This is a genomic window from Sphingosinicella sp. BN140058, assembly GCF_004135585.1.
Classification (GTDB): Bacteria; Pseudomonadota; Alphaproteobacteria; order Sphingomonadales; family Sphingomonadaceae; genus Allosphingosinicella.
In genome coordinates this window covers 2,454,765-2,511,231 of the sequence record NZ_CP035501.1, presented here as the reverse complement: position 1 = coordinate 2,511,231, position 56,467 = coordinate 2,454,765, and the positions used below count along the sequence as shown (strand labels likewise).

Sequence of the window (56,467 nt, the reverse complement as noted above, 5' to 3'; positions counted from 1 at the left end):
AACTTCGAAATGGCGACGTATCACCGTCTGCTCCTCGAATGGCGCTACCCCTTCGGCAAGCACTTCAGGCGGAATCGGAGCAGCGAGCGCCCTTTCGATTCCATCGGCAAGGCCTGCCGGATCCCGGACCGGGACGAGGTATCCGTAACGCCCATCTTGCAGCACTTCACGCGGGCCGGTGGGACAATCGGTCGCCACCGGCGTCAGGCCGCACATCATCGCCTCGACGAGCACGTTGGGAAGCCCCTCGACGTGAGATGACAGGACGAAGGCATCCGCGCGGCTGAAATATTTCAGCGTGTTAGTGGTGAAACCTGGGAGCCGAACACGATCGGAGAGCGCAAGGGAAACGACTTTCTCCTCCAGATGCGTGCGGAGCGGACCTTCACCGAGAATGGTGAGTCTCACCATGCGGCCCCGAGCCTTCAGTACTGCGATCGCATCGAGCAAATCGTCGAAGCCCTTCCACGGAGCCAAGGTTCCCGCCGCAACGAGCACGGGATCCTGCCCCGCCTCGAACCAGGGGTCGTCGACGGGCTCGCGCATCCTTTGTGTCGATGACTTGTCTTGGATGATGTTGTAGATGCAGACATGCGGCGGCGCATCAAACACCTGCCGATATTGCTCGACCATGTCCTTCGACACGCAGGTGAGCGCGTCGGCTCGCCAGGTGACGGCACGCATCACCTGCTTCAGGAACCATCTTTTCGTGAACGGAACGTTTGAATAGGTGTCGAATGGCCGTACCCGGCACGACCCGCTGATCTTGGCCTTCGATCCGCTGAGAATTGCGATCAACAGCACGAGCGCGTTAAGATGATCCTCGGCCGAAAAGACGACCTCGGGCTTCGCGGCTCTGAGATAGCGCCAGACGGGGAAGAACAGGCTGCGCACGTTCGGCTTATTGAGCGTGACGATGTTGAGCCCTGGGGCCGGCGGCACGGTGAGATGCGGATCGACCCTGCCGATCACCAGATCCACATCATGCCCCTGCCCGACGAGCGCACGGGCAAACCGATATTGCGCAAGGGCAACTCCGGAAATCATGTACCTGGGCGTGATTACGCAAATCTTCATCGATCCCACTTCATTTGTCTGTGCCCGCCGAGCCGTTCAGCGACGTTCGCGCGCCGATGTCGCACACGATTCCTCACGGTTGCTCCTCACCGAGAATGGCGCCCAGCCTGAGTTGCGCGGCCTCCAAGGAGAAGCTCTCCTCATAAAGGCGTCGCAACGACCTGTCGAAGGACGGCAGCTCGAGCGCCTCGACTTGACGCATGGCCTTGATGAACTCTCCCGCCGTTTCGCAAAGCCAGCCGGCGCGACCGACCACATCTCCATAGCCTGCAAAGGCTTCGGCCGTACCGACCACTCGCTTTCCGAACATCAGCGCCTCCGCGATCTTCGTCTTCATGCCAGATCCATCGAAGATTGGCGCGATCACCACCTTCGCCGCCCGATACCACGGCTCGAGACGATCGACGGCGCCGATCAGCTCGACATTGCCCGATCGCTCGATATCCGCGCGATACGGTTCCATTCCCCGGCCGACCACCCGCGTCTTCAAGCCGATATGGGGCGCAACCTCACGCGCGAACCAGCGTATGCCATCGACATTTGCATAAAAGGCACCGCCCACGAACAGAGCATAATCGGCGTCACTCGGATCCGTCCCGTCCGGCGCCGGTGCGAAGGCGCACTGGTCTTCGAGTGCCATCGGCAGAATATCGGTGCCGGCCCTGCCATAGAGTCGCTTCAGCAGGCGGCTGTCCCGCTCGCTGAGAGTGATCAGCCGCTGGCTTGATCGCACCGCCATTCGCTCTGCGGAGTAATTGGCAATGAGCACCCCGACGGCGCGAAGGTCCCTGGTCTGACGGAGGGCGCCGAGGAAGAACCGTGCCTCGACGTTATGGAAGAACGTATAGACCCGCACGTTCTGAAAGCGACGACGGATCGAACGCGCGAGATGGCCGAGGTTGGATCCGTCTAAATAGACGCTGCCGATATCCTCCTGCTGAAGACGCGCGAGGATTGCGTCTTCCACCGACGGCGTGAGGCCGTCGAGATAACCGCCGAGCGCTTGGCCGATTGCCCCGGCACCGGTGGGAATATGACGATCGAGTTCCTGCAGGCGGAGGCGATCGCCAAGGAGCCGGCCGAGGCATTCCCAATGCAGTCGTGACAGCATCGCTCGCCCCCCCTGCGGAGGATCGAAGAATCTTGGAGTGACGTATAGCAGTTTGGACATGCCCGCGGATCAGCGCTCCGAATACCGCATCAGCATGGACTTCCCGTGAAATCTGCGTTGCGCGCGACTGCCCTCCTGAACGGCACGCACCCTCAGGGCGCGCCGCTCGCCGGAGGGGCCCGGCGCCTCGTGGAGAGCGCTTCGTATCCGCCTTGTTGCCGCCATTCCACAAGATTCTGGCAGCCGATGCGGCCGGCGCCTGCCTTGCTGATGGCGGCGAGTGACCCTAAAGCACCCGTTCTGGGTGGAGAAGGATTTCCTCGTTGAGCAGCGCTGTAGGCCGCGACGATCGGCCGATTACTCCCGTGATCCTGTGCGGCGGCTCGGGAACGCGCCTTTGGCCGCTTTCGCGCACCGCCCGCCCCAAGCAACTGCTGTCCCTTACGGGATCGCGCTCGATGCTGCAGCTGACCCTCGATCGCACCGCCGACAGAGATCGATTCGCGGCACCGCTGGTTGTTACCAGCGAAGGTCAGGCGCGGCCTGTCACAGAGCAGCTAATTGGAACGCACGCTCCCGAGGCCCGGCTCATCCTCGAACCTGCGGCGCGGAACACCGCACCAGCGATCACGCTCGCGGCCCTTGCTGCGGCGCCTGACGACCTGTTGCTGATCATGCCGAGCGATCATCTGATCGGCGACGTGGAGGCATTCAATGCCGCCATCGACACTGGTGCCTCCCTAGCGCGCGAGGGATGGCTGGTCACATTCGGAATCAAGCCTAGCCGTCCCGAGACCGGCTATGGCTACATCAAGCAAGGCGAGACGTTGTCGGCCGGCACATACCGCGTCGAGCGGTTCGTCGAAAAACCCGATGTGAGCCGTGCCGTCGCGTATCTGGCCGACGGCGGCTATCAATGGAACGCAGGAATCTTCCTGTTCCGGGCCGACGCCTTTCTCGATGCGCTTGCCGCCCATGCGCCCGACGTGCTGGAGCCGTGCCGCGAAGCAATTACGGAGGGGACGCGCAGCGAACGGTATCTGCGCCCCGGATCAGCAGCGTTCGCAGCCGTACGCAACATTTCCGTCGACCATGCGGTGATGGAGCATGCCCCGAACATTGCCGTGGTGCCGATGGACGTCCGCTGGTCGGATGTCGGCAGCTGGGAGTCACTGCACGAGATCAGCGATAAGGATGAGGATGGCAATGTCTCCGTCGGCGACACCGCGCTGCTGCGGTCGTCGGGCTGCCTTGTTCACAGCGAAGGCCCCCTGGTCGTCGCCGTAGGTGTGCAGGATCTCGCCATCATCGTCACCGACGACGCCGTGCTGGTGGTTCCGCGCGGCGACAGCCAGGCCGTTCGCGATGCAGTCGACGTTCTCAAGAGCCGGGGCGACGCCCGCTTGTAGGCGCTGGGAAACGATTTCGGCGAAGCGCGATCAGCGTGCCCCAAATCCGCTGAACACGGTTTTCATCGTCCCTGCCACGATCAGCACGTCGAGCCAGAACGAGAAATTCTTGATGTAGTAGAAGTCGTAATGAAGCTTCCAGAGCACGTCCTCGACCTCGGCGACGTGCCCCTGCTTCACCTGAGCCCAGCCGGTGATGCCGGGGCGGACGATGTGGCGATAGCGGTAGAAAGGCAGTTCCGCCTCGTACCAGAGCGACAGCGGCACCGCCTCCGGCCGAGGGCCGATCCAGCTCATCTCCCCCTTGAGGATGTTGATCACCTGGGGGAGTTCGTCGATCCGGTAGCGCCGCAGCGGACGGCCGATCTTCGTCACCCGATCGTCGCCATCGCGAGTCATCGCCGCCTCACGGGCATCGGCAGCGGCATGGCCGTGACGCATCGTGCGAAACTTCCACATGCGGAACGGATGTCCGCGATAGCCCATCCGTTCCTGACGGAAAAAGATCGGCCCGGGCGAATCGAGCCGGATCAGGATGGCGAGTATTGCAAAGAGCGGGATCAGGACGGGAAGCGCCGCGATGGAGACGACGATGTCGGAGAGGCGCTTGATCTTGGCGTAGACGATCCCCGGGATCAGCGAGCCCAGCGTGTTCTCCGAGAGATGCTCGATCGCGACACGACCGGTGAGCGATTCCTCCATCTGCTTGACGTGCATGACGAGCGTTCCGGCGAGCGCGCGATCCGCGAGGAAACGTTCCCATTCATCGGGCATGTCGGCGCGCAGATCGGCGACGATCGCATCGCAGGGCTGCTCCCGCGAGCCCGCGTCGAGCCGCACCCAGGCGACTTCCGGAATGCCGAAGAGATGCTCGACGTCCCCCGCGGGGACGACGCCGATCCGCAAACGCTGCTGCCGCTGCAGCTTGAAATAGACGACGTAGTACCAGCCGACGCAGAGCACAAAGCTCGCGAGGAAGTGAAGGCGGCTATAATCGAGCCGCGCGAAGAAGAAGACGGCAAGGGCGAGCCCGAACGAGGCCGCGAACGACGGCAGGATGTGATAGGAAGCCCTGACGCCCGGATAATGGGACACCCGGCGAAAGGCATAATAGCCGAGCAAGAGCGCCGCGACGGTGCCCAGAAGCGAGTTGTTGAGACTTTCGACGTCCGACTGCCCATATTCCAGCTGAAGCCGGAGAAAGTAGGGGATCGCGACGGCCAGCAGCAATCCTGCGCCGAGCTGGAAACGGACACGGTGCCATAGCGTCCGACGGGCGCTGGCGATCTTGGCGGGTGCAATGGACACGAAGGATATGCTCGCGGCTGGAAAGCGGCTCGAATGCTGAAGGCCCCGTCGATAGGAGAAAAGCACCGGTCAAGTCTACTCCGCCAAGTGAAAGGCGGAGCGATGACGGAGCTTCCTCGCCTCGTCGCGGCCGCACATTGGGACGCGTGCGCAGCGCAGGGGCGTTGAGTTGGAAGGCAGGCTTCGGTTAAGGGCGTTCTTCCTCAGCTTAAATCAGGCAGAAACGATGACCACACTCGTGACCGGCGCCGCCGGCTTCATAGGCTTCCACGTGAGCGACCGTCTGATGGCGCGCGGCGAGCAGGTGATCGGGCTCGACGCCGTCAACGATTATTACAGCACCAAGCTGAAGCGCGACCGGATCGCCGAACTCCAGCGGCGCCACAACGGCTTCACCTTTCTGGAGACGGATTTTGCCGACAATGCGGCGCTGACCGAGGCAATGGCTGGCAAGTCGTTCGACAAGGTCATCCACCTCGGCGCCCAGGCGGGCGTCCGCTACTCGATCGAGAACCCGCACGCCTACGTGCATTCCAACCTAGTCGGGCATCTCAACATGCTCGAGCTCGCCCGCCATCGGCAACTCGCCAATTTCGTCTACGCCTCGTCGTCGTCAGTCTATGGCGGCAACGACACGCTGCCGTTCCGGGTGGAGGATCGGGTCGACCAGCCGCTCTCGCTTTATGCCGCCACCAAGAAGGCCGACGAGCTTATCAGCGAGACCTATTCGCACCTTTACCGCCTGCCCCAGACCGGTTTGCGCTTCTTCACCGTGTACGGACCCTGGGGGCGCCCGGATATGGCGATGTGGCTGTTCACCAAGGCGATCTTCGCCGGCGAGCCGATCAACGTGTTCGGGGAGGGCAACATGCGCCGCGACTTCACCTATATCGACGATATCGTCAGCGGCATCGTCGCCTGTCACGACAATCCGGCACCGGATGACGGGGAGATCAAGGCAGGCGGCAGCCGCAGCCCGCATCGTCTCTACAATATCGGCAACCATCGTTCGGAGGAGCTCACGCGGATGATCTCCCTGATCGAGCAGGCCTGTGGCCGCGAAGCCGAGAAGCAGCTGCTGCCGATGCAGGCGGGCGATGTGCGCGACACCTATGCCGACATCAGCGCGATTCAGCGCGACCTCGGCTTCGAGCCGGCGACCACGATCGACGAAGGCGTTCCGCGCTTCGTCGACTGGTACAAAAGTTACCACGGTCTTTGACCGCTACCCGCTCCTTTGAAGGTGCGCCGAGCAGAGGTTGAGGCGGCGGTCACGGGACCGTCGCCTCTTCCTTTAGAGGCTCCAGCGATCGACGCCGCTGAGCGGGCGCCGCGCGTACAGATTCTTGAGGTCGGCGAGCAGGCCACCCTGCTTCACCAGCCCCTGCAGCTGCTCATCGGACAGCGCCGAATAGGCTTCGTGCGGAACTGCGACCAGAACCAGATCATAGCTTCCTTCCAGACCGTCGGCAGCAAGCGCGATGCCATATTCATGGTCGGCCTCGGCCGGGTCTGCCAGCGGATCGTGAACGACGACCTCGTGGCCGACGGCTTCAAGGCGTCGGATGACGTCGATTACCCGGCTGTTGCGAAGGTCCGGCACGTTTTCCTTGAAGGCGAGGCCCATGATCAGCGCCTTGCCGGCACGGCCGAGACGGCCGTGCAGCTGGTCCGCGACCCACGCACCCATGCCGTCATTGGTGGACCGGCCCGAGAGGATGACGTGCGGCTCCTGGCCGAGCTGCTGCGCCCTGTAGCTCAGGTAGTAAGGATCCACCCCGATGCAGTGGCCGCCGACCAGGCCCGGCTGGAACTTGAGGAAGTTCCACTTCGTGCCGGCGGCCTCGAGCACGTCCCATATCGAGATGTGGAGCTTGGAGAAGATCTGGGTGATCTCGTTCATGAAGGCGATGTTGATGTCGCGCTGGGCATTCTCGATCACCTTCGCAGCTTCCGCCGCACGAATCGACTTGGCGCGAAACACGCCGGCGCTGGTCACGGCCCCGTAAATGGCAGCCAGCCGTTCGGTGATCTCGTCATTTTCCCCTGCGATCACTTTCACGATCCGGTCGACGGTATGCTCACGGTCGCCCGGATTGATCCGTTCCGGCGAATAGCCGAGGAAGAAATCGCGGCCGCGGACCAGGCCGGAGACCTCTTCGATCAGCGGCCCGCATATCTCGTCGGTGACTCCGGGGTAGACGGTGCTTTCGTAGACGACGATCGCCTTGCGCGCGGGATCGAGCAACTTGGCGACCGAACGGGTGGCGCCGATGACGGGCCCAAGATCCGGCTGATTGGCGGCATCGACCGGTGTCGGTACCGTGACGATGTAGACGTCGGCACCGGCGCCTTCACGCGCTTCGCTGGTCAGCTTGAGGCGCGAGGCCTTCAGTATCTCTCCGTCGACCTCGTGGGTCCGATCGTGGCCGTTGCGCAGCTCCTCGACCCGTCGCCGATCGATATCGAGGCCGGTCACGTCGAAACTCTTGGCCAGCGCGACCGCAAGTGGAAGCCCGACATAACCCAGGCCGACGACGACGATATGATCTTGACTGGACGCGCTCATGCGACCTCGCTTGGATTGAAGGAATCAAAAAGGCTCGGAATGTTTCGAAAGAGCCCCCGGCGCGCGGCTAACGGCAAACCGGTGACGCCTGTCAAGCGCCCGGCGCAGCCGCGGCTTTCTGGGTTCGATGAATCACGGCATTGTGCGCGACGAGCCAGCTTCGGTTGTCGGCGGTGAGCGCCTCCAGGAACGACCGAGGCCGCCGCATCAGGCCCTTTCGCGGGGCGCTGTCCATGCCGAGCGTGGTCGCGATCTCTCCGACGAAGTGAATGCAATTCGCCTTGTCCAGCGAGTAGGAGGGCTGCTTCGCCGTCCGCCAGCGAGCGATCGTCGCCATCACCCGATCATAATCGTCATCGGTGAGGGTGAGAGTGAAATGCTTGTCGCTGGCGCGCACGTAATCGGGCTTGTGGTCGCTCACCACCTCCCCCTTCACCCGCCCGAGGAGTATCGCGGGGCTCACCGTCTTGGCGGTGAAACCATAATCCTCAGCGATTCGCTCGCCGGTCCGATCGAGCGTGCCTTCGAGAATGACGAACGCATGGGGGAAGGAGGCGCCGAGTTCCTTCGAGTAGAAGGTGATTTGTACCGCCGCCGAGGCAGGGCCTGCGGCAAGCAGCAACAGGATTGCTGCGAGCAGCGCAGACCAGATTCGGACAGCTTCCTTCATCAATGCACGTACCTCTCCGCCGACGAACATCTCAACCCCTTGGAAGCTAAACCTTTTCGCCGCAAGCAGGGGCCGATCGGACGGCCTTGCCTGTCGCTTCTTTGCAACAGGCACGTCAAGATAACCAGCGCGCCGCAGCCTTTTTTGGTGTACGGAGTTCGTGTTTCAGCTTTCGTAAACCATAGGCTGTTTACGAGCCGGCCCGCGATGGAGGGCGGGAACGTTTCGGGGTGGACATCTGCTACCACCTCGGATAGTTAAGCGGTGAAATCGAGAAGATCAGATTTTGAGTACGAAGGGAGAAGCTGACGTGGGTTTCAAGGGACTAGTTGTTGCGACCGCTGCGGTTGCGTTGATGACGGCGCCGACCGTCGCCGCTGCGCAGAGCGCGGCTGAGATCGCCCCGGCGAGCGAGTCCATCGATTCGGGCAGCGCGCTTCGTGGCGGCTTCATCATCCCGTTGATCGCTCTTGTCGCAGTCGTGCTCGGCGTTCTCGCCGCGACCAGCGACGACGACGACGATCTGCCGACCACCCCGTAACGGGCGCTCGCATAAAGACGAATTGGGGTCGGGTGACGCGTTCATCCGGCCCTTTTTTGTGTGCTGAGCAGGTGAGGTCTCCGCCTGCGCCCTTCTTCATCCCCCGCCGATCCGGACTCCGCTCCCAGCCGTGCTCAAAGACATCGTGATCCGCCCACAAGCACTTGCTGTTCTCTGCGCCATCATATTGTCGTGGAGTGCGGCCGCATTCGGGCAGACGCACGGGAGCTCCCCGATTGCTTCCACCCTTCGCGAGAGCGACGCCAGGGTCGCGGCGATCGCCTACCGCCTGGCACGGAGCGGCGGCCCCATCTGCCCGGAAACGCACCCGCTTACCGGGATGCTCTTCCATCATCTTGCCGAATACGGGCCCGCCGATCGGGCGCAGATGATGGATCGTTATGCGCTCGACCGGGGGCCGGGCATTCTCAGCGTGCTTGCCGACACGCCGGCCTTCCGCGCCGGCCTTCAGGCCGGCGACGTGTTGCTGGCGGTCAACGGAGACGCGTTCGCCAGCGGCGCCTCGATCGCGGCCGAGGCCAAACGGAAGCTATGGCGCAAGCGTGCCGAGGCCGAGGAGACGCGGTTGGAGGCGGCGCTGCGCAAGGGCCCGGCCAGGCTGCAAGTCCTGCGCGAAGGACGGACGATGGAGCTCACGCTCGAATCGGAGCGCGGCTGCTATGGCCGTGTGCGGCTCGCCCGATCCACGCAGGTCAATGCCTTTGCGAGCGGATCGACGGTGATCATGACGACGGCATTGCTCGATTTTCTGAAGAATGACGACGAGGTTGCGGTCGTCCTCGGACATGAGCTTTCCCACAACATCCTCAAGCACCCGGACCTGCTCGACGAGCAAGGGGTCCCTCGCAAGGGCATCTTGCGCGGGATCGGCAAGAATGCGTCGCGGGTGTGGAAAACCGAGGAGGAGGCCGATCGTTTCGGCATTCGGCTGATGTGGCGGGCCGGGTTCGACGTGAACGCCGCGATACCCTTCTGGCGGCGTTACCTCGGCCGCTACGATGCTCTGCCGCAAATCTTTCGAACCCATCCGAGCCTCTCGGTTCGGGAGCGGATCACCCGCGAGGAAATTGCTGCGCTTGGCAAGCCGGCACCGCAGCCTTGATCCGAAATCAGATCCGCGTGCGCAACGACCATAATTCGGGGAAGGCGCGCTTCCCGATGGTCGTCTGCAGATAGGCGACCCCCGCGGTCCCCCCGGTGCCGCGCTTCGCACCGATGATCCGCTCGACCGTGACGACGTGCTTGTGTCGCCAGGTGGCAAGAGCATCGTCGATGTCGACGAGCTTTTCGGCGAGCTGATAAAAGGGCCACCAGCGGGTCGTGTCCCGATAGATCTCCGCCCAGGCCGCCTCGACACCGTCGCTGGGAACATACGGCTCCCGCCAATCCCGTGCGACGGCTTCCTCGGGCAACGCGAACCCGGCACGGGCGAGTGCCTTGTTGGCTTCGTCCCAGAGGCTCGGCTCCTCGAGCGCAGCAACCAGGGCTCCATGCGCGTCGGAACCCTCTTCCTGGAAGCGCAAGTGGCCGCCATCCTTGAGACCGAGGCGGTACTCGAATTCGCGGAACTGATAGGATTGAAAGCCCGAACTGCCGCCGAGGACGCTCCGGAAGCTTGAATAATCGGACGGCGTCATCGTCGCGAGCACGTCCCAGCTGAGCGTCATCACCGCCTGGATCCGCGAGACCCGCGACAGGCTCTTGTGAACCTGGACCAGCGAATCGGCGCCGATCAAAGCGCGCGACAGCGCCACTTCGCGCAGGATCTGCTTGAGCCAGAGCTCCTTGGTCTGGTGGATGATGACGAACAGCATTTCGTCATTCTGCTCCGAGACGGGATGCTGAGCGCCAAGCACGGCATCCAGCGCCAGATAGGAGCCGTAAGTGATCGGCTTGGGTGCATCGTCGGCCATCGCCTCAGCCGTGGCGCGCGAAGACGGCGCGCTTGCCGCCGCGCGAAAAGGCGATCACCTCATAGGCGTCGCGCTGGTCGTGGCCGACATCCATTCCCGGGCTTCCCGCCGGCATTCCCGGCACGGCGAGCCCTGCGAGGTCGCCTGACCGGCGGGCGATCGCCTTCTTGATATCTTCGGGCGGCACGTGCCCTTCGACGACGATGCCGCCGATCAAGGCGGTGTGGCAGGAGCGAAGATCCTCGGGCACGCCGTGCGTTCGCTTCACTGCAGCCATGTCCGGCGAATCAATCTTCCGCAGCGTCTTGCCGAAGGCGGCTTCCACCCGCTTCGCCCAGACCAGGCAGCAGCCGCAGCCCGGATCACGGAACATCGCGAACTCGGCCGGCGTGCCCGCCGATGCAGACCAGGGGAGCACGGCGGCGGTCGCGCCGCCGGCGAGAGCGCCCAGCATGGCCCGGCGATCAAGGTGCCGCATCTTTCTCTCCTTCACAGGCGCTCGGCGCTGGCGACGACTTCCGTCGCGCGCAGCGCCGCGATGATTCGCATCAGATGCTGGACGTCGTGCACCTCGATATCGAGGTGGAACGTGTGGAAGCTGCCGTCACGGCTGATCTGATCCATGCTGACGATGTTGGCGCCATGGCTTCCAAGCACCCCGGCAACGACCGCCAGCGATCCCGGTTCGTTGCGGATGACGATGCAGAGCTGGGCGGCGCCCCCATCCGATTCGTCCCCCCAGGCAAGATCGACCCAATCGGCATCGATCCCGTCGGCGAGGCGCTCGCATCCGATCATATGGACCTCGATCTCGGCGCCCTCCCGGCGCAGGCCGACGATCCGATCGCCGGGGATCGGGTGGCAGCAGGGGGCGAGCTGAAAGGCGACGCCGGGCGTCAGCCCCTTGATCGAGATGGCGGTGCGTTGGGGCGGCGGCTTCACCCCCGCAGTGCTGGTCGACCCGGGGATGAGCGCTTCCATCACGGCCACGTCGGAGATCCGCTTGAGCGCGATCGCCTCCATCAAGGCGTCGTCATCGTGAATGTTCAGGCGTTTCAACGCCTCTGCCATCGCTTCCCAGCCAAGGCTGTTCGGCAGGCGCTGCACGATCTCATCGAAGATCTTGCGGCCGAGCGCGACCGTTTCCTCACGTTCCTTCGACTTGACGAACCTACGGATCTTGGCGCGAGCCTTTCCGGTGACCACGAAGCTCAGCCAGCCCGGCTGTGGATGCTGCGCCTTCGAGACCAGGATTTCGACCTGATCGCCATTTTCGAGCGGGGTGCGCAGCGGCATCACGCGGCCGTTGATCTTCGCTCCGACGGTCTGGTCGCCGAGATCGGTATGCACCGCATAGGCGAAATCGACCGGCGTCGCGCCCTTCGGCAGCTGGATCAGCTCTCCTTTCGGCGTGAAGGCGAAGATCCGATCCTGGTACATCGCCATGCGCGTATGTTCGAGCAGCTCTTCGGCACTCTGCGCGTGCTCGAGAATCTCGATAAGGTCGCTGATCCAGGGATGCTGCGTCGATGCCGCCGCCTTGCCTTCCTTGTAGGCCCAGTGCGCGGCAAGCCCGTGCTCGGCGCGGGCGTGCATCTCTCGATCCCGGATCTGGATCTCGATCCGCATCTGCTCGTCGTGGATGACCGTGGTGTGCAGCGACTGATAGCCGTTGCGCTTGGGCGTCGAGATGAAGTCCTTGAAGCGGCCGGGCACCATGGGCCAGCGCTGGTGGACGAGGCCGAGGGTGCGATAGCATTGCTCGTTGCTGGAGACGATCGCCCGAAACGCCATCACGTCCGAGAGCTGCTCGAAGCTGACGTGACGTTCGGCCATCTTGCGCCAGATCGAATAGGGGTGCTTTTCCCGGCCCTGAACCTCGGCCTCCACCCCATTTGCCTCGAGATGCGCCTTGATGCCGCGGGCGATGCGTTCGATCAGATCGCCCTCGCCCTTGTGGAGCTGTTCGAGGCGGCGGGAGATCGACGCATAGGCATCGGGCTCGAGTTCGCGGAACGAGAGCGTCTGCATCTCGGTCATGAACTCGTACATGCCGATCCGCTCGGCGAGCGGCGCGTAGATGTCCATCGTCTCGCGCGCGATCCGCTTCCGCTTCTCCGGGTTGGAGATGAAGTGGAGGGTCCGCATGTTGTGCAGGCGATCGGCGAGCTTGACGAGCAGCACGCGGATGTCGCCGGACATTGCGAGCAGGAACTTGCGCAGGTTTTCGGCCGCGCGCTGGCTTTCGCTCTGCGCCTCGATCTTGGAAAGCTTGGTGACGCCGTCAACCAGGCGCGCAATGTTCGGCCCGAACAGCCGATCGATCTCTTCAGGCGTCGCGACCGTATCCTCGATCGTGTCGTGAAGAATGGCGGTGACGATCGTCTCGTCGTCGAGGTGGAGATCGGTCAGGATTCCGGCCACCTCGATCGGGTGGCTGAAATAGGGATCGCCCGACGCCCTCGTCTGGCTGCCATGCGCTTTCATCGAGAAGACGTACGCGCGGTTGATCATCGCCTCGTCGGCGTCGGGGTCGTAGCCCCTGACCTTTTCAAGAAGTTCATATTGCCTGAGCACAGGCAGACTTTGGGTGCGGCGCGGCACGGTTGCAAGCCTGATCATGTGCCCCAAGTGCCGCAATCGGCAAACATTTACCGCGGATGAATCTTGCCCCTTGCATTATGCTACCAATCGCGGGAACGATGGGGCGAGAGGGAAAAACCAGGCCCATGAATGCCATGACCCGCGCTGAGCAACTGAGGGAATTGTTCACGGGCTGCGGCATCGCCGCGGCACTGGAGGTGGTCGGCGAACGCTGGTCCTTCCTGATCCTTCGCGCCGCCTTCAACGGTCTCGAACATTTCGAGGAGTTCCAGTCGACGCTCGGAATTGCCCGCAACATCCTCTCCAACCGGCTCGGCCGCCTGGTCGAGCATGGCATTCTGAAGCGGGAACCGGACCCAAACGATCGGCGACGGGTCGCCTATCGTCTGACCGACAAGGGTCAGGAATTGATGCCGGTGCTGATCGCGTTGCGTCAGTGGGGGGAAAGCTGGGTGGCCGAGGGTCCGAGCAGCCTGGTGCTCGTCGACCGGAACACGCGGCGGCCGATCGCGCCGATGCAGGTCAGAGCGCTGGACGGGAGAATTCTCGCCGCCGACGACATGGAATGGGTCGAGCGCACGCAAGTCAGGACACAGGACGCCGCATAATCCGGATCGCGCCGCATCGAAAAAGCCCCGGATCCTTCGATCCGGGGCTTTTTTCTTATTCGTAATCGCCGCCTGCATTGTTGTTGCGCGGCGGGGCGGCTGCGGTGAGGCGGAGCGCCTCGGCCGAAGCGCTGAGCGAGCCGACCTCGTCCGGAGCCTCGTCGTCGTCGATCTGGACACGCTGCAGGTTGCCGACCAGAGCCTCGGTCAGCTGTTTGGGCCGAACCGTCTCTTCCGCAATCTCGCGGAGGGCGACGACGGGGTTCTTGTCGCGGTCGCGATCGAGGGTGAGATCGGCCCCTCCGGAGATCTGACGGGCGCGTTGCGCCGCCAGCAGAACGAGATCGAACCGGTTCGGGATCTTGTCGACGCAATCTTCGACGGTAACGCGCGCCATGAAGCAGCTCCGCTCAAAACTGAGGCTGTAGGTGAAAGGGGCAGCTAATCACGGAGGCCCGGAATGTCAATGTGCCGCCTGGGGTTGCACTCCACGCACGCCGCTCGCATGGCGGGGACCATGAACGAGAACATGGCGGGAGAAGAGGCTTTCGGAACCATCGTCGAGGGCAATCGACTCAGCCTGATTGCCGACGGCCCGGCACGTCTCGACGCCGTCATCGCGCTCATCGATCAGGCGCAGGAAAGCCTTCGCTTTCTCTATTACATGTTCCTCGACGACGCCGCGGGCACCCGTGTCCGGGATGCGCTGATTGGAGCGGCGCATCGCGGCGTGAAGGTGGCCCTGCTCGTCGACGGCTTCGGTTCGACGACCAATCGCGAGTTTTTCCAGCCGCTGGCCGACAGTCCCGCCGCTTTCTGCACCTTCATCCCGAAATGGGGCCGCCGCTACCTGCTGCGCAACCACCAGAAGCTGGCGCTTGCCGATGGCCGCAAGGTCATCATCGGCGGCTTCAACATCTCCGACGATTATTTCGGCACCGTGGAAGCGGGCGCCTGGCGGGATCTCGGCCTGCAGGTGGAGGGAGACGGCGTTGCATGCCTGATCCGTTACTTCGACGATCTGTTCGCCTGGGCACAGCAGCCCCATGGCCGGATACGCGATCTCCGGCGCATGCTGCAGCAGCACAGCGTCGACCGCGGCAAGCTCGATTGGCTGTTCGGAGGACCGACGCGCCGTCTCTCGCCCTGGGCGCGGGCGGTTCGCCGCGACATGCGCAGCGCAACGCGACTCGATGTCGTTGCCGCCTATTTCGCGCCGAGCCTCGGCATGTTGCGCCGCATGGCCCGCGTCGTCCGACGCGGCGGCCGCACGCGCCTGATCACCGCATCGAAATCGGACAACAGCGCCACCATCGGCGCCGCTCGCAATACCTATTGGTGGTTGCTGAAGCGCGGCGTCCGGATCTTCGAGTATCAGCCGACCAAACTCCACACGAAGCTGTTCGTCGTGGACGACGTCGTCCATATCGGCTCGGCCAATTTCGACATGCGCAGCCTGTTCCTCAATCTCGAGATGATGCTGCGCGTGGAGGATGCCGCATTCGCTGCGGAAATGCGGCGCTTCGCCGATGGCGAGATCGAGAACAGTCGCGAGATCACGGTCGAAAGTCATCGCCGGGACCGCACGCCCCTTACGCGGCTGAAATGGGCGGCGGCCTACTTCCTGGTCGCCATTGCGGATTACAGGATCGCGCGCCGGCTCAACTTCCGCAGCTGATCGAAGCGCGATGCCAACCCGCTCGATGGAAGAGCCGGAGCGGGCCGGCTCGGTCCATCACGCGCGCGCGCCGCTCACTCGCCGTCCTTCCAGCACCAAAAAAGCTGTGCCGGCGGAATGTTCACCCACTCGAACGCGCGATCGATGCGCTCGAAGTTTGGCTTCAGGAAATCGAGCACCTTCGGCGAGAATTGGTAGACCAGGAAGGCGCCTCCGGGACGGAGCGCATCCGCGGTGGCGGCGGCGATCGCCGGCCCCACCCCAGGCGGCAGCGTCGAAAATGGCAGGCCGGAGAGGATGTAATCGGCATGGTCGAAGCCGAGATCGGCCATGATCTGGCGAACGTCGGCGGCGGATCCGGTAACCGCCTGCAGGCGGGAATCGCGGAACTTGCCGTTCAGATAGCCCGTGAAATCGTCATTCGTGTCGATCGTCAGCAGGGTCGCGTCGGGCGTCATGCGATCGAGCACGTGCTGCGTGAAGGTACCGACCCCGGGGCCATATTCGACGAACAGCTTGCAATTGGCCCAATCGACGGGATCGAGCATGCGGTCGATCAGCGTCTTCGACGAGGGAATGATCGAACCGACCATCACCGGGTGTTTGATGAAGCCGCGGAGGAAGTGCCAGAACGGGTTCCCAGTTCCCCGTCGCGCGAATGCGCGCGATGCCTGCACCTGTTCGCCGGAAAGAGTCATGCCGCGTCCTGTGAAATGCTGAGTGCTCGATGCGTTGGCAAATCAACGCGCCAATGGCAAGGGCGAGGCTCGTCCCGGCAAGATTTCTGACGTTTTCGGGACAGACCGCATCTTTTCCGGGACCTTCCCCCGATGACGACCATGACGAACATCTCGAAAGGTCGTTTCGGCCTGTTGTTCTCCGTGATGCTGGTGGCTGCAGCGGGGAATACGGCGCTGCAGTCGCTTATGCCGGCAATCGGGCGCCATCTCGGCATTCCGGACATCTGGATTGCCGTCGCGTTCAGCCTTTCGGCGATCATCTGGGTGGTGACCGCGCCGCTCTGGGCGCGGCGCGCCGACCGGCGCGGCCGACGTGCGCTGATGCGCCTTGGACTGTCGGGCTTCATCGCATCGATGCTGGTCTGCGGAACAGTGCTCGCCGCCGGACTGATCGGCCGGATCGGGCCGACTACCGTGTTCGTCATCTTTCTGTTCGGCCGCGCGATCTACGGCGCCTTCGGCTCGGCAGCCCCACCGGCGGTGCAGGCCTATATCGCCGCGCGGAGCGCCGGCGAGCAGCGCACGCGCAATCTCGCCGCCATCGCCTCCTCGTTCGGCCTCGGCACGATCATCGGCCCGGCGCTGGCGCCCTTGTTCCTCTTTCCGCCGCTCGGGCTTGCCGGTCCGCTGTTCGTGTTCGCGCTCCTCGGCGCATTGGTGCTCGCCGCATTGCTTACAGGACTCCCCGACGACCGACCCGTTTACCCGGCCCGCGGCAGCGTCGCAGACTATCCGTCGCAAGGGGCGATCGGGCCTGATGGTGCAGCGGACACCGGCGATGACGCACCATTGCGCTGGCGCGATGCACGGATTGCACCATGGCTGGTGATCGGCACGATCGGGGGCCATGGCCATGCCGCTCTGCTCGGCGTGATCGGCTTCCTCGTCATCGATCGCCTGCAGCTGACGATCGATGAAGCGCAGCATGCGATCGCCATCGTGCTGATGGGCGGAGCGACGGCGACCCTGCTCGCGCAATGGGGCTTGATCCCGCGCCTCCGCCTGAGCCCCCGGCAACTGGTCTCCTCAGGCGCGCTGGTCGCCGCAGGCGGGGTGCTCGCGACCGGCACCGCGACGACCTTGTACGGCGTCACGCTCGGCTTTGCCGCCGCATCCATGGGCTTCGGCCTCTTTCGTCCGGGCTTCACCAGCGGCGCCTCGCTGGCGGTGCGGCCGGCGGAGCAGAACGTCGCCGCGGGCATGGTCACGTCGGTCAACGGAATTGCCTATATCGCAGCGCCGGCAGCGGGAGTCGCGCTCTACGGAACGTGGCTCCCGCTTCCTTTCCTCACGATCGGCGCGGTGATGCTCTGCCTCGGATTCTGGTTGTTCTTCGCCTTCAGCCCTTCGGCCCCCGAGGGGTGAGCATGCCCGGCGCGATAAAGCCGATGCCGGCATTGGAGCTCATCGCATCCTGCTTCAGGCTCTCCTGGATCTTCTGATAATCCTTCTCCATCTCCGGAGTCACCGAAGCACGGGTCTCCTCCAGCGCACGATTGAAATCGTCGTGCGTGACTTGGATGGCGTCCAGGGAATGGCGCAACGCGAACAGACCCGCCCGGCGGACGAGGTCCTCGAGATCCGCACCCGTGAAGCGCTCGGTCCGGTGTGCCAGATCGTCGAGATCGACGTCTTCGGCGAGCGGCATCTTCGCCGTGTGAATGGACAGGATGTGCCGACGCCCGGCCTGATCGGGAACGGCGACATAGATGAGCTCGTCGAACCGGCCGGGCCGAAGCAACGCCGGATCGATCAGGTTGGGCCGGTTGGTGGCCCCGATGACCACCACGGAGCCCAGCTCCTCCAGCCCGTCCATCTCCGCGAGGATCGTGTTGACCACCCGCTCGGTCACCTGCGGTTCGCCAAGGCCGCCGCCTCTTGCCGGGACCAGGCTGTCGAGCTCGTCGATGAAGATCACGGTCGGCGCTACCTGTCGCGCGCGGGCGAACAGGCGGGCGATCTGCTGCTCGCTTTCCCCATACCATTTGGACAGCAGGTCCGACGATTTGGTGGCGATGAAATTGGCCTCCGCCTCACGCGCCGTCGCTTTGGCAAGCAGCGTCTTGCCGGTGCCTGGAGGCCCGTAAAGGAGAAAGCCCTTCGCCGGCCGAATGCCCATGCGCTTGAACGCCTCGGGATGCTTCAGCGGCAGTTCGACGCCTTCGCGCAGGCGTTCTCGCGCCTGATCGACGCCGCCGATATCGTCCCAGCCGATGGTCGGCGCCTGCACCATGACCTCTCGCATCGCCGACGGCTGGACGCGCTTCAGCGCTTCCTCGAAATCGGCACCCTGCACCGAGAGCGTGTCGAGCACCTCGGCCGGAATGGTCCCTTCTTCGAGATTGATCTTGGGCATGATCCGGCGAACGGCTTCGATCGCCGCTTCGCGGGTCAGAGCGGCGAGATCCGCACCGACGAACCCGTAGGTGCGACGCGCAAGCTCCGGGAGATTGACGCCGCCGTCGAGCGGCATGCCGCGCGTGTGGATGGCGAGAATTTCCCGGCGGCCACGCTCGTCGGGAACGCCGATCACGATCTCGCGATCGAAGCGGCCGGGCCGCCGCAACGCCTCATCGATCGCTTCCGGCCGGTTGGTCGCCGCGATCACAACCAGATTCTGGCGCGGTTCCAACCCATCGAGCAAGGTAAGGAGCTGGGCGACCAGACGCTTCTCGGTCTCGCCCTGGACCTGCCCGCGCTTGGGGGCGATCGAATCGATCTCGTCGATGAAGATGATGGCGGGCGAGGCTTTCGCGGCTTCCTCGAATACCTCCCGCAGGCGTCGCTCGCTTTCGCCATAAGCGGAGCCCATGATTTCGGGACCGGCGATGTGGAAGAAGGTCGCATCACTCTCGTTTGCGACGGCGCGGGCAAGCCGGGTCTTGCCGGTGCCGGGCGGGCCGTAGAGCAGGACGCCCTTGGGCGGATCCACTCCGAGCCGCTCGAAGATTTCCGGATAGCGAAGCGGCAGCTCGACCATCTCGCGAATCTGATCGACCGTGCCGCCCATGCCGCCGAGATCATCATAGGTGACGTCGGCGCGCCGATTGTCGCTCGCCTCCGTGAATTCGGGGAGGAGCTCGACTTCAGTGTTCGCGTCGATGTGGACGATCCCCTTTGGCACCGTGGAGACGACGGTCAGGCGGATTTCCTGCAGCGCATAAGCCGGCGCATAGAGCATCTGACGCAGTTCAGGCGGGATGTCGCCGCGCTGGACCTGCTGCTGTCCGGTGGTCGCAACGACGTCGCCGGCGGTGAGCGGCTTCAGACCGAAGCTCCGTTTCAGGGCCTGGGCGGATCCATGCAGGCGCAAATTCTTCTGGGCCGGCGCGAATACCACCCGCTGGGCAGGTTTCGATTCGGTCTTGCGCAACTGAACGAAATCGCCCGAACCGATCTCGGCATTGGCGCGCTGAAGACCGTCGAGTCGGATGATGTCGAGGCCCTCGTCCTCCGGATAGGGACCGACGGCGCGGGCCGGCGTGGCACGCTTGCCGGTGATTTCGATGACGTCGCCCTCGGCCAGTTCGAGTGCGCTCATGAGCCGCCTGGGCAGGCGGGCCAGCCCTCGGCCGCTATCCTCGGGCCGCATCGTTGCCACCTGAAGCCGCGTCGGCTGCTTGTCCTCATCGGCCATCGGCCAGGGTCTCCTCGATCGTTACGGCTCAACAGATAGGAAGCCTGAACGGCGACGCCAGCAGGGAGGTCCCGCTGCTCGAAAAAAGGCCCTGCTCGCGGCGCGTGTCCCCGAGCGGGAAATCCAGGTCCGGCGATCTAGAGGACGATGCGCAAAAAAAGGGCCGCTCCCAAAGGGGCGGCCCGTAAGTTTGTTAGGAGAGGATGCCTGAAAGGCCTGATCCTTGTCCGGGAAATTCCGTTATTGTGCAAGTGCGAAGAAGGCTGCTACAGGTGCATGCATTGCACTCGCGGCTAGGAGAGGTGCTACCGGTTACCATGTTGGAAGCTGGTCTGCTGCGGTGCACAAGCTAGGAGAATGCAGGACCATGCGCAGGTTGCCGCCGCTGACCGCTGTCGAAGCCTTCGTGCAAGTTGCGCGTCTCGGCTCCGTCAAGGAGGCCGCTGCCGCTCTTTCGCTGTCCTCTCCTGCTCTGACGCGTCGGATCCAGGCGCTCGAACGGTATCTCGGCCATCCGCTGTTCGAGCGCCGTCACCAGAGCGTTCACCTCAACTCCGACGGCGAGCGCCTGCTCGCCGAAATCGGCCCGTCGATCGATGCCCTGTCCGTGGCGATGGAGCGCGCAATCGGCAATCGCGAGATGATGCGCCTGCGCCTCGCGGTGCCGTCGCTGTTCGCGATGCAGCGACTGATGCCGCACCTGCCCGACCTGCGCGACGCGCATCCCGACCTGCACATCGATCTCGACACCGGCGCCAATCGGATCGCCCGGCTGGACGACGGTCTCGACGCGGCGATCGCAATCACCGCGGAGGTCGATCCCTCGCTCTATTCGCGCCGGATCGACAGCAACCGCGTGATCGCGATCGGATCCAGGACGGTGCAGGAAGGGCCGAACGCAATCACCGATCCGTCACAGCTCTCGAGGACCACCATCTTCCTCCACCGCGACATGCCGGAGACATTTTCCTATTGGCGCGAAGCGATCGGGCTGCCCAATCTGGAGCCCGCCGCGATCGACCATTTCGATGCCGGGCAGCTCATCCTCGACGCCGCGGCCCAGGGCCTCGGCGTCGCGTTCATGCTGGAGAGCCATCTCTCCGCGTCCAGCGACGCTCGGCTGGTCCGGCTGTTCGACCATGCCGTCGAAAGCCCCTACAGCTATTGGTTCGCCTGCCGACGCTCATCGCTGACCCGTCGGCCGGTGCGCATCTTCCACGACTGGCTGTTCGAGAGCCTGCCGCCGCTCTAGATCTTGAGGCCGGCGACGATCCGGCGAAGGAGAGCGCGGGGCAGCAGGCGGGTGGCATACGCCGTTGCCTTGTTCATGAGACCGGGGATGACCACCGCCTGGTTGCGCTCCAGCCCGTTCAGCCCCGCCGAGACGACCCGGCGGGCGTCGAGCGAATAGCGGCTGAAATCCCCGCTGGTCACGCCGGCGACCTCTCCGAATTCGGTTGCGGTCGGGCCCGGACAGAGGGCCGTGACCTTGATCCCCGTGCCTCTGCATTCCTGATGTAGCGCTTCGGTGAACGACAATACGAACGCCTTCGACGCGAAATAGACCGCCATTCCGGGGCCGGCCTGGAAAGCGGCCGTCGACGCGATGTTGAGAATGCCGCCTTCCCTTCGCGCGAGCATGGCGGGAAGAGCGAGGTGGGTGAGTTCAGTCAAGGACGCGACGTTCAGGTCGATCATCGCGCGCTGGCGGGCCAGGGGAAGAGCGGCAAAGCGGCCGGCGAGGCCGAAGCCGGCATTGTTGATCAGCCGCGACACCGAAAGGCCGAGGCGCTCGACCTCGCCGAGCAGCCGGCGGGGAGCATCGGGAGCAGAAAGATCGGCGACGATGACGTGTGCGCGACCGGTTTCCGCCGCCAGCGCTTCCAGCCGGTCGCGGCGCCGGGCGACGAGAACCAGCTCGTCGCCACGGGCCGCGCATTGGCGCGCGAATTCGGCGCCAAGCCCTGCCGAAGTGCCGGTCACCAGGGTGATCGGCCGCGTCATCGCGTCAGGGACGCAGGCTCGCCTTCACGATCTTGCCGGGCTGACGGGGCGGCTCGCCCTTGGGGAGCGCGTCGACATGCTCCATGCCTTCTGTGACCTCGCCCCAGACCGTATATTGGCCATCGAGGAAGCGGGCATCGTCGAAAACGATGAAGAACTGGCTGTTCGCGCTGTGCGGATAGTTGGTCCGGGCCATCGACACGGCGCCACGGACGTGCGGTGCCTGCGAGAATTCCGCCTGAAGATCCGGCTTGTCCGACCCGCCCGTACCGGTGCCGGTGGGATCGCCGCCCTGTGCCATGAACCCCGGAATGACGCGGTGGAAGACGACGCCATCGTAGAAGCCTTCGCCGACCAGCTCCTTGATGCGGCCGACGTGACCCGGGGCGAGATCGGGACGCAGTTTGATCACGACGTCGCCGCCGCTGTCGAGGTTGAGGACCAAGGTGTTGAGTTCGTCCGCCATAAAAAGCCGCCTTTCTGAGAAGAGGATGTGCGGACGCACTTAGGCGGGGCCGGGTTCCTTCGCCACCCCCCGGCATCGGAGCAAGTGCGAACCGGCGGAGATCCGGGCGCTGCGCGATCCAATCGGACATGGCAGTGCCAATGTGTCGACAGGCGCGAAAGCGCGGCCTAGGAAGCGGCCATTCCACACAGCCGGCAACAGGGGGCGGGATGAGCGAAAGCGATATCGAACTTCCCGGCAGCGCCGTGCCCGGCGCAGACGAATCGCGTCTCGACGAGGACGACCGGCTGCGCCCCGAATTCGTCCGGCGAGTGATGGACCATGTCGAAGCCGGCGAGACCGACGCCGCCCGCGCGCTCGTCGAACCGCTCCACCCGGCCGACATTGCCGATTTGTTCGAGCTGGTCGATTCCGACGAGCGGAGCGCGCTCGCCGAAGCGATCGAGGATCTTCTGAGCGGCGATGTTCTCGCCGAGATGAACGATCACGTGCGCGACGAACTGATCGATCAGTTCGAGCCGCACGAAGTCGCCGAAGTGGCGGGCGAGATGGAGACCGACGACGCGGTCGCCATGATCGAAGACATGGAAGAGGACGAGCAGCGTGCCGTTCTGCGCGCCCTCGACCCCGACGATCGTGCCGCGATCGAGGAAGCGCTGACCTTCCCCGAGGAGTCCGCCGGCCGCCTGATGCAGCGCGATCTGATCGCGGTGCCCCAGCATTGGACGATCGGCCAGGTGATCGATTACCTGCGCGCCGGCGACGGGCTGACCACCGATTTCTGGGAAGTGTTCGTGGTCGACGGCCGTCACCATCCGGTCGGCACCTGCATGCTGAGCTGGATCCTGCGCACGCCGCGTCACGTCGCTGTCGCCGACGTGATGAAGCGCGAGCAGACCTTGATCCCGGTCGACATGGACCAGGAAGAGGTTGCCCTCCGCTTTCAGAAATATGCGCTCATCTCTGCCGCGGTGGTCGACGGTGCCGGGCGGCTCGTCGGCATGATCACGGTCGACGACATCGTCCACATCATCCAGGAAGAGGCCTCCGAAGACGCCCTTCTCCTCTCCGGTGCCGGCGAAGGCGACATCAACGAGCCGATCCGCGAAAGCTACAAGGCGCGGGTTCGCTGGCTGATCGCTAATCTCGGTACCGCACTGATTGCAGCGACGATCATCGGCTATTTCGAAGGCACGATCACCCGGATGGTGGCGCTCGCCGCCTTGATGCCGATCGTCATGGGCGTCGGCGGCAATGCCGGAACCCAGACGCTGGCCGTGACGGTTCGCGCGCTCGCCACCAACCAGCTCACCCAATCGAATACCTGGCGCGCAATCCTGCGCGAGGTGCGCGTAGCGTTGCTGAACGGAGTCACCATTGCGCTCCTGCTCGGTGCCGGCGTTGCCTTGTTCTTCCACAATCCGGTCCTGGGCGTGGTGATCGCGGCGGCAATGATGACGAACATCCTGATTGCCGGCTGCGCAGGCGTCATGATGCCGCTCGCACTAGAGCGGGCCGGAGCGGATCCCGCGGTGGCGTCGTCAATCTTCGTCACAATGGTGACCGATTCGATGGGCGTGTTCGTTTTTCTCGGCCTCGCCACGGCGTCCGGCCTGGTCGGTTGAGCACGAGCTCATCCAAGACATAAGCATCGGCAAACGTGCGGTTTTTCTATTCTCTCCGACGATCCGATGCGATATCCCGCGGCCTTTCGGTACCAGCAGGCTTTCCGTGACCGCGCACGATCATCACTTCGACGCCGCATCGCCGGCGCCGCTCAACATCAGCAAGGTTGCGGTCGGTTGCGCCGACATCGACGCGCTGAGCAAACGCCAGCAGCTGCGTGCGCTGAACGGCGAAGTGCCGCTGATTACCCGCTTCATGCCGAAGCGCGCCTCCGAACTGATCGGCGGTTCGATCTACTGGATCGTCAAACATCAGCTCGTTGCCCGCCAACGCATTCTCGGCTTCGCCGAACGGGAAGAGGATGCGCGAACCATCGTGCGTCTCGAGCCGCAACTCGTCCTCGTGCGGGCATGCCCCAAGCGCGCGCATCAGGGCTGGCGTTACCTTGCCGCCGCGGACGCGCCGGCCGATCTCGGAAGCGATACAGATGCGGCGGAGATGCTGCCGGCCGAGCTGATGCGGCGGCTGATCGCACTCGCTTTGATCTGAGCGGTCCGGGAGACGGGTTCGTGCGGCGGCCAAGGCGGCCGGGTGCCAGTATGTGGAGTGAACATGGTTGGACTTGCGGTCGGCGTCGGCGCCGCCCTTCTCTTCCCGATCCTGGCCGTGATCGTGTACCAGCGGCGGGAACGTGGGCACCATCGCAGGATGGGCAAGCGGCGGACGGACAAGATCCGCCTGTAGACCCGGTGAGATGGCGTTTCGTAACGGGACGATCGCCCCGCTCAAAAAATTATTTCGGAGCCGATGCAACGGCTCACCGACGTTGAGCCACGTCTCATCGATGGCGGATTTCCGCCGTTTCGACGCTCCTTGGCGAGTGCAAAGCGCCTGTCGCGCAGCTTCGTTCATCTCTAAGCCATGAAACTCTTGAGAGTCACCGCTCGTTGGGACGGCAAGTGAGTAGAAAGGAGCCAAGTATGGCGACGAGTATCCTTGAAGCCCGTGGCGGCTGTATCGTTCCCAAGGCTGAAACACGTGGTTATCATATCGTCTATCGCGAGCATGAAACCAATTACTGCCCAGGCTGCGGTCGCACCCATTGGTATATCGGGCGTTCGATGGCGGAATGTGCTTTCTGCACGACTGCCCTGCCGCTCGAGAACGCGCCGATGATTGCCGGCGGTCAGATCGTCCGCACCATCCAACGCCCAGTGTTCGGCACGGAGCCGGCCTACGCTGCCTAGGGTCAGCCGGCGGCCTGTCTGCGGACCGGCACCGGTACGTTGCACAGGTCCACGCCGCCCGCCGGGCGTCCGAAGAACTCGCCACCGCGGTTGGCGCGCCCGGCGACGAATTGCCCAAACGAATCCTGATCCGATCGAAGCACTTCGAGGGCAGGACGCTGGGCGGCCGGCATGTCGCTGGCCAAGCGCACCTGCGCGATCGGGACATGCTGCGCCGGATCCTTGTAGAAACCGAGTGCCTCGGTTCCGCGTGGCCTGGCCGAAAGCAGCTCGATGCCTTCGACCACGCGGCCGATCACCGCAATATTGAGGTCCAGATGGCGCGGTGCGTGGCCGATGATCGCGTAGAGTTCGCCCCCGGTGCCGGTGTCGGGCGCGAGTTCCCGGCCCACTCCGACAATGCCGTAGCAATGGGTCAGCCACGCCCGCCCGGCATCCGGATCGTAGCCGACAGGCCATGAGCCCGCGTGACCCACCATCGGGGCATAGCTGTCGGGGTAGCCGAGCGGACGGATGTCGAGGCCCTGCAGCGGCCGATCATATTCCGCGGCGGGTCGGCGCACGACCCCCTGCGGCAATGCCGTCTTGGCATCGCCATTGCCCCATTGCGCGACATAATTGTCCTGGACCCGGTAGATGGCCGCGCCGTTCCACCAGCCGGCGCGCGCGAAAGCGCGAACGTTAGCAACGTGGACGGGGGCGAAAGCCGGTGCCAGCTCGATCAAGACGCGGCCGCCATCCTTCAAGTCTATGACCAGGAGGTTTTCCGGTGCGATCGCCCGCCACGCGCCCGCGGGTGCTTTGGCAACCACCTCGCTGGGCTCCGGAACGTCGGTCAGCGGCTTGGGGCGCCAGCCGCTGCTGCCTGCGCCGGCATGGTCGCTCGGGGCCTCGTCGAGGCAACCGGCGAGCAGCGTGGCTGCGGCCAGGATCGTGGCGGACAAACGCATGAATACCCCTCCCTGAAACGATGGCACGCTTATCGCGTGCGCAATCCCGTGCGGCAACCAAGTGCTTGCATCCTCGGCGGCGCGGGATCATCTCAGGGCGATGGAACAGATCTCCCCGACCGAGATGACGCTCGACGAATTGCGGATCGCGCTTGCCCCGCTGATCCCGGCCAACGCGGTGTTCGACGGCTGGACCGACGAGGCACTGGCGATGGCCGCGGCAGATCTGGGCGTGCCCGCGCCGAGGGCACGGCTCGCCTTTCCCGGCGGGGCACCCGACATGATAGACGCCTGGTTCGATTCGATCGACCGTGCCACCGCGCGCGCCTTTCCGCTCGAGAAGATTGAGAGCATGAAGATCCGCCAGCGCATCCACGATCTGGTCATCTATCGTTTGGAGACCATCAACCCGCACAAGGAAGCGCTGAGACGCGCGCTGGCCATCCTCGGTCAGCCGCAGAATTTGGCTCTCGGTGCGCGCCTTGCCTGGCGCGCCGCGGACAGGATGTGGCGGATCGCCGGCGATCGTTCGACCGACTTCAACCATTATTCCAAGCGCACCCTGCTCAGCGGGGTCTATGGCTCGACGACTCTGGTCTATCTCGACGATGACAGCGACAATCTCGTCAACACGCGCGCCTTCCTCGACCGAAGAATCGGCGACGTGATGAAGATCGAGAAGTTGAAGGCGAGCTGGCGCGGCAGCCGCGAACGTGTGCCTTCGCTGAGCCGGTTCCTTGGGCGCCTCCGCTATCCGGCGGCGTAAGATGGAGGCTGCGACCCTCCGCCCCGTCGGCGAGATCGCCAGCTACCATGCCCATGTCTACTTCGACCCGGAAAGCGAGTGGGAGCATGCGCTGGCGCTTCGCGCCGGCATCGGCGAGCGGTTCGCGGTGCGGCTCGGACGCGTCTGGGACCGCCCCGTCGGTCCGCATAGCCGCGCGATGTACCAGGTCGCGTTCGCTCCGGCGGTGTTCCATGTTTTCGTGCCATGGCTGATGCTGAACAACGGCGGCCTCTCCATCCTCGTCCATCCCAACACGACCAATCCGCGGCGGGACCATCTCCACGACGCGGTTTGGATCGGAACCGCTTTGTCCCTCGCCGGCGAGGTTCTCCCCGACGATCAGGCGGCGGATCTTGCGGGCGAGCCCAACACGACCCCACATAAAGCGCCTTGAATCATCTGGCTTTCTCCGCACGATATTGATAATCACTCGCAAGAATGGCGCTGTCCCTCGATAGACTCCCTTTCCGGACCCCGGCCGTCGTGACGGCGATCGACTGGTCGCGCCTGTCCGAGACGGATGCGCGGCGGCTCAGGAACCTCGGGTTCGACGAGGGCGTGGCGATCGAGGCGCTGCACGGCGCGCCGTTCGGGAAGGATCCGCTGGCGATTCGAATCGGCCGGATGACGGTGGCGATGCGGCGTGCTCAGGCCGAGGTAATCACGGTGGAACAGAAGGCCGCATGACCACGATCCCGCTGGTGGCGGTGGTCGGCAATCCCAATGCCGGCAAGAGCGCCCTGTTCAACATGCTCACGGGCGCGCGCCAGAAAGTGGGCAATTACCCCGGCGTCACCGTGGAGCGGAAAGCCGGGCGTCTGTTCCTGCCCGACGGTCGCCCGATCGAACTGGTCGACCTGCCCGGGGCCTACAGCCTCGAGCCGTCCAGCCCGGACGAGGAAGTCACCCGGGACGTCGTGCTCGGCAAGCAGGACGGCGAGCGGCTTCCGGATGCCCTGCTCCTGGTTCTCGACGCGACCAATCTCGACAACCATCTGCGCTTCGCGCTCCAGCTCATCGATCTCGGCCTGCCGACCGTGGTGGCCCTCAACATGGTCGACCTCGCCCGCCGCGACGGGCTCGAGATCGACCCGCAGATCCTGGAGCGCGAACTCGGCGTGCCGGTGATCGCGACGGTGGCGGTGCGCCGCCGCGGCACCGACGAGCTCAGGGAAGCGATCAGCGAGGCGGTGACCGCCGCGCGCGTCATGCGCCCCGGCGGCCGGCGGGAATTCGCGATCGTCCAGCGGCGAGCACGCGAGATCGCCCGCACCGCCACGGTGAGCGAGACCGCCGCGCGCAAGACCACTCACCTGATCGATTCGATCGCGCTGCACCCGGTGATCGGACCGATCATCTTCGCACTGATCATGTTCTTCATGTTCCAGGCGGTCTTTGCCTGGTCCGAAGCGCCGATCGGCTGGCTCGAAGACGTGATGGCCGGCGCCCAAGGCCTGGTCAACGATGCGCTACCCGCCGGTCTGGTTCGCTCGCTTCTGGTCGACGGCGTGATCGCCGGCGTCGGCGCCGTCGTCGTCTTCCTGCCCCAGATCCTGATCCTGTTCCTGTTCATCCTGTTTCTGGAGGCTAGCGGGTACATGGTGCGGGCGGCGTTCCTTATGGACCGGCTGATGGCGCGGGTCGGCCTTTCCGGTCACGCCTTCATCCCGCTCCTCTCCTCCTTCGCCTGCGCCGTGCCGGGCATCATGGCGACTCGCACGATCGAAGACCCCAAGCATCGCCTGACGACGATCCTGATCGCGCCGTTGATGACCTGTTCGGCGAGACTGCCGGTCTATGCAATCATCATCGGCGCCTTCATCCCGGATCGAACCGTCGGGGGCGCCTTCGGCCTGCAGGGCCTGGTGATGTTCGGCCTCTACGTCGTCGGCATCGTCGGCGCCCTGGCAGCCGCTCTGGTCCTGCGGATGACCGTCACTCGCGGCACCCATCGGGGCTTCCTGCTCGAGATGCCGAAATACCAGCTGCCGCAGCTCAGGGACGTGCTGATCGGGCTTTGGCAACGTGCGCTGATCTTCCTCAAGCGGGCGGGCACCATCATCCTGCTGTCCACCGTCATTCTGTGGGTTCTGCTCTCCTTCCCGGCACCGAAGGCAGGGCAGACGGCGCTCGAAAGCTCGATCGCCGGAAAGATCGGCTCCGGCCTCGAAGTGCTGGTGAAGCCGATCGGCTTCAATCACGAAATCGCCGTCGCGCTGATCCCGGCAATGGCCGCGCGCGAAGTCGCCGTCTCGGCGCTGGCAACGGCCTATTCGATCCAGGCGGACGACGAGGAAGCCGCCGAACAGCCGCTGATCGAGCGGCTGCGCGGGCGCTGGTCCCTGCCGACCGCGCTCGCCTTCCTCGCCTGGTTCGTGTTCGCGCCGCAATGCTTATCCACAATTGCGGTCACCCGGCGCGAGACCAACGGGTGGAAATGGCCGGCCTTCATGCTAGGCTATCTGTTCACACTCGCATGGCTGGCGGCGGGCGCGACATTCTGGACCGCGACCGCTCTCGGCCTTTAAGGAAGGATTCGAATAATGGCCGGCGTCAACAAGGTGATCCTGGTCGGCAATCTGGGCGACGACCCGGAAAGCCGATCGCTCAACAACGGCGGCGAAGTCGTCAATCTGCGCATCGCCACGTCCGAGAGCTGGAAGGATCGGGACGGTCAGCGCCAGGAGCGGACCGAATGGCACCGGGTGGTGATCTTCAACGAGAATCTCGGCAAGGTCGCCAAATCTTACCTGAAGAAGGGCTCCAAGGTGTATATCGAGGGGCAGCTGCAGACCCGCAAATGGACCGACAATAGCGGCCAGGACAAATATTCGACCGAGATCGTGCTGCAGCGTTTCCGCGGCGAGCTCGTCCTGCTCGACTCCCGCGGTGGCGGTGGCGGCGGCGGGAGCTCCGGCGGATATAGCGACGATTTCGGCGGCGGCGGTTACGAGGGCGGCTTCGGCGGCGGCTCGAGCGGCGGCGGCGGATACGGCGGCGGCAGCAGCGGCGGATTCGGCAGCGGCAGCGGTGGCGGCCGCCAGCAATCGCGCCCGGCACCGGCGTTCGACAGCGATCTCGACGACGACGTTCCGTTCTGATCGCCGCATACGGCCTGCCGCGCGGCGCGCGGCAGGCCGGCGGCTCTCGACGCGTGGCGGATGCCCCCGTAGGGAGCTGGAATGACGATCAATTCCAACCTGTTCGAAGACCGCGCGAGCTTCGTCTCCCATCTCGAATGCTCGCTGACCGGCGAGATCTACCCGGCCGATCAGATCCACGGCCTGTCGCGAGCCGGGCGCCCGCTGCTGGTGCGCTACGATCTCGACGCGCTGAAGGCTGAAATCCCGCGCGACACGATCGCGGCCCGTCCGACCGACCTCTGGCGCTGGCGCGAATTGCTGCCGGTACGCGACCCGTCGAACATCGTCAGCCTTGGCGAGATCGAAACGCCGCTGGTGCCGCTGCCCCAGGCGGGCGGCCCCAATGTCCTGGTCAAGGACGAGGGCCGGCTGCCGACAGGCTCGTTCAAGTCGCGGGGGTTGGTGATGGCGGTCGCCATGGCCAAGGCGCTCGGAATCACCCGGATCGCAATGCCGACCAATGGCAATGCCGGCGCTGCGCTCGCCGCTTATGCCAGCCGCTGCGGCATCGAGACGATCGTCTTCTGCCCGGAAGACACGCCCGAGATCAACGTCCGGGAAATCGCCATGCAGGGCGCCCGGGTCTGGCGCGTGAATGGGCTGATCGACGATTGCGGCGCAATCGTCGGCGAGGGCGCGCGGCACGGGCGGTGGTTCGATTTCTCGACCCTGAAGGAGCCGTACCGGATCGAGGGCAAGAAGACGATGGGCCTGGAGCTCGCCGCCCAGTTCGGCTGGACCTTGCCCAAGGCGATCTTCTATCCGACCGGCGGCGGCACCGGCCTGATCGGGATGTGGAAGGCGTTCGCCGAACTCGAGGCGTTGGGCTGGATCGGCTCGGAGCGCCCAAAGATGTTCGCGGTACAGGCGGCGGGCTGCGCGCCGATCGTCAAGGCGTATGACGAGGGCGTCGAGCATGCCGAGCGATGGGAGGACGCCCATACCGTGGCCGCCGGAATTCGGGTGCCACGGGCGGTCGGCGACTTCCTGATCCTGCGCGCGGTCCGCGAAAGCGGCGGGCGCGCGTTGGCGGTCAGCGACGAAGAAATCCTGGGCGCCGTCGACGCAGCCGCACGGCAGGACGGTTTGCTGCTCTGCCCGGAGGGCGGCGCCACTCTTGCCGCCTACCGCAATGCGCTGGCGGAAGGGCTGATCGGAGAGCAAGACAGCGTCGTGCTGTTCAATTGCGCCACCGGCCTCAAATATCCGATGCCGGAAGCGCCGCAGACGCTCGACCGCAACCAGCCGATCGACTGGGATCGGCTCTGACCGGCGCCGCTACTTGCCGAGCTTGTCCTTGAGCGCGCCCAACGCGGCGAACGGACTGGACTCGGCCTGTGCCTCTTCCTCGCTCTTCACGCCCGCTGCGCGCAGCGCCTCCTCCGCGGCAGGAGAGCGCGGGAACGGGTTGAGGGCGAGCGAAAGCGTCTCCGCCACGGCTTCGCCGAGATCGATCGCAGCGCCATCGTAGAAGACGACGTCCAGCTCACCCTCGCTGAGTTCGATCTCCTCCTCTCCGCCACTGCTCTCCGGATGCGGGCGAAATTCGACGACGAAATCTTCCTCGATCCGCTCCTCGACCGGCTCTCCGGTCCCGACGCAACTCTGCGTCACCGCGGCCGAGATCGAGCCCCGCGCGGTCACGATCTCACCGGCACGGGTGAGCGCAGCCTCCGCCGCAAGGCGGTCGATTGCGACCAGTCCGAACCGCTTGGCGACAGCGCTCCGCTCGTCCGCCTCCGCTTCGATGGCGATTTGACGTGCTCCGCCTCCGAGCGTGTCGACACGGTAGCTACGGCTGAACTCCGGGCTCATCGGCCGATCTCCCCGGCGAGCACGTCGTCGACGGGAACGCCGTCCAATGCCTCGCCGCGGCTTCGCAGGCGTGTGCTGACGAAATCGACTGCCTGCTCCGATGGCGGCGCGTCTCGGAAGATGTTGCGCCGCACCGCATCAGCAAGATCGGCCTTGCCGGAAAGGCCGTCCCGAAACGCGCCGAGTCGGCCGCCGAGCGCGCCCATGATCTTGCCGACATGCTTGCCGACGATGATGTCGCCGATGCCGATCTGGCGAAGCGTACCGTCCATGTCGTCGATGAAGAGCTCCGTCAGCAGGATCGTCTGCGGCTTCATCGCGTCGCCCTCGCGCTCCAGCCGCAGCAGGACCAAGGCGAGTATCGTCGAGACCATGTCGAACCGCCCCTCGAGCGTGTCGGGAACCCCGCCCTCGCGATACCAGACCGGCTGCCGCGCTTCGCGCACGATGCTGTCGTAAAGCGGGCGGAGGCGCGCGCGCTCCTTGGCGGGATTGCCGAAGATGCGGGAGAAAAAGGACAATGGCGGCTCCGGTTCGGAAGGGGGCGTACTTGCGCCGTTCAGCTTGCGTGCGATATTGGGGCCTTCTATCCCTGCCGACAAGGCAGGCGCCGGCCCCGTGCGGGTCAGGCCGGTCGATTCGGGAGAATTTTCAAAATGATGGTTCGGCATGCACGCGGCTTCGCTCTTGGACTTACGCTCGCGGGCGCCCTTCTTTCGACCGCTTGCACCCGGGTGACCGACCATCAGGGCTATCTCGCCGACGAGGCGCTGATCACCGCGGTGCAACCGGGGGTCGACAATCGCGAATCCGTGCAGGCGACGCTTGGGCGCCCGACCTTCACCGGCCAGTTCAGCGATACCGACTGGTATTACGTTTCCCGCACGACCAAGAATCTGGCCTTCAACAAGCCGCAGCCGAACGCGCAAACGGTGCTGCGGGTGCGCTTCGACGCGGCCGGCAACGTCGCCTCGGTCGACCGCAAGGGCCTGGAACAGGTCGTGTCGATCGATCCGAGCAAGGACAAGACGCCGACGCTCGGCCGCAATCGCAGCTTCCTCGACGAGCTGTTCGGCAATATCGGCGCGGTCGGATCGGGCACTGCGCCGGGCGGCCAGAATACCGGGTCGCCCGACAATCCCCGCTGATCGCATCGGCTGAGAGAGAAAAGGCCGCCTTGCTCGAGGAGAGCGAGGCGGCCTTCTCGTTTCTGCGAGCGGATCCTTCTCAGCCGACGATGCCGCCGGCGCCGAGCACGGCGAGCGTGACGAGATCGGACGACGTCGCCGTCATCGGCGCGACCTGGACCGGCTGGGCCATCCCGATCAGCATCGGCCCGATCACCGAATCGCCGCCGAGCTCGGCAAGCAGCTTCGCCGAGATGTTGGCGGATTGCAGGCCCGGCATGATCAGCACGTTGGCCGGACCGGTCAGACGGCTGAACGGATAGACTCGCTGCAGGGCCGGATTGAGCGCCACGTCCGGCGCCATCTCGCCCTCATATTCGAAGTCGACGCTGCGATTGTCGAGAATCCGGACGGCACCGCGGATGTTGTCGAGGAACACGCCCTCCGGGTTGCCGAAATTGGAATAGGACAGGAAGGCGACACGGGGCTCGTGCCCCATCCTGCGGGCCACCGCCGCCGTCTGGGTGGCGATGTCGGCAAGCTGATCGGCATCGGGCCGTTCCGTAACCGTGGTGTCGGCCATGAAGATGGTGTGGGTCTTGCCGACGAGAATGTGGATTCCGAACGGCGTGCAGGACGGCTTCGCATCGAGCACGCGCAGGAACTGCCGCAAAGTCTGGGCGTAGGGCCGGGTGACGCCGCTGATCAGCACGTCGCCTTCGCCGAGCGCCATCAGCAAGGCCGCAAAGGTATTGCGATCCTGGTTGACCATGCGCTCGATCTCGCGGTGGAGCCGACCGCGGCGCTGCAGCCGATTGTAGAGATAATCGACCATCTCGGGGACGCGGCCGTAAGTGCGGCTGTTGATCAGCTCGAAGCTCTGCGGATCGTCGACTCCTAGCGCCCGCAACCGGTCGTAGACGTCCTCGCGGCCGACCAGAACCGGAACACCGTAGCCGCCGTCGCGGAAGGCGATCGCAGCCCGGAGCACGACATCTTCCTCGCCCTCGGCGAAGATCACCCGCTTCGGATTCGCCCGGGCCGATTCATAGGCGGCGCCGAGCACCGACGTGGTCGGATTGAGCCGGGAGCGGAGCGCGGTGCGATAGGCCGCCATGTCCTTGATCGGAAAACGTGCGACCCCGGTGTCCATCGCCGCCTGGGCCACGGCGGCGGGGACGATCTCCATCAGCCGCGGATCGAACGGCGCCGGGATGATGTAGTCCGGGCCGAAGCTGTGCGCGCGCCCGTAGGCGGCGGCAACCTCTTCGGGCACCTGCTGACGAGCGAGCGCCGCGAGCGCCTGGGCGGCGGCGATCTTCATCTCGTCGTTGATCGTGGTCGCCCGCACGTCGAGGGCGCCGCGGAACAGGAAGGGGAAGCCGAGGACGTTGTTGACCTGGTTCGGGAAGTCCGATCGCCCGGTGGCGACGATCGCGTCGGGACGGGCCGCCTTGGCGTCGGGCGGCATGATCTCCGGATCGGGATTGGCCATCGCGAAGATGATCGGCTGCGGCGCCATGTCCTTGACCATCTCCGGCTTCAGCGCACCCGCGGCGGAGAGGCCGAGGAAGATGTCGGCACCGACCAGCGCCTCGGCCAGCGTCCGGCGATCGGTCGGAACCGCATGCGCCGACTTCCACTGGTCGAGATCGGTACGCTCCGGGTAGATGACCCCGGTCCGGTCGCACATCAGCACATGATCGTGGCGCACGCCCATCGCCTTGATCAGCTCGGTGCAGGCGATCGCGGCGGCGCCGGCGCCGTTCACCACCACCTTGACGTCCTTGAGGTCGCGCCCGGTAAGGTAGCAGGCGTTGATCAGGCCGGCGGCGGTGATGATCGCGGTGCCGTGCTGATCGTCGTGGAAAACGGGGATGTTCATCCGTTCCTTGAGCGCCTGCTCGATGATGAAGCAGTCCGGTGCGGCGATGTCTTCCAGATTGATCCCGCCGAAGCTCGGCTCCAGCAGCGCGACAGCGTTGATGAATGCTTCGGCGTCCTGGGTGTCGACCTCCAGATCGATCGAATCGACGTCGGCGAAGCGCTTGAACAGCACCGCTTTGCCTTCCATCACCGGCTTGGAGGCGAGCGCCCCGAGATTGCCAAGGCCGAGAATGGCGGTGCCGTTGGAGATCACGGCGACCAGATTGCCCTTGGCGGTGTAATCATAAGCAGCGGCGGGATCCTCCGCGATCGCCCGCACCGGCACAGCGACTCCCGGTGAATAAGCGAGGCTGAGATCACGCTGGGTCGCCATCGGCTTCGACGCGACGATCTCGATCTTCCCGGGCCGCCCATGGGCGTGGAAGTTGAGTGCTTCCTGCTCCGAGAATTTGACGTTGCTGCCTTCGTTCATGATCGCGCCTTTTTCTTTTACCTTACCGTCCCTCTAAGGCCTTGCGGCGGAAGGGAGCAACCCGTCGATTGCCGTCGCCCCCGACGCTACGTCAGGGCTGGCCACCGCCGCGGTGATCCGCGCTGAGCGCGCTGTGCCGCGCCGCGGCGAAAAGCTGGGGACGAAAGGAAGGAAGCCGTTCCGCTTTCGGCTGCGAGGCTTTATCCGTTGCGCCATGGCGACGAAGGTGAAGACAGAGACAGCGGAGGGCGAGCGTAGCGTCGCCGCGCCGACTCCGATGATGGCGCAATATCTGACGCTGAAGGCGCAAACACAGGATTGCTTGCTCTTCTACCGGATGGGCGACTTCTTCGAACTGTTCTTCGACGACGCCAAGGCGGCGGCGCAATGCCTCGACATCGCCCTCACCTCGCGCGGCGAACATCAAGGTGCGCCGATTCCGATGTGCGGCGTGCCGATCCACGCCGCCGAAAACTATCTCGCGCGGCTGATCAAGGCGGGACATCGGGTCGCGATCGCCGAGCAGACGGAGAGCCCGGCCGAGGCGAAGAAACGCGGATCGAAATCGGTGGTCAACCGCGCCATCGTCCGGGTCGTCACCGCCGGCACCCTGACCGAGGAAGCCCTGCTCGATTCCCGCGCGGCCAATTGGCTGGTCGCGGTCGCGAAGGCGGGCGAGCGCTTCGGCATCGCCGCCGCCGATATTTCAACCGGGCGGTTCGAGCTCGGATCGATCCCTGCCGCGTCTCTCGACGCCGAACTCGCTCGCCTCGCGGCGGCCGAGATCATCGCCGCCGAGCCGATCGCCGGCGTCGAAGTCCAGGAGCGCTGCGGCGGGTTCGACAGCCTGAGCGCCGAGAAGCGCCTCAGGGAGCGGTTCGATGTCCTCACGCTCGACGGCTTCGGCAGCTTCGACCGGCCCGCGCTCTGCGCTGCGGGCGGACTCCTCACCTATCTCGACGAGGTCGCCCGCGAGTCGGTGCCGTTCCTGAGGCCGCCGGTGGTGCGCGCCTCCGGCGACCACATGATGATCGATGCGGCGACCCGCGAGAGCCTCGAGCTGACCGCCTCGACGTCAGGGGGCCGTACCGGCAGCCTGCTCCACGCGGTCGACCGGACCGTGACCGGTGCCGGCGCGCGGCTGCTCGCCTCCGACATCGGCGCACCCTTGCTCGATCGCGCCGCAATCGAGGCGCGGCTCGATCTCGTCACGCTGTTCGAGCGCGACGCCGGCAGCCGCGATCTTGTGCGCCGCCAGCTGAAGGCCCTGCCGGACATCGGCCGCGCGCTCGGCCGACTGGTGGCCGGCCGCGGCTGCCCGCGCGATCTCGGCCAGCTGCGCGACGGTCTCGGCGAGGCACGCCGCCTTCATGCGCGGCTGGCCGCATTGCCGGATCAACCGGCGCTGCTCGTGGCGCTGCTGCCGGCGCTCACCGGCCATGGCGAGCTCGTCGACCTGCTGTCGCGCGCTCTGGTACCGTCGCCGCCGATCGATGCCGCGCAAGGCGGCTATATCGCCGAAGGCTATGATGCGGCGCTCGATACATTGCGCGCGACGGGCGGCGAGGGACGGCGGGCGATCGCGTCGCTGGAGGCGGAGTATCGGCAACGGACCGGCATCGCCGCGCTCAAGATCCGGCACAATGGCGTGCTCGGCTACCATATCGAAGTGCCGGCCAAGCATGCCGATCCGTTGATGGCCGCCGATTCGGGTTTCACCCATCGCCAGACCATGGCCGGGGCGGTGCGCTTCAACGCCCCCGATCTTCACGATCAGGCATTGCGGGTCGGCCAGGCGGGTGCCCATGCGCTGGCGGCCGAAGCCGCCCATCTGGAGACGTTGATCGGGGAGGCGCTGCAGCGTGCCGAGGCAATCGCCGCCGCCGCCGATGCGCTCGCCCGGCTCGACGTTTCGGCAAGCCTCGCCGAACGCGCGATCGAAGGCGGTTGGTCGCGCCCCCACTTCGTCGGCCACAATTGCTTCGAGATCGAGGGCGGACGCCATCCCGTCGTCGAGGATGCGGTGCGCGCGTCGGGCGGCCGCTTCGTCGCCAACGATTGCGGGCTGTCGGAGCAGGAACGGCTATGGCTGGTCACCGGCCCGAACATGGGCGGCAAATCGACCTTCCTGCGCCAGAATGCGCTGATCGCCGTGCTTGCGCAGGCCGGCGCCTACGTTCCGGCCACGCGCGCGACGCTGGGTCTCGTCGACCGTCTGTTCAGCCGAGTCGGCGCCTCCGACAATCTCGCGCGCGGACGATCGACCTTCATGGTTGAGATGGTCGAAACCGCGGCGATCCTGTCGCAGGCGACGGAGCGCAGCTTCGTCATTCTCGACGAGGTCGGCCGCGGCACCTCGACCTATGACGGGCTCGCGATCGCATGGGCGGTGGTGGAAGCGATCCACGACCGCAATCGCTGCCGCTGCCTGTTCGCCACCCACTATCACGAGCTTACGAGACTTGCCGAACGGCTCGATGCGCTGTCGCTCCACCATGTCCGCGCCCGCGAATGGAAAGGCGATCTCGTCCTCCTCCACGAACTGGGCCGCGGCCCGGCGGACCGCAGCTACGGCCTTGCCGTGGCGAAGCTCGCCGGCCTGCCCGGACCGGTGCTGGCCCGGGCGAAATCGGTGCTCGCCAAGCTCGAGCAGGGCAAGGCCGCGACCGGCGGGATCGCCGCCGGTCTCGACGATCTGCCGCTGTTCGCCGCGGCGGCCCAAGCCGAGGAGGAGGCGGTGGATCCGCTTCATGCCGCCTTGAGCGAGATCGACGCCGATTCGCTGAGCCCCCGCGACGCGCTTGAGCTGGTCTACCGGCTCAAGCGGCTCGCCGCCGAGGCCGGCGGATGACGACCCGCTTCGCCCTCGTCCCCGCCAAGAAGGCGATCATCGACCGCCGCGAGCTTGCCGATCGGCTCGCCGCGCTGGACGGGGACGAGGCGGCGCGGCGCCTGGCCGCGACCCGCCTGCTCAAGGAAGCAATGCAAGCGGGGCGGACCGAAATCGCGCGCCGCTTCGCGGAGCGGCCCTGGCAGGGCACCGAGACGGCGGCGGCCTATGCCTTCCTGACCGACCAGGTGCTGCGGCTGGCGTACGATTTCATCGTCACCTGTCTCTACCCGCTGCACAATCCGACGGAGGCGGAGCGGCTGCTGTTGATGGCGGTCGGCGGCTACGGACGGGGCGAGATGGCGCTCCACTCCGACGTCGACATCGCTTTCGTGACCCCGTGGAAGCCGACTCCGTGGACCGAGCAGGTCATCGAATCGATGCTCTATTTGCTGTGGGATCTCGGCCTCAAAGTCGGCCATTCCAGCCGCTCGGTGGGCGAGATGATCGCCGTCGCGATCGCGGATCACACGGTGCGCACCGCGTTGCTCGAGGCGCGCTATCTGTGGGGCGACGAGCGTCTCTACGCGGAGTGCGAGCAGCGCTTCCACAAGGAGGTGGTCGCCGGCACCGTCCGCCAGTTCGTCAGCGAGAAGCTTCAGGAACGCAACGCCCGTCACGAACGAATGGGCGACAGCCGCTACGTCGTCGAGCCCAACGTCAAGGAGGGCAAGGGCGGCCTTCGCGACCTCCACACTTTGTTCTGGATCGGGAAATATGCCTACAAGGTGGGCAGCGTCGCCGAACTGGTCGAGGTCGGACTGCTGACCCCCGACGAGTTGCGCCAGTTCCAGCGCGCCGAGCGCTTCCTGTGGGCCGTGCGCTGCCATCTCCACCTCGTTGCCAATCGCGCCGAGGAGCGTCTGACCTTCGACTATCAGCGCGAGATCGCGACAAGGATGAACTACGCGCAGCGGCCGGGCACCTTTCCGGTCGAGCGCTTCATGCGGCACTATTTCCTGCACGCGAAGATGGTCGGCGATCTGACCGGGGTGTTCCTCGCCCATCTCGACGAGAAGTTCGCCCGCAGGGGCATGCGCTTCGGCTTTCCGGCGCTCACCCGCAGGCGGCGCAAGCTCGACGGCTTCGTGCTCGAGCGCGGCCGGCTGGCGCTGCCGAATGACGATTTCTTTCGGGACGATCCCGCGAGACTGTTGCAGATCTTCGCGCTGGCCGATCGGGATGGCCTGGAGATCCACCCGCTGGCGATGCGCGCCGCGGCCCGCGACGCCAAGCTGATCGACCGCGACGTGCGTGCCGATCCGCGCGCCAACGCCCTGTTTCTCGACGTGCTGACCTCCCCGCGCGATCCGGAGACGGTGCTGCGCTGGATGAACGAGGCCGGGGTGTTCGGCCGCTTCGTACCCGAATTCGGCCGTGTCGTGGCGCAGATGCAGTTCGACATGTACCATCATTATACCGTCGACGAGCACACCATCCGCGCGATCGGCCTGCTCGCGCGGATCGAGCGCGGCGAACTCAAGGAGGATCATCCGCTCGCCACCTCCATCTTCAAGTCGATCACCTCGCGGCGCGTGCTCTATGTGGCGGTGCTGCTCCACGACATCGCCAAGGGACGCGGCGGCGACCATTCGATTCTCGGCGCCGAGATCGCGGAAAGCCTCTGCCCGCGTTTCGGCCTGACCGAAGCCGAGACGGATGCGGTCGCGTGGCTGGTGCGCTGGCACCTGCAAATGTCGGCGACCGCGTTCAAGCGGGACCTTTCCGATCCCAAGACGATCCAGGACTTCGCAGAGCATGTGAAGAGCCTGGAGCGGCTGCGCTTGCTGCTGGTGCTCACCATCGTCGACATCCGGGCGGTCGGGCCGGGCGTGTGGAACAGCTGGAAGCGGCAGCTGCTGCGCGAATTGTTCGATTCCGCCGAGGAGGTGCTTCGTCTCGGCCACAAGGAGACCGGCCGCAAGGAGCGGATCGCGGAGATCCAGGCGGAGCTCGCAGGACGGCTCAAGTGGGACGAGAGCCGGTTCGAACGCCTCGTCTGGCGGCTGCCCGGAAGCTATTTCCTGGCCGAGCCGATCGAGGTCATCGAACGCAACGCCAGGCTGATGGACGCCTGCGATCGCGCACCCGGCGTAGAATGCCCGATCTCGACCTCGGTCCAGACCGAGCGCGGGGCCACTCTGGTTTCGGTCTATGCGCCCGATCGCCGCGGCCTGTTCTTCCGGCTTACCGGTGCGATCAGCCTTGCCGGCGGCAACATCATCGACGCGCGGATCCACACCACCAATGACGGCATGGCGATCGACAATTTCCTGATCCAGGAGCCCAGCGGGGGCCCTTATGCGGATCGGCACCAGCTGAAACGCCTCGAGGAGATGGTGCTGCGCGCGGTCGAGGGGGCCGAGATCCCGATGGAGCGGCTCGAATCGCGGGCGCTGCCGCTCGCCCGCGCCGAAGCCTTCCCGGTCCATCCCGAAGTGTTCATCGATAACAATGCGTCGAGCCGCTACACGGTTGTCGAGATCAACGCGCGCGACCGCGCGGCGCTGCTCAGCGGCCTCGCCCGCGCCCTCTACGATCTGAAGATCATCGTCCATTCGGCCCATATCGCCACCTATGGCGAGCGGGCCGTCGACGTTTTCTACCTGACCGATGCCGCGCGGGAGAAGATCGTCTCCCCAACCAGGCTCAAGGCGCTGCAGGAGCGATTGCTGAAAGCCGCGTCCGAGCCCGCCGCCGGACAGAAAGCCGCCTGATCCGCTTGCGGAAAGACGGAAAAGGGCCCCCGGCGGCTGCCGAGGGCCCTTCCCCCTGTTAGGCATCCTCGGCCCCGAGAGGCCGAAACCTGGATCAGAACTTGAACCGGCCGGTCACGCCGTAGGTGCGCGGTTCGGCCAGGAAGGACGAGAACAGCTGGTTGCCGACCGAGCCGAAGGCCTGGGTCTGGGCAATGCTGCCGGCGCCCTGGAACGGCGTGTTGAAAGCGACCTGCTGATATTGGACGTTGAAGATGTTCTGGCCCCAGAATTCCAGCGCCCAGCGCTGACCGGGTCCGCGAATGCCGACGCGGGCATTGACCACGGTGAAGCCGTCCTGCGCCTTTTCCGGGAACAGATCGGAGCCGGTGTTGAAGTCCGAGGTCATGCGGGCATCGACGTAGACCAGGCCCGAAAGGCCGCTGGTGCCGATGTCGGGCGTGAACGACATCGAGGTCGTCACGACATTCTTCGGAGCGTTGGAAAGCTGGCTGCCCGGCAGCAGGAACAGGGCCGGGCTGAGCGCCTCGCCTTCGGAGCTGCCGACCAGGTTCCGCTTATAGTGGGTGTCGGCATAGGTGTAGCCGGCGGTGATCGCGAGATCCGGTGACGGGAACAAAGAGGCTTCCAGCTCGACGCCCTGCGAAATCACGCCGGCCTTGGTCTTGCCGGTGCAGACGCCGGTGGTCGCGCTGTTGTCCATGTCGGCACCGTTCAGATCGTCGGAGCAGGACGCGATGTTCTGGACGATGAAGATCGAGCCGTTGAACGTGTTGAGCTGGAAGGTCTTGAACTCCTGCCGGAAGGCGGCGACGTTCAGGTTGAACTTGCGCAGGTTCCACTTGGCGCCGAGTTCGAACGCGTCGACCTTCTCCGGTTCGAAGCGCAGGCCGGGAGCGTCGGCATTGGTGCGCGGCGAGAAGACGCCGTTGATGCCGCCGAGATCCGAACGGTCGAGATTGTAGCCGCCGGCCTTGTAGCCCTTCGAATAGCTGGCATAGGTCATCAGCCGCGGCGTCGGCTTCCACGACAGCACCGCCGTTCCCGTCCATTCGCTCTCGCTGAAATCGTCGTTTAGGGCGAGGCCGTTGAGGCTCGAACTCGAATTGCCGGTGCAGGTCAGGGTGACGATGCCGCCGGCAATGGCGCCGAGCGCCGGATTGGCGAGCAGAGGCCCGAGCGCGGCCTGCTGCGCCGGACAGACATTGTTGTTGTTGTTGAAGCTGGCGTCGAACTCCTTGCGCTCGTGGGTGTAGCGCGCGCCGAGAGTCAGGCTGAGGCCGTCGGTGATGTTGAAGATATTGTGGGTGAACAGCGCCCAGTTCTCGCTCGACTGATTGTAGATGGCGCGCTGGTCGCCGAGGTCGTTGAGGGTGGACAGGCGGTCGATACCGCCGAGGACGAGCGGGGTCGCCGGGCCGAAGGCCGGCGTGGTGCCGGGGACGAGCCCGGAGAGGATCGCGCGGCCGGTGGGGCTGAGGCAGCCCGCCCGGGTCGGATCGCGAAGCACCGGATTGGGATTGATCGTCGCGACGATCCGGCACGATGCGAAGGCGCCATATTGCGTGCCGAACTTCAGATTGTCGGACACCTGCAGTTTCTCGTTGGCGTAATAGCCGCCGATCAGCCAGTCGAGCTTGTCGTTGAACGCCGCACCCTGCAGGCGCAGTTCCTGGGTGAAGGTTTTGAACCGGCGGTAGGCAAGGCCGTCGTCGGCGCGATAGGTGATGTCGACGTTGGAGTAGTCGACGTCGCCCGCACCGCCGGATTTGTAATAGCGATAGGCGCTGATCGAGGTCAAAGTCGCGCCGCCGAAATCGTAGTTGAGCTCGCCGGAAAGACCCCAATCCTTGGTCGTGTTCTTGAAGGTGCGGTTGGGGCTCAGCGTGACCTCGCGATCATAAGGATCGGCGGGCGGAAAGCTGACGACGCCGCCGAGCCTGCGCAGAACGTCGACGATGCGGTTGCTGGGACTGAGCGCGAAGGCGCCGTCGGTGTTGAAACCGGGCGTCGTCGGGTTGGCGGTGGGATCGACCGTTTCCTTGGTGGCGACATAGACGGCGGCGCAGCAGCTCTCGTTGCGATGCGTGTAGTCGCCGATCAGCCGGAAGCTGAGATCCTCGCTGGGCTGGAACAGCAATTGTCCGCGCACGAAGTAGCGATCGCGATCGTTGACCTCGCTCTCGCTGTCGCCGCCCTGGGTGATGTTGCGGTAGAAGCCGTCGCGCTGGACGGCGACGCCGTCCAGGCGGAAGGCGAGAGTATCTGTGATCGGGCCGGTGATGCCGCCGGCAAAGCGCCACAGATCGTAATTGCCGTAGGTGACCTCCCCGCCGCCGCCGAACTCGAAGGCGGGCTTCTTCGACACGATGTTGATCAGGCCGGCCGAAGCGTTGCGGCCGAACAACGTGCCCTGCGGACCGCGCAGAACTTCGACCCGCTCGATCTCGCCGAGTTCGTTGAGGCCGACGCCGGTGCGGCTCCGATAGACGCCGTCGATGAAGACCGCGACCGAGCTCTCAAGCCCGGGGTTGTCGCCGACGGTGCCGATGCCGCGGATACGGGCCGAGCCGTTGGCCTCCGTGCCGGTCGACGAGACGAGCAGCGACGGCGCGAGCTGGTTGAGGGTGCGGATGTCGGTGGCACCCGAATTCTGCAGACTCTCCGCAGTCACCGCGCTGACGGCGATCGGCACGTCCGACAGAGGGCTGGCGCGCCGATTGGCGGTGATGATGATTTCGTTGCCGGTCTGCCCGCCCTCATCTGCGGCAGCGCCCTGATTGGGGCTGCCCTGCTGGACCGCGCCACTCGCTGCCGTGGCGCTGTCCGGCCCCTGACCCTCGGGCGTATTGTCCTGCGCATAGGCCGGCGCGGCGGCCATTGCGGCGATCCCGGCCGACAGAAGCCAAAAGGACTTCGACATAGTGCATCCTCCCTCAAACGACTTTTTGTCTGTTTTTTTGAGAGGCTAATGAAAGATGCAGCGGTCAGGAAGCTGGAAACGGCGCTTTTCCGCCGATTCCGACGAATTCATGGCGTTTGCGCAACATTATCGGTTGCGGACAGAAACCATAGAGAAGTGCTTCCGCTACGGCATCCTCATGCGATGCAAAAAGCCGCCCCTCGAGCGTCTGCAGCGGCAGACTTCGAGGAGCGGCTGTTTGTCCCGATTTGCACCGCTATTCGGTACGATCGCAGCGCGCGAAGGCGGGTTCGGCAGCTTCACCGGCTCGACGAACCGGCGGTCGCCACGAATCAGCGCGGCGACAGCACCATCAGCATCTGCCGGCCTTCCATGCGCGGATGCTGCTCGACCTTGGCGATTTCCGCCACGCCTTCCTGCACCCGGTGGAGAAGCTGCATGCCGAGCTGACCATGGGCGAGCTCGCGACCACGGAAGCGCAGGGTGATCTTCACCTTGTCGCCTTCCTTGATGAAGTCGACGACCTTCTTCATCTTGGTGTCGTAATCGTGATCGTCGATGTTCGGACGCATCTTGATCTCCTTGATCTCCTGCGTCTTCTGCGACTTGCGGGCGAGGTTCGCCTTTTTCTGCGCCTCGTACTTGAACTTGCCTACATCGAGGAACTTGCACACGGGCGGATCGGCGCCCGGTGAGACCTCGACCAGGTCGAGGCCGACTTCCGCAGCCTGCTCCATCGCTTCGGCGGTGAGCATTACGCCGAGATTCTCGCCATTCTCATCGATCACGCGCACACGCGGCACGGAGATGAATTCGTTGAAGCGAGGACCGTTCATCGGCGGGGCGACAGGGCGCCTCATCATTGGCGGACGTATAGCAAAATCTCCATCTAGACCTATTCAGGGGCACAGGTAGTCAATCCCGCCCCTGATTGAAAGATGGAGCGGTGACCAGCCGAGTCATTTTTTCGCGCCGTCGCAGCGGGGCAACATTGCCGCCGCTGCGTTCGGTCGACGCCTGCGAACGCTCAGTTCGGGCGAAGATCCGGCGGCGTCGCCTCGGCGACCAGCCGCGCGACCAGCGCGTCCAGTGAAAGCACCTCCTGCCGCGCGTCGACGCCGAGCGGGCGAAGTGCCACGGTGCGCTCTTCCGCCTCGCGCTTGCCGATGACGAGCAGGTTCGGGACCTTCTTCAAGCTGTGTTCGCGGACCTTGTAGTTGATCTTCTCGTTGCGCAGATCGGCCTCGACGCGAAGCCCGACAGCGCGCAGCGTCCGCACGACTTCGTCGGCATAATCGTCCGCGTCCGAAACAATCGTCGCGACCACTGCCTGGACCGGCGCCAGCCAGGCCGGGAAGCGGCCGGCATGATGCTCGATGAGGATGCCGATGAAGCGCTCGAAGGTGCCGAGGATGGCGCGGTGGAGCATCACCGGACGATGGCGTTGGCCGTCTTCACCGATGTAGCTCGCATCGAGCCGCTCCGGCAGAACCGTGTCCGCCTGGATGGTGCCGACCTGCCAGGTCCGCCCGATCGCGTCGCGCAGGTGGAATTCGAGCTTTGGCGCATAGAAGGCGCCTTCGCCGGGAAGCTCTTCCCAGCCGTAATCCTCGGTATCGCGGCCGGCGGCACGGACGGCGTCTCGAAGGATCTGCTCCGCCTTGTCCCAATCGGCGTCGGAGCCGAAGCGCTGATCCGGGCGAAGCGCGAGCTTGATCGCGTAATTGTCGAAGCCGAGATCGCGATAGATGCTGTCGAGCAGATCGCAGAATTCCCGAATTTCGTCGATCAGCTGGTCTTCGCGGCAGAAGATGTGGGCATCGTCCTGGGTGAACTGGCGCACGCGCATGATGCCGTGCAGGGCGCCGTGGGGCTCGTTGCGGTGGCAGCAGCCGAATTCGGCCATGCGGATCGGCAGATCGCGATAGGATTTGATGCCCTGGCGGAAGATCAGCACGTGCGCCGGGCAGTTCATCGGCTTGAGCGCCATCAGATCGGCGTCGCCGGACAGCACCGGGGCCTCGTCCTCGGTGCTCGGGATCTCGTCCGGCACGACGAACATGTTCTCGCGATACTTGCCCCAGTGACCCGATTGCTCCCACTGGCGGGCGTCCATCAGCTGCGGAGTCTTGACCTCGCGATAGCCGGTCGCGTCCAGGCGGCGCCGCATATAGGCTTCGAGCGCGCGCCAGACGACATAGCCGTTCGGGTGCCAGAACACCGAGCCCTGCGCTTCGGACTGAAGGTGGAACAGGTCCATCTCCTGGCCGATGCGGCGATGGTCGCGCTTGGCGGCCTCCTCGAGCCGAACCAGGTGAGCATCGAGCTGCTTCTTGTTGAGCCAGCCGGTGCCGTAGATACGCGACAGCATCGCGTTCTTCTGATCGCCGCGCCAATAGGCGCCGGAGACCCGGGTCAGCCTGAACGCGTTCGGATCGAGCTTGCCGGTCGAGGCGAGGTGCGGACCGCGGCAGAGATCGACCCACTCGCCGGAGCGATACATGGTGATCGTCTCCTGCTCCGGCAGCTCCATCACCCACTCGGCCTTGAAGCTTTCGCCGCTCTTCTCGAAGAAGTCGCGGACCTGATCGCGAGTCCAGACCTCGCGAATCAGCGGTGCGTCCTGGGCGATCACCCGGCGCATTTCGGCCTCGATCGCCGGCAGATCCTCGTCGGTGAACGGCCCGCGCCCCGCCGCCGGCGCGAAATCGTAATAGAAGCCGTCCTCGGTCGCCGGTCCGAACGTGATCTGCGTGCCGGGGAACAGATTCTGCACCGCCTCGGCGAGGACGTGCGCATAATCGTGGCGGACGAGCTCGAGCGCCTCCTTCTCGTCGCGCGCGGTGACGAGCGCGAGCTCGGCATCGCCCTCGAGCGGACGGTTCAGGTCGCGCAGCTCGCCGTTGACGCGAGCGGCGAGCGCCGCCTTGGCGAGGCCGGGGCCGATCGCGGCGGCGATGTCGCCCGGCGTAGTCCCCGGCTCGACCTCGCGAACGGAACCATCGGGCAGGCGGATCTGGAAAGGCTTGGTCATGACGGCGTGCATGTAGCGTTCCGTTCCCGCTTCCTCCAGTCCTGCGCTTCGATTTCCCGATGCGCGCGCTTTCGGCGGCGGTCCCGGCTGGGCTACAGCGCGGCATGACCGAACTTCGTCACCTCCAAACGCGGGGCCGCCGCCTCGCCTACCGTCACCGCGCCGGCCGCGGGCCCACCCTCGTCTTTTTGCCCGGCTACATGTCCGACATGGACGGGAGCAAGGCGACCGCGCTCGATGCGTGGGCCGAGGCCCAGGGGCGCGCGATGCTGCGCTTCGATTATGCCGGCTGCGGCCTCAGCGACGGGCGCTTCGAGGATCAGGGCCTCGCCGACTGGCGCGACGATGCGCTGGCGATGATCGATTCGGTTGCACAGGGGCCGGTGGTGCTGGTCGGGTCGTCGATGGGCGGCTGGCTGATGCTGTTGGCGGCGATCGCCCGCCCGGAGCGCGTCGAGGGTCTGGTCGGCATCGCCGCGGCGCCGGATTTCACCGACTGGGGCTTCACCGACGCGCAGAAAGCCGAACTGCGCGAGAAGGGGCGGGTCGAGGAGATCTCGCCTTATTCCGACGCGCCCTACGTCACCACCCGCACATTCTGGGAGAGCGGCGAAAGCCTCAAGCTGCTTGATCGAGAGGTGGCGATCGACTGCCCCGTCCGCCTGCTCCACGGCACCGCGGATGCCGATGTGCCCTGGCGGCTCTCGCTCACCCTGATGGAGATGCTCCGTTCAGCCGACATGCAGACGCAACTCGTCAAGGGCGGGGATCATCGCCTGTCGCGTCCGGAGGACATCGCTTTGCTGATCGCGACGGTGGCAACTCTCCTGGAGAGACCGTGACTCCCATCCTGCTCGCTTTCGCCGCCGCCGTGCAGGCCGCACCCGCTTCCGCGCCCCTCAAGACCTCGGCCGAATGCGCCGCCTTGGTCAAGCAATCTCCCGAGGCTGCGATCGCCGCAGCCGACCAGTGGCGGATCAAGGGCGGCGGCCTCGATGCCCGGGCCTGCCTCGGCCTGGCCTATTCGGCCGCCGGACGCTGGGATGCCGCCGCCACGACGATGGAGGCCGCGGCACGCGAGGCCGAATCGACCAAGGATCTGCGCAGCGCGGATTTCTGGGCGCAGGCCGGCAACGCCTGGCTCGCCGCCGGCCAGGGCGTCAATGCGCGCAAGGCGCTGGACGCGGCGCTCGCCAGCCCGACCCTTACCTCCGAGCTGCGCGGCGAGGTGCATCTCGATCGTGCCCGTGCCGCCGTGCAAGCGGGTGATCTTGTCGGCGCCCGCGTCGACATCGACAAGAGCCTGCAACTGGTCCCCGCCGATCCGTTCGCCTGGTATCTCTCCGCCGCCCTGGCGCGGCGCCAGAACGATCTGCCGCGCGCGCAGAAGGATATCGCCAAGGCGGTCGAGCTCGCCCCGGGCGAAGCGCCGATCCTGCTCGAAGCGGGCAACATCGCGGGCGTCTCGGGCGAGCTGGAGGCGGCGCAGGGACTGTTCGCGCGGGCGATGCGCGCGGCGCCGGATTCCGACGCGGGCAAGGCCGCTGCGGCGGCGATCGCCGCCAACAGCGAAAGCTCTCCCCGTACGCCGGCACCGCCGCCAAGCGCAGCGGACAAGCCGCGCGCCTGATCCGTCAGCCAGCCTGCGAGGCTGCGAGGCTACGAGCCTGTCCGGAGACAGGGTCGGAAACTTGATTTTGGCAAGAGCCAGGAACGCGTCCCGGTAACGCAGCCACGCGCGCTGGGCGTCGCAGATGCGGGTGCGGGTGCGGGTGACCGCAACGGGTAATTCCTCGCTTTCGGCCCCGGCAAGCGCCTTGCGATAGGCGGCGTTCAACCGTGCGTCGGCGGCACGATCGCAGCTTCGGCCTCGCGGTCGGCGATCGTGAATGACTGACCAACTTCGGTCGAGCATTTTGATGGAACCTCCGCTTCCTAATCGCGGCTCTTCCCGTAGCGCTAGGCGGGCTTGGCGAGCCGGTCGACGAAGATGGTGTTGGCGAAAGTTTCGAACAGCGGCTCGTAGCCGCTGCTGCCGAGCAGGTCGTGGAACCGTCTGTCCTTGCCGTATCGCTCGGGATCGACCTGTCCCGTCTCAACACAGAACAGGAACGGGCGCCAACGGTCAAAATTCCACGCCGAAAGGACATCGAAATCCAAGCCTTCGATATCGATCGAGGCGAGGTCGATGGCCTTCGTGCCTACTTCAGCCTCGAGAAGATCGTTGATCCCAATCACCGCGACCTGAACCACCTGCTCGCTCCTCGCGAGCCCGCGCGATACGATCCGCTCCTCCCATTCCGAGGAAAGCGTCGACAGACCGTCCATGTCCATCACGTGGAGGTCGATCGTGCCGCTCCCCTCGGCAAGAACGCCGCGGTTGACGACCCTGTCCCGGGGTCGCTTCTTGCGTAGCCTCGCGGTCAGAAGCGGGTTGGCCTCGACGAGCACACCGGAGGCGCCATCCCGGTAGAACAGGTAGGTATTGGAATGGAGTACTGGGCGGTTGGCTCCGATATCGACATAGAATCGGCAAGTCCGTCCCAGCGTGCGCAGATAGGCCGCAATCGAAGCGTCCTCACCGAACTGCGAGAAGCCCGAGCGCGCGTGCACCTTCAGGTCGAGAAAGCGCTGGAGATAATAGCGCCGGTCCGTCGGCGGCAGCGACACAAATCGCCGTGCCAGTGAAACAATCCCCATGGGTCCCGCCTTCCGTTCCTGCCCCGTGTTGATGCCGCGCGAGCCGGATCGCGTTCCCTGCGACGGCGCACGATCACCTGCGGCAACGGTACGAAGCGGAGTCTTGCGGCTTTGGCAAGCGCCGGCGCCGCTGCGCCTAGAAAGTCTTCGCCAGCCGGTGTGCGGGTGGTGCCGTCGATGATCGCGCCGACCGCACCGGGCCGTGCGCCCCGCCCCGGATTCGGAAGCGGGAAAGGCGGCGGTGGCGGCGATCTGCGCCGACAGCGCAGGCTCTGCCACACTGAAACCAGCGAAGACGGAGACCAAGCCGCGCGCTTGACCTCGTGCTATTCGGGCGTCTCGAGCATCTCCGTGCGCTTGTCGGTGAGCCATGCAGCAAGACTGTCGGAGGGCAGGCTCGGAAACTTGATCTTGGCGAAGGCGAGGAAAGCATCCCGATAGCGCAGCCAAGCGCGCTGGGCGTCACGGATGCCGGTGCGGGTGACCGCGCCGGGGAAATCCTCGCCCTCCACTCCGGCCAATGCCTTCCGGTACGCGGCGTTCAGGCGGGTGTCTGCGGCGCGATACTGCGCCGTCGAGAACGCCGGCGCTTTCCCGCTGGAGAGGCGCTGGAGCGTGTCCAGGAAGTCGCGCTTCAAGCGCTCCTCCGAAGCGATCTGCATGGCAGCACGCGCAGTGCCGGACAGATCGACTTCGCCCTGGCCGTGGGCGTCGACGAAGGCGGTTTGCGCCTGCTGGAGCTTGGCGAAGGCCTGGCGCTCAGCGGGGCTCCAGCGGCCGATCACAGCCGAGAGCGCGGCATCGCGCTTCGCCCCGTCGATCCGGGCGGAATGCGCGGAGCAATAGCCCATCGCGAGGCCGCTGGTGATGTCGTCGCAGAAGTGGAAATCGCTCCCGGACCATTTCTTCGCCTTGAGCTCGGCGAGATGCAGAACGCGGCCATCCGATTCCATCACCGAGCCTTCGATCCCGCAGGCGAGGTGGGTGGCCACATCGAGGTCACGCTTGGCGCCCATGCCGTTGGCATAGATGGTCATCAGCATCGTGCTTCCGGCCATCACCCCTTCGTCACCGGCGTCTCGCTCCAAGAAGGCGCATTGCCGCGCCTTGATCGGATCCGCCTTGATTCCAATCCCGTAATAAAGCGCCTCGGAATCGCAGCCCTTGAGCGCGGCGGCGGTGCGGGCGTCCGGGCGATCCGCCGGCGGCGGCTCCCGCGTCCGCACGGCGCGGCAGAGCGCCTTCGATTCCTGCAGCTTCTGCGAAAGCTCGCTGGTGTCGTCGCCCCAATCATAGGCCGGCGGAGCCGCGGCGACGGCGACGGCGAGCCCGGCCAAAGCCATCAATTCAGCAACAAGCTTCATGCGATCCCTTTGCACTTTGCTTCGACCCCGGCGAGGTCATGATCTGGCGCGGGACGACGTCGTGCAATAGGGCATCGGCATGACATTGTCCCTTATCGACCGCATCGGCGATATTCTCCGCAGGGCCGCCGCTGAGGCGGTTCTACCGCGCTATCGCGCCCTGGCCTCGCATCAGGTGGAGGAGAAGTCGCCCGGCGAACTGGTCACGATCGCCGATCGGGACGCGGAGGCGGCGATCGCACGCGGCCTGGACGGTCTGGTACCGGGTGCACGCTTCGTCGGTGAGGAGGCTTGCGCGCGCGACCCTTCTCTTCTGGAAAGGATCGACGAAGGGGACGTCTGGATCGTCGACCCGCTCGACGGGACGGCCAACTTCGCCTCGGGTGATGGCCCCTTCGCGATGATGGTGGCGTTGCTTCGTGACGGCGAGATCGTCGCCGGCTGCATCTACGAGCCGCTCACGGAGAGAATGGCAGCCGCCGAGTACGGCGGCGGTGCTTTTCTGGACGGCCATCGCCTGCACGTATCGGCGCGGCAGGGGCGTGTTGAAGACAGGCGCGGGATCATCAGCAGCTTCATGCTGCCGGAGGACATGATCGCACCGGCGGCCGCGGTGCGCTCGACGGTGTCGCAAGTCGCGCCGAGCCGGCGCTGTGCGGGGCACGAATATCCGCGCGTTGCCACCGGCGAGATCGACTTTGCGCTCTACTGGCGGACGATCGTCTGGGATCACGCGCCCGGCGTGCTGTTCCTGAACGAAGCCGGCGGCGTCGCGCGGCGGCCGGACGGAAGCCCCTATCGCCCGGCTGTGGGCGGTACCGGCATGCTCCTCGCCCACAATCCGGAGATTGCCGACGAGGTGCAAACCTTGCTGCTCGGACGCCGCGCTTAGGCCTTCGCGAGGCGATCGAACGCCTGCAGCCGTGCCAGCAGGTCCGGCATTTCGGCGAGCGGGACCATGTTCGGGCCGTCGCTGGGCGCGCGATCGGGCTGCTCGTGAGTCTCGATGAAGACGGCGGCAACGCCGACCGCCACCGCAGCACGGGCCAACGCCGGCACGAACTCGCGCTGTCCGCCCGAACTTCCGCCCTGTCCGCCGGGCTGCTGGACCGAATGGGTCGCATCGAACATCACCGGGAAGCCCGTCTGCGCCATGATCGGCAGGGAGCGCATGTCACTGACCAGGGTGTTGTAGCCGAAGCTTGCGCCGCGCTCGCACAGGATAATGTTGTCGTTGCCGGCCGCTACGAGCTTGGCAGCGACGTTCTTCATGTCCCAGGGCGCGAGGAACTGCCCCTTCTTGACGTTGATGACCTTGCCGGTCTGCGCGGCGGCGACCAGCAGATCCGTCTGTCGGCAGAGAAAGGCGGGGATCTGGAGGACGTCGACAGCTTCCGCAACGGGTGCGCATTGGGACGCGTCGTGGACGTCGGTCAGCACCGGGCAGCCGAATGTCTCGCGAATCTCCGCAAAGACCGACAGCGCGGCGTCGAGCCCGATGCCGCGGGCGGATCCGATGGAGGTGCGATTACCCTTGTCGAACGAGGATTTGTAGATGAGGCCGAGACCGAGCCTGCCGCACAGGCTGGTCAGGGCCTCGGCCATTTCGAGCGCGTGCTCGCGGCTTTCCATCGCGCAGGGGCCGGCAATCAGCACGAACGGCTTGTCGTTGGCGATCTCGAACGCGCCGACTTTGACGGTCTTCATCACAGGATTCCTTAGAAGGCGCCGCATTCGGCGAGAATTTCGTTCACGTCGCGGCCGCGCGCCGCAAACATGCGGATCCGGGCCTCGTTCATCATCACGTCCCAGGCAGCCGCCTCGATCGCGTCCCAGTCGGCGGCGCGGACGACGATCACGCCATCTTCATCGGCAAAGACGACATCACCATTGGCAACCTCGACATCGCCCATGCGGACCGGCTTGTTCATCGATTTGACCGTGCCTTCGAACTTGATGTCGTCGCAATGGCTGCGGCGGGCATAGACGGGAAAGCCGAGCGCGCGGACATCGGCGGTATCGCGCGTGGTGCCGTCAACGATCGCACCGACGGCGCCTGAGCGGATCGCCAGATTGGCATTGAGGTCGCCGAAATAGGCGCGCTCAGGCACGTCGGTCGCCACCATCACGACGTCGCCTGGGCGGACAAACTGATAAGATTGAAGGGCGTCGTAAATGCCTTTCCACTTGCCGCCGGGGCTGCGATCGCTCGGATCCTCCAGCCGCGTGAGCTCGAGGGTGCGGGCGCGGCCCAGGATCTTGCCGCCGCTGGTCGGGCGCATTTCGGGCGGAAGCAGAACCTTGAGACCGCGCTCCTTGCAGATGTCCGCGAGGACGGTGGATGAGAGGTGCGGCAGCATTGCGCGGAACCGGGTGACTTCCTTGGCGCGCTGGCCGGCGGCGATGGTCTCGGCAATAACAAGGTCGGAATCGTGGTTGATGTCGATCAGCTCGATCGGATCGAGATCGAACAAAATCGGTCGTGTGCCGAAGCGGCGGGTCGGCACCACGCCGTCTGGACCACGGCGGACGATGTATAGGCTCATCGCCTCGATCACCGTCGGCGGCAGATCGACGCTGTTCGGGATCCGGCCGGTGCCGTAGGCCGGCGTCTGCCCGTCCCAGCAATATTGCTTGCCGCGGGTGACCGCGACGAGGCTGTCCGCTTCCGGATCGGCGAGCAACGCGTCGATCGCGCGGCCGATCGTGTCGGCGGAGACGAACGGCGCGGTGCAGAGAATCTGGATCCACAGGTCGGCATCCGGACGCTGGGCACACTCCCAGGCGAACAGCTCGTGGCCGTCGGTGCCGTTGGTGGCGAGTTCCGGGGGACGGGCAAGATGGCTCACCGCAAGATCGTCGGCCAGGGCGGCCAGCTCCGCACTGTCCGTGTCGAGGCAGACTTCGACGATTGCAGAGCAGGCAAGGGCCTGGCGAAGCTTACGCTTGAAGAGATGCTCGCCGTCAAGCACCCGAAGGTTCTTGGAAGCGACGCGCTCGCTATGGCCCTTGGCCGGGACGAAGGCGACGATGTTCATGAAGGTCCGATCAGCGCTGGAGAAGGTCGTTGGCGTGGAGCATGCCCTGCAGGCGTCCGTCGGGGTCGACGACCGGGAGAACGAGAATGCCTGGGGTCTGTCCGAGGCCGAGCAGGACGTCACCGAGCGTCGCGTCCGCACCGACGACACGCGGCTTGGGCTGCATCACCTCGTGAGCGACGATGGTGTATAGATCCTTGCGCGCCTGCAGGTGTCGGCGGATGTCGCCGTCGGTGACGAGCCCGATCAGCTTTGCGTCATGGTCGATGACGCAGGCGGCGCCCATGCGATGCCCGGACATCACAGCAAGCAGCTCAGCGACCGACGCTGACGGGAGAACGACGGGCAGATCCTCGCCTTGACGCATCAACGTCCGCACCGGAATCATCTGGCGGCCGAGCAGGCCTGCCGGGTGGTGGCGCAGGAAGTCTTCACGGGTGAAGTTCCGCGCCCGGCTGACGGCGACGGCGAGCGCATCCCCAATCGCCATGGAAAGCGTGGTGCTGGAAGTCGGCGCCATGCCGATGTGATCGGCCTCGGCTTCGACATGTGCAGCGATGAGGTGGTCCACCGCTCGCGCAAGCGGCGAGTCTCCCCGTCCGATGATTCCGACCAGCTTGCAGTCGCGGCTCTTGAGCAACGGCAAGATGCGCACGATTTCCTCGGTGGCGCCACTGTTGGAGAACAGGATGACCACGTTGCCAGTCTGCACGGCGCCCAGATCACCATGCGCGGCCTCGCCGGCGTTGAGAACGAAAGCAGGCGTGCCGAGGCTCGACAAGGTCGCTGCGAGCTTGGCGGCGATCAGCCCGGACTTGCCCATGCCCAGGCATACGATCGGACGCTCTTGGGCGGCGAGCAGGTCGACGATTTCGGCGATCCCCGCTTCCGGGAGCTCAGCGAGAAACGCATCCAGCGCGGAGCGCTCTGCCGCAATGACGTCGCGGAACCAGCGGTGCGCGGGCGGCGTCGGAGCGGCGGGACGGGGTGCTAGAGCAAGGGCGCTCATTTAAACAGCTCCGGAAGGACCGCGCGAACCCGGTTGAGGCTCGCATCCCAGCGGCGCGGTTGAAGGGAAGAGGCAGCGCGGTCGAGGATTTCCGCGGCGGTGAGCGTTGGATCTTTCGGATCGAACGCATTGTTGGCGAGGTGGAAGGCGGTCCAAAGCCGCGCGCTGGATTCCTCAGCGACGTTGGCGGATCCCGATTCGATTGCCTTCAAGAAGCTCTCCAAGTCGGCATAAGCCGAAAGCCAGTCTCCGCCGGCAAAATGGGAGCGTCGTAGCAGCGGCGTCCCGCACAGCGGCGCGAGTGCGAACGCTTTCGAATCGTGAACAATCAGGCCGTCGACATGCGGCGCAAGTGCCAAGGTCGACGACATACCGTCGATCGTGGGAGGGAGCAGGACGGTGGTTCCGCCGGCTTTGGCGACGGCCGCTTCAAGGGCGCTATTATCGACGTAGAGCTGGTTCAGCGGATGGTTGGTCAGGGCGAGTGTGAACCTGCCGCGAAGGCGGTCCGCCATGTCCTTCACCAGGCGGTGGTTGGGACGCGGGCAGGCACGGTGCATCGCGAAGAAATTCTCTTCGTGATCATATTCGAGCGGGAGCAAGAGGATCGGACGATCGCTCGGAAGCCCTGCGGCAGCGAGGATGACCTCGCGACCGGCCGGGGCATGACAGTGGCGCTGCCGAAGCTTGGACCAAGCTGGTTCGATCGCCCTCATAAGGCAGTCGCGCGCGCTTTGCTCGAGCGGCGGCAGCAAGCCCTGATCGAGAGGCTGCTCCTGCAACATGATCCAATGGTCGGGCAGCTTGAATGGTGAAACACCGCCTTCCATCAGAAAGCGGATCGTGCCCGGGAATGCCTTGACGGTCTCGCAGTCGGCGCTCCGACAAAAAACAAAGTCTGGCGCAAGATCCTGCACGAACGCGATCATCTCGGTCGCAGCCCTAGGCCTGGTGCGTGTGCTCGGGTGATCGGGCCCGTCCATGATGCACCAGCGCACGTTGGGCAAGTCGACGCAGCGCGCGAGCTCCCGCTCGCCGAGCCCGGTTCCGCGCCAGGGCTTCGGTGCAAGCACCGTCACCTCTGCCGTGTCGGAGAGGCGCCGGATCAGCGGTTCGACGATGTTGTCGAACCACCATGACGTCACAACCGGGAGGTAAAAGAGGACCTTCATGCCGGCCTTCCCGGGGAAATAGCGGAGACGGGGCGGTGGGTCGAACCGGTGGAAAGCACGTTCAGTCCTTCGCGGGGTCGGCCGGAGAGAGCCCCGACCTTCCTCTATTTTATAGGACGGCAACCATCCGCCCGGACCGCGCAGCCGGAAAAAATTGCCTAGTGGCCGACAAGGGTCACGCGGCTTCGCCCAGGGCGGGCGCCTCGACGG

General features: G+C 65.3%; 51 protein-coding genes and 1 pseudogene (2 of these 52 only partly in view). 24 read left to right on the top strand and 28 right to left on the bottom strand.

Annotated features, from left to right (window positions below):
• Positions 1–1,077: the 5' portion of a glycosyltransferase gene (locus ETR14_RS11395; RefSeq protein ID WP_129384709.1), read on the bottom strand. The gene continues 30 nt to the left of window position 1, outside the view; 1,077 of the gene's 1,107 nt are visible here — the first part of the coding sequence; its start codon is at positions 1,075–1,077; its stop codon lies off the left edge, out of view.
• A gap of 73 nt (positions 1,078–1,150) precedes the next feature.
• Positions 1,151–2,188 carry a glycosyltransferase gene (locus ETR14_RS11390; RefSeq protein ID WP_165356408.1) on the bottom strand — a complete coding sequence of 346 codons (1,038 nt, stop codon included), beginning with the start codon at positions 2,186–2,188 and terminating at the stop codon, positions 1,151–1,153.
• Positions 2,189–2,553: 365 nt separating this feature from the next.
• Here ETR14_RS11390 and ETR14_RS11385 point away from each other — a divergent pair, with 365 nt between their 5' ends.
• Positions 2,554–3,597 (top strand): mannose-1-phosphate guanylyltransferase/mannose-6-phosphate isomerase, encoded by a 1,044-nt coding sequence (locus ETR14_RS11385; protein ID WP_371416794.1) that lies wholly within the window; start codon positions 2,554–2,556, stop codon positions 3,595–3,597.
• Between the two features lie 30 nt (positions 3,598–3,627).
• Here the strand turns inward: ETR14_RS11385 and ETR14_RS11380 are convergent, their stop codons facing one another.
• Entirely contained in the window at positions 3,628–4,905 is a 1,278-nt protein-coding gene (locus ETR14_RS11380) for a sugar transferase (RefSeq protein WP_129384706.1), read from the bottom strand.
• Positions 4,906–5,131: 226 nt separating this feature from the next.
• Here ETR14_RS11380 and ETR14_RS11375 point away from each other — a divergent pair, with 226 nt between their 5' ends.
• A complete protein-coding gene (locus ETR14_RS11375) occupies positions 5,132–6,127 on the top strand; it encodes a GDP-mannose 4,6-dehydratase (RefSeq protein WP_129384705.1) in 996 nt (331 codons plus the stop codon).
• A gap of 72 nt (positions 6,128–6,199) precedes the next feature.
• On the opposite strand, the gene ETR14_RS11370 is transcribed toward ETR14_RS11375, so the two are convergent.
• Together ETR14_RS11370 and ETR14_RS11365 are read right to left on the bottom strand one after the other, a co-directional pair.
• Positions 6,200–7,474, bottom strand: a complete 1,275-nt coding sequence (locus tag ETR14_RS11370) for a nucleotide sugar dehydrogenase (RefSeq protein WP_129384704.1) — start codon at positions 7,472–7,474, stop codon at positions 6,200–6,202.
• Positions 7,475–7,565: 91 nt separating this feature from the next.
• On the bottom strand, positions 7,566–8,144 hold the full coding sequence (locus tag ETR14_RS11365; RefSeq protein ID WP_206186023.1) for a hypothetical protein: 579 nt from the start codon (positions 8,142–8,144) through the stop codon (positions 7,566–7,568).
• Positions 8,145–8,454: 310 nt separating this feature from the next.
• Between ETR14_RS11365 and ETR14_RS11360 the strand changes: the two genes are divergently transcribed.
• Positions 8,455–8,685, top strand: coding sequence for a hypothetical protein (locus tag ETR14_RS11360; RefSeq protein ID WP_129384703.1), 231 nt, complete (start codon positions 8,455–8,457; stop codon positions 8,683–8,685).
• Between the two features lie 130 nt (positions 8,686–8,815).
• Complete coding sequence (locus ETR14_RS11355; RefSeq protein ID WP_129384702.1) at positions 8,816–9,808, top strand: M48 family metallopeptidase; 993 nt, start codon at positions 8,816–8,818, stop codon at positions 9,806–9,808.
• 7 nt (positions 9,809–9,815) lie between these two features.
• Here ETR14_RS11355 and ETR14_RS11350 read toward each other — a convergent pair whose 3' ends face one another.
• The 3 genes from ETR14_RS11350 to ETR14_RS11340 are packed head-to-tail and all read right to left on the bottom strand — an operon-like array spanning position 9,816 to position 13,196.
• A complete protein-coding gene (locus tag ETR14_RS11350; protein WP_129384701.1) occupies positions 9,816–10,619 on the bottom strand; it encodes a tryptophan 2,3-dioxygenase in 804 nt (267 codons plus the stop codon).
• Positions 10,620–10,623: 4 nt separating this feature from the next.
• Entirely contained in the window at positions 10,624–11,097 is a 474-nt protein-coding gene (locus tag ETR14_RS11345; RefSeq protein WP_243455870.1) for a DUF411 domain-containing protein, read from the bottom strand.
• Positions 11,098–11,108: 11 nt separating this feature from the next.
• Positions 11,109–13,196, bottom strand: coding sequence for a bifunctional (p)ppGpp synthetase/guanosine-3',5'-bis(diphosphate) 3'-pyrophosphohydrolase (locus ETR14_RS11340; RefSeq protein WP_129391725.1), 2,088 nt, complete (start codon positions 13,194–13,196; stop codon positions 11,109–11,111).
• A gap of 152 nt (positions 13,197–13,348) precedes the next feature.
• Between ETR14_RS11340 and ETR14_RS11335 the strand changes: the two genes are divergently transcribed.
• Complete coding sequence (locus tag ETR14_RS11335; RefSeq protein ID WP_129384700.1) at positions 13,349–13,831, top strand: helix-turn-helix domain-containing protein; 483 nt, start codon at positions 13,349–13,351, stop codon at positions 13,829–13,831.
• Positions 13,832–13,886: 55 nt separating this feature from the next.
• On the opposite strand, the gene rpoZ is transcribed toward ETR14_RS11335, so the two are convergent.
• Positions 13,887–14,228, bottom strand: a complete 342-nt coding sequence (rpoZ, locus tag ETR14_RS11330) for a DNA-directed RNA polymerase subunit omega (protein ID WP_106511872.1) — start codon at positions 14,226–14,228, stop codon at positions 13,887–13,889.
• A gap of 120 nt (positions 14,229–14,348) precedes the next feature.
• Here rpoZ and ETR14_RS11325 point away from each other — a divergent pair, with 120 nt between their 5' ends.
• Positions 14,349–15,509: a phosphatidylserine/phosphatidylglycerophosphate/cardiolipin synthase family protein gene (locus ETR14_RS11325; protein WP_243455869.1), complete on the top strand. Its 1,161-nt coding sequence runs from the start codon at positions 14,349–14,351 to the stop codon at positions 15,507–15,509.
• Between the two features lie 74 nt (positions 15,510–15,583).
• On the opposite strand, the gene ETR14_RS11320 is transcribed toward ETR14_RS11325, so the two are convergent.
• The gene (locus ETR14_RS11320) at positions 15,584–16,207 is read right to left on the bottom strand and encodes a class I SAM-dependent methyltransferase (protein ID WP_129384699.1); all 624 of its coding nucleotides are present in this window, start codon (positions 16,205–16,207) and stop codon (positions 15,584–15,586) included.
• Positions 16,208–16,339: 132 nt separating this feature from the next.
• On the opposite strand from ETR14_RS11320, the gene ETR14_RS11315 reads away from it, so the two are divergent.
• Positions 16,340–17,614 (top strand): MFS transporter, encoded by a 1,275-nt coding sequence (locus ETR14_RS11315; protein ID WP_243455868.1) that lies wholly within the window; start codon positions 16,340–16,342, stop codon positions 17,612–17,614.
• Here the strand turns inward: ETR14_RS11315 and ETR14_RS11310 are convergent.
• Positions 17,589–19,886 (bottom strand): CDC48 family AAA ATPase, encoded by a 2,298-nt coding sequence (locus ETR14_RS11310; RefSeq protein ID WP_129384698.1) that lies wholly within the window; start codon positions 19,884–19,886, stop codon positions 17,589–17,591. The two genes, ETR14_RS11315 and ETR14_RS11310, sit on opposite strands and share 26 nt — an antisense overlap.
• A 367-nt stretch (positions 19,887–20,253) precedes the next feature.
• Here ETR14_RS11310 and ETR14_RS11305 point away from each other — a divergent pair, with 367 nt between their 5' ends.
• Positions 20,254–21,138: a LysR substrate-binding domain-containing protein gene (locus ETR14_RS11305; RefSeq protein ID WP_165356407.1), complete on the top strand. Its 885-nt coding sequence runs from the start codon at positions 20,254–20,256 to the stop codon at positions 21,136–21,138.
• Here ETR14_RS11305 and ETR14_RS11300 read toward each other — a convergent pair.
• Both ETR14_RS11300 and ETR14_RS11295 read right to left on the bottom strand, forming a co-directional pair.
• Positions 21,135–21,890 carry an SDR family oxidoreductase gene (locus tag ETR14_RS11300; protein ID WP_129384697.1) on the bottom strand — a complete coding sequence of 252 codons (756 nt, stop codon included), beginning with the start codon at positions 21,888–21,890 and terminating at the stop codon, positions 21,135–21,137. The genes ETR14_RS11305 and ETR14_RS11300 overlap by 4 nt on opposite strands.
• Before the next feature lie 4 nt (positions 21,891–21,894).
• Positions 21,895–22,356, bottom strand: a complete 462-nt coding sequence (locus ETR14_RS11295; protein ID WP_129384696.1) for a peptidylprolyl isomerase — start codon at positions 22,354–22,356, stop codon at positions 21,895–21,897.
• Between the two features lie 209 nt (positions 22,357–22,565).
• Here ETR14_RS11295 and mgtE point away from each other — a divergent pair, with 209 nt between their 5' ends.
• From mgtE to ETR14_RS11280, 4 genes are all read left to right on the top strand, one after another.
• Complete coding sequence (gene mgtE, locus ETR14_RS11290) at positions 22,566–23,981, top strand: magnesium transporter (protein ID WP_129384695.1); 1,416 nt, start codon at positions 22,566–22,568, stop codon at positions 23,979–23,981.
• 106 nt (positions 23,982–24,087) lie between these two features.
• Positions 24,088–24,531 (top strand): DUF1489 family protein, encoded by a 444-nt coding sequence (locus tag ETR14_RS11285; protein ID WP_129384694.1) that lies wholly within the window; start codon positions 24,088–24,090, stop codon positions 24,529–24,531.
• A gap of 63 nt (positions 24,532–24,594) precedes the next feature.
• Positions 24,595–24,726, top strand: coding sequence for a hypothetical protein (locus tag ETR14_RS29540; protein WP_256370203.1), 132 nt, complete (start codon positions 24,595–24,597; stop codon positions 24,724–24,726).
• Positions 24,727–24,962: 236 nt separating this feature from the next.
• Positions 24,963–25,229, top strand: a complete 267-nt coding sequence (locus tag ETR14_RS11280; RefSeq protein WP_206186022.1) for a hypothetical protein — start codon at positions 24,963–24,965, stop codon at positions 25,227–25,229.
• Positions 25,230–25,231: 2 nt separating this feature from the next.
• On the opposite strand, the gene ETR14_RS11275 is transcribed toward ETR14_RS11280, so the two are convergent.
• Positions 25,232–26,179 (bottom strand): peptidylprolyl isomerase, encoded by a 948-nt coding sequence (locus ETR14_RS11275; RefSeq protein ID WP_129384693.1) that lies wholly within the window; start codon positions 26,177–26,179, stop codon positions 25,232–25,234.
• Between the two features lie 100 nt (positions 26,180–26,279).
• Between ETR14_RS11275 and ETR14_RS11270 the strand changes: the two genes are divergently transcribed.
• The 6 genes from ETR14_RS11270 to ETR14_RS11245 all read left to right on the top strand — a co-directional run bounded on the left by ETR14_RS11270 (position 26,280) and on the right by ETR14_RS11245 (position 31,378).
• The gene (locus tag ETR14_RS11270) at positions 26,280–26,945 is read left to right on the top strand and encodes a COQ9 family protein (RefSeq protein WP_243455867.1); all 666 of its coding nucleotides are present in this window, start codon (positions 26,280–26,282) and stop codon (positions 26,943–26,945) included.
• A 1-nt stretch (position 26,946) separates the two neighbouring features.
• The gene (locus ETR14_RS11265) at positions 26,947–27,360 is read left to right on the top strand and encodes a DOPA 4,5-dioxygenase family protein (protein ID WP_129384692.1); all 414 of its coding nucleotides are present in this window, start codon (positions 26,947–26,949) and stop codon (positions 27,358–27,360) included.
• Between the two features lie 44 nt (positions 27,361–27,404).
• Entirely contained in the window at positions 27,405–27,653 is a 249-nt protein-coding gene (locus tag ETR14_RS11260; RefSeq protein ID WP_129384691.1) for a FeoA family protein, read from the top strand.
• Positions 27,650–29,494 (top strand): ferrous iron transporter B, encoded by a 1,845-nt coding sequence (locus ETR14_RS11255; protein WP_129384690.1) that lies wholly within the window; start codon positions 27,650–27,652, stop codon positions 29,492–29,494. Before ETR14_RS11260 ends, ETR14_RS11255 begins: the two co-directional genes overlap by 4 nt.
• Before the next feature lie 15 nt (positions 29,495–29,509).
• Positions 29,510–30,067, top strand: coding sequence for a single-stranded DNA-binding protein (gene ssb, locus ETR14_RS11250; RefSeq protein ID WP_129384689.1), 558 nt, complete (start codon positions 29,510–29,512; stop codon positions 30,065–30,067).
• Between the two features lie 81 nt (positions 30,068–30,148).
• A complete protein-coding gene (locus ETR14_RS11245) occupies positions 30,149–31,378 on the top strand; it encodes a threonine synthase (RefSeq protein ID WP_129384688.1) in 1,230 nt (409 codons plus the stop codon).
• A gap of 9 nt (positions 31,379–31,387) precedes the next feature.
• Here ETR14_RS11245 and ETR14_RS11240 read toward each other — a convergent pair whose 3' ends face one another.
• Positions 31,388–31,924 (bottom strand): DUF177 domain-containing protein, encoded by a 537-nt coding sequence (locus tag ETR14_RS11240; protein ID WP_129384687.1) that lies wholly within the window; start codon positions 31,922–31,924, stop codon positions 31,388–31,390.
• Entirely contained in the window at positions 31,921–32,595 is a 675-nt protein-coding gene (locus tag ETR14_RS11235; RefSeq protein WP_129384686.1) for a ubiquinol-cytochrome C chaperone family protein, read from the bottom strand. The genes ETR14_RS11240 and ETR14_RS11235 overlap by 4 nt, the downstream gene beginning before the upstream one ends.
• A 63-nt stretch (positions 32,596–32,658) precedes the next feature.
• Between ETR14_RS11235 and ETR14_RS11230 the strand changes: the two genes are divergently transcribed.
• Positions 32,659–33,072 (top strand): outer membrane protein assembly factor BamE, encoded by a 414-nt coding sequence (locus tag ETR14_RS11230; protein ID WP_371416793.1) that lies wholly within the window; start codon positions 32,659–32,661, stop codon positions 33,070–33,072.
• 79 nt (positions 33,073–33,151) lie between these two features.
• Here ETR14_RS11230 and ETR14_RS11225 read toward each other — a convergent pair whose 3' ends face one another.
• Complete coding sequence (locus ETR14_RS11225; RefSeq protein ID WP_129384684.1) at positions 33,152–35,410, bottom strand: NADP-dependent malic enzyme; 2,259 nt, start codon at positions 35,408–35,410, stop codon at positions 33,152–33,154.
• 277 nt (positions 35,411–35,687) lie between these two features.
• Here ETR14_RS11225 and mutS point away from each other — a divergent pair, with 277 nt between their 5' ends.
• A complete protein-coding gene (gene mutS, locus ETR14_RS11220) occupies positions 35,688–38,261 on the top strand; it encodes a DNA mismatch repair protein MutS (RefSeq protein ID WP_129391710.1) in 2,574 nt (857 codons plus the stop codon).
• Positions 38,258–41,017 carry a [protein-PII] uridylyltransferase gene (locus tag ETR14_RS11215; RefSeq protein ID WP_129384683.1) on the top strand — a complete coding sequence of 920 codons (2,760 nt, stop codon included), beginning with the start codon at positions 38,258–38,260 and terminating at the stop codon, positions 41,015–41,017. Before mutS ends, ETR14_RS11215 begins: the two co-directional genes overlap by 4 nt.
• 94 nt (positions 41,018–41,111) lie before the next feature.
• Here ETR14_RS11215 and ETR14_RS11210 read toward each other — a convergent pair whose 3' ends face one another.
• The 3 genes from ETR14_RS11210 to thrS form a co-directional block, all read right to left on the bottom strand.
• Positions 41,112–43,940: a TonB-dependent receptor gene (locus ETR14_RS11210; protein WP_129384682.1), complete on the bottom strand. Its 2,829-nt coding sequence runs from the start codon at positions 43,938–43,940 to the stop codon at positions 41,112–41,114.
• 332 nt (positions 43,941–44,272) lie between these two features.
• Entirely contained in the window at positions 44,273–44,803 is a 531-nt protein-coding gene (gene infC, locus ETR14_RS11205; RefSeq protein ID WP_106511856.1) for a translation initiation factor IF-3, read from the bottom strand.
• 164 nt (positions 44,804–44,967) lie between these two features.
• The gene (gene thrS / locus ETR14_RS11200; protein ID WP_129384681.1) at positions 44,968–46,974 is read right to left on the bottom strand and encodes a threonine--tRNA ligase; all 2,007 of its coding nucleotides are present in this window, start codon (positions 46,972–46,974) and stop codon (positions 44,968–44,970) included.
• A gap of 104 nt (positions 46,975–47,078) precedes the next feature.
• Here thrS and ETR14_RS11195 point away from each other — a divergent pair, with 104 nt between their 5' ends.
• Positions 47,079–47,816: an alpha/beta fold hydrolase gene (locus ETR14_RS11195; RefSeq protein WP_129384680.1), complete on the top strand. Its 738-nt coding sequence runs from the start codon at positions 47,079–47,081 to the stop codon at positions 47,814–47,816.
• Complete coding sequence (locus tag ETR14_RS29165) at positions 47,813–48,604, top strand: hypothetical protein (RefSeq protein WP_243455866.1); 792 nt, start codon at positions 47,813–47,815, stop codon at positions 48,602–48,604. Before ETR14_RS11195 ends, ETR14_RS29165 begins: the two co-directional genes overlap by 4 nt.
• Positions 48,605–48,742: 138 nt before the next feature.
• Here the strand turns inward: ETR14_RS29165 and ETR14_RS29725 are convergent.
• The 3 genes and pseudogenes from ETR14_RS29725 to ETR14_RS11180 form a co-directional block, all read right to left on the bottom strand.
• Positions 48,743–48,889: pseudogene (locus ETR14_RS29725) on the bottom strand (hypothetical protein); the annotation flags it as partial.
• A gap of 44 nt (positions 48,890–48,933) precedes the next feature.
• Positions 48,934–49,980: an FkbM family methyltransferase gene (locus ETR14_RS11185; protein ID WP_165356406.1), complete on the bottom strand. Its 1,047-nt coding sequence runs from the start codon at positions 49,978–49,980 to the stop codon at positions 48,934–48,936.
• Between the two features lie 20 nt (positions 49,981–50,000).
• Positions 50,001–51,038, bottom strand: coding sequence for a lysozyme inhibitor LprI family protein (locus ETR14_RS11180; protein ID WP_129384677.1), 1,038 nt, complete (start codon positions 51,036–51,038; stop codon positions 50,001–50,003).
• Between the two features lie 79 nt (positions 51,039–51,117).
• Between ETR14_RS11180 and ETR14_RS11175 the strand changes: the two genes are divergently transcribed.
• Entirely contained in the window at positions 51,118–51,930 is an 813-nt protein-coding gene (locus tag ETR14_RS11175; protein WP_129384676.1) for an inositol monophosphatase, read from the top strand.
• Here ETR14_RS11175 and kdsA read toward each other — a convergent pair.
• The 5 genes from kdsA to ETR14_RS11150 all read right to left on the bottom strand — a co-directional run.
• On the bottom strand, positions 51,927–52,745 hold the full coding sequence (gene kdsA, locus ETR14_RS11170) for a 3-deoxy-8-phosphooctulonate synthase (RefSeq protein WP_129384675.1): 819 nt from the start codon (positions 52,743–52,745) through the stop codon (positions 51,927–51,929). The two genes, ETR14_RS11175 and kdsA, sit on opposite strands and share 4 nt — an antisense overlap.
• An 11-nt stretch (positions 52,746–52,756) precedes the next feature.
• Complete coding sequence (locus ETR14_RS11165; RefSeq protein ID WP_129384674.1) at positions 52,757–54,076, bottom strand: cytidylyltransferase domain-containing protein; 1,320 nt, start codon at positions 54,074–54,076, stop codon at positions 52,757–52,759.
• 10 nt (positions 54,077–54,086) lie between these two features.
• On the bottom strand, positions 54,087–55,085 hold the full coding sequence (locus ETR14_RS11160; RefSeq protein WP_129384673.1) for an SIS domain-containing protein: 999 nt from the start codon (positions 55,083–55,085) through the stop codon (positions 54,087–54,089).
• Positions 55,082–56,257, bottom strand: a complete 1,176-nt coding sequence (locus tag ETR14_RS11155; protein WP_129384672.1) for a hypothetical protein — start codon at positions 56,255–56,257, stop codon at positions 55,082–55,084. The genes ETR14_RS11160 and ETR14_RS11155 overlap by 4 nt, the downstream gene beginning before the upstream one ends.
• A 175-nt stretch (positions 56,258–56,432) precedes the next feature.
• Positions 56,433–56,467, bottom strand: partial view of a hypothetical protein gene (locus tag ETR14_RS11150; RefSeq protein WP_129384671.1) — the final stretch only. Its footprint extends 1,486 nt past the window's final position; only the last 35 of its 1,521 coding nucleotides appear in the window; its start codon lies beyond the right edge, outside the window; the stop codon is at positions 56,433–56,435.

Excerpts from the sequence above, each read along its gene's own strand:
- ETR14_RS29540 (WP_256370203.1), top strand. The coding sequence starts at position 24,595 with ATGGTTGGACTTGCGGTCGGCGTCGGCGCCGCCCTTCTCTTCCCGATC.
- ETR14_RS11160 (WP_129384673.1), bottom strand. The coding sequence starts at position 55,085 with ATGAGCGCCCTTGCTCTAGCACCCCGTCCCGCCGCTCCGACGCCGCCC.
- ETR14_RS11370 (WP_129384704.1), bottom strand. The coding sequence starts at position 7,474 with ATGAGCGCGTCCAGTCAAGATCATATCGTCGTCGTCGGCCTGGGTTAT.
- ETR14_RS11245 (WP_129384688.1), top strand. The coding sequence starts at position 30,149 with ATGACGATCAATTCCAACCTGTTCGAAGACCGCGCGAGCTTCGTCTCC.
- ETR14_RS11365 (WP_206186023.1), bottom strand. The coding sequence starts at position 8,144 with ATGAAGGAAGCTGTCCGAATCTGGTCTGCGCTGCTCGCAGCAATCCTG.
- kdsA (WP_129384675.1), bottom strand. The coding sequence starts at position 52,745 with ATGAAGACCGTCAAAGTCGGCGCGTTCGAGATCGCCAACGACAAGCCG.
- ETR14_RS11335 (WP_129384700.1), top strand. The coding sequence starts at position 13,349 with ATGAATGCCATGACCCGCGCTGAGCAACTGAGGGAATTGTTCACGGGC.
- ETR14_RS11210 (WP_129384682.1), bottom strand. The coding sequence starts at position 43,940 with ATGTCGAAGTCCTTTTGGCTTCTGTCGGCCGGGATCGCCGCAATGGCC.
- ETR14_RS11155 (WP_129384672.1), bottom strand. The coding sequence starts at position 56,257 with ATGAAGGTCCTCTTTTACCTCCCGGTTGTGACGTCATGGTGGTTCGAC.
- ssb (WP_129384689.1), top strand. The coding sequence starts at position 29,510 with ATGGCCGGCGTCAACAAGGTGATCCTGGTCGGCAATCTGGGCGACGAC.
- ETR14_RS11235 (WP_129384686.1), bottom strand. The coding sequence starts at position 32,595 with ATGCCGAACCATCATTTTGAAAATTCTCCCGAATCGACCGGCCTGACC.
- mutS (WP_129391710.1), top strand. The coding sequence starts at position 35,688 with ATGATGGCGCAATATCTGACGCTGAAGGCGCAAACACAGGATTGCTTG.
- ETR14_RS11270 (WP_243455867.1), top strand. The coding sequence starts at position 26,280 with ATGGAACAGATCTCCCCGACCGAGATGACGCTCGACGAATTGCGGATC.
- rpoZ (WP_106511872.1), bottom strand. The coding sequence starts at position 14,228 with ATGGCGCGCGTTACCGTCGAAGATTGCGTCGACAAGATCCCGAACCGG.
- ETR14_RS11350 (WP_129384701.1), bottom strand. The coding sequence starts at position 10,619 with ATGGCCGACGATGCACCCAAGCCGATCACTTACGGCTCCTATCTGGCG.
- ETR14_RS11300 (WP_129384697.1), bottom strand. The coding sequence starts at position 21,890 with ATGACGCGGCCGATCACCCTGGTGACCGGCACTTCGGCAGGGCTTGGC.
- ETR14_RS11310 (WP_129384698.1), bottom strand. The coding sequence starts at position 19,886 with ATGGCCGATGAGGACAAGCAGCCGACGCGGCTTCAGGTGGCAACGATG.
- ETR14_RS11390 (WP_165356408.1), bottom strand. The coding sequence starts at position 2,188 with ATGCTGTCACGACTGCATTGGGAATGCCTCGGCCGGCTCCTTGGCGAT.
- ETR14_RS11240 (WP_129384687.1), bottom strand. The coding sequence starts at position 31,924 with ATGAGCCCGGAGTTCAGCCGTAGCTACCGTGTCGACACGCTCGGAGGC.
- ETR14_RS11225 (WP_129384684.1), bottom strand. The coding sequence starts at position 35,410 with ATGAACGAAGGCAGCAACGTCAAATTCTCGGAGCAGGAAGCACTCAAC.
- ETR14_RS11215 (WP_129384683.1), top strand. The coding sequence starts at position 38,258 with ATGACGACCCGCTTCGCCCTCGTCCCCGCCAAGAAGGCGATCATCGAC.
- thrS (WP_129384681.1), bottom strand. The coding sequence starts at position 46,974 with ATGACCAAGCCTTTCCAGATCCGCCTGCCCGATGGTTCCGTTCGCGAG.
- ETR14_RS11180 (WP_129384677.1), bottom strand. The coding sequence starts at position 51,038 with ATGAAGCTTGTTGCTGAATTGATGGCTTTGGCCGGGCTCGCCGTCGCC.
- ETR14_RS11315 (WP_243455868.1), top strand. The coding sequence starts at position 16,340 with ATGACGACCATGACGAACATCTCGAAAGGTCGTTTCGGCCTGTTGTTC.
- mgtE (WP_129384695.1), top strand. The coding sequence starts at position 22,566 with ATGAGCGAAAGCGATATCGAACTTCCCGGCAGCGCCGTGCCCGGCGCA.
- ETR14_RS11345 (WP_243455870.1), bottom strand. The coding sequence starts at position 11,097 with ATGCGGCACCTTGATCGCCGGGCCATGCTGGGCGCTCTCGCCGGCGGC.
- ETR14_RS11280 (WP_206186022.1), top strand. The coding sequence starts at position 24,963 with ATGGCGACGAGTATCCTTGAAGCCCGTGGCGGCTGTATCGTTCCCAAG.
- ETR14_RS11255 (WP_129384690.1), top strand. The coding sequence starts at position 27,650 with ATGACCACGATCCCGCTGGTGGCGGTGGTCGGCAATCCCAATGCCGGC.
- ETR14_RS11265 (WP_129384692.1), top strand. The coding sequence starts at position 26,947 with ATGGAGGCTGCGACCCTCCGCCCCGTCGGCGAGATCGCCAGCTACCAT.
- ETR14_RS11375 (WP_129384705.1), top strand. The coding sequence starts at position 5,132 with ATGACCACACTCGTGACCGGCGCCGCCGGCTTCATAGGCTTCCACGTG.
- ETR14_RS11260 (WP_129384691.1), top strand. The coding sequence starts at position 27,405 with ATGGCGCTGTCCCTCGATAGACTCCCTTTCCGGACCCCGGCCGTCGTG.
- infC (WP_106511856.1), bottom strand. The coding sequence starts at position 44,803 with ATGATGAGGCGCCCTGTCGCCCCGCCGATGAACGGTCCTCGCTTCAAC.
- ETR14_RS11320 (WP_129384699.1), bottom strand. The coding sequence starts at position 16,207 with ATGACTCTTTCCGGCGAACAGGTGCAGGCATCGCGCGCATTCGCGCGA.
- ETR14_RS11325 (WP_243455869.1), top strand. The coding sequence starts at position 14,349 with ATGAACGAGAACATGGCGGGAGAAGAGGCTTTCGGAACCATCGTCGAG.
- ETR14_RS11195 (WP_129384680.1), top strand. The coding sequence starts at position 47,079 with ATGACCGAACTTCGTCACCTCCAAACGCGGGGCCGCCGCCTCGCCTAC.
- ETR14_RS11295 (WP_129384696.1), bottom strand. The coding sequence starts at position 22,356 with ATGGCGGACGAACTCAACACCTTGGTCCTCAACCTCGACAGCGGCGGC.
- ETR14_RS11305 (WP_165356407.1), top strand. The coding sequence starts at position 20,254 with ATGCGCAGGTTGCCGCCGCTGACCGCTGTCGAAGCCTTCGTGCAAGTT.
- ETR14_RS11275 (WP_129384693.1), bottom strand. The coding sequence starts at position 26,179 with ATGCGTTTGTCCGCCACGATCCTGGCCGCAGCCACGCTGCTCGCCGGT.
- ETR14_RS11165 (WP_129384674.1), bottom strand. The coding sequence starts at position 54,076 with ATGAACATCGTCGCCTTCGTCCCGGCCAAGGGCCATAGCGAGCGCGTC.
- ETR14_RS11175 (WP_129384676.1), top strand. The coding sequence starts at position 51,118 with ATGACATTGTCCCTTATCGACCGCATCGGCGATATTCTCCGCAGGGCC.